A 55,403-nucleotide genomic window follows, 5' to 3' on the forward strand; every position below is an offset into this window, starting at 1 on the left:
GCGCGTATAAGTATTCCTTGGGTTCCCCGCTCAACCCCGCGCAATTGACGCCAGGTTGAGCGGGCGTCAGGCTGTCCGGCATGGAGACTTCTGCGATCGACCAGGTCAGGGCTGCCGAATTCGCGCCCGAGACCACGTATCTCAACACGTCCACCTGCGGCTTGCTGCCCCGCCGGGCCGTCGAGGCGATCAAGGCCCTGGCCGAGGAGAACGCCACGGGCCGCCGGTCCGGTTCGGGCAGCGCCGAGGCGGTGGACGCGGCCCGGGCCGGCTTCGCCCGGCTCGCCGGCGTCACCGCTGACCGGGTCGCCAACGGCGGATCCGTCGCCGCCCACGTGGCGCTGGTGGCGGCCTCGCTGCCGGCGGGCTCCGAAGTCCTCGCTCCCGAAGGGGAGTTCAGTTCGGTCGTCAGTCCGTTCGCCGTGCGCGGAGATCTGAAGATGCGGTACGTGCCGCTGACCGAGCTGGCCGAAGCCGTGCGGCCCGGTACCGCGCTCGTCGCCTTCTCCGCCGTCCAGTCCTCCGACGGCAGGATCGCCGACCTGGAGGCGATCCGTGCGGCGGCCGCCGCGCACGGGGCGCGGACGCTGCTCGACGCCAGCCAGTCGGCGGGATGGCTGCCGCTGGACGCCGGGGCGTACGACTACACGGTCACCGGCGGCTTCAAGTTCCTGCTGTGCCCCCGGGGCACGTCGTTCCTGACCGTGACCGAGGAGGCGCAGGAGAGCCTGCCGGTTCTGTACGCGGGCTGGATGTCGGCGGAGGAGCCCTGGGGGAGCACGTACGGGCCGGTCGAGCGGCTGGCCACGTCCGCCCGCCGGTTCGACGAGCCGACCGCCTTCCTCGCTTACCACGGGGCCGAGCACTCCCTGGCGCTGCTGGCCGGGGTCGGGGCCGAGGCGCTGCACGCCCACGCCACCGGCCTCGCCGCCCGCTTCCGCGCGGGACTGGCCCGGCTCGGGCACGAGGCGGTGCCCGCCGACTCCGCGGTGGTCGCCGTGCCCGGACTGGGCGCCCGTGAACCCGAGCTGGCCAGGGCGGGGGTCATGGTCTCCGACCGGGCCGGGAATCTGCGGGCGGCCTTCCACCTGTACAACACCGAGGCCGACGTCGACCGCGCCCTGGACGCGCTGTCCGGCTGAGCCGGTCCCGCCCGAGCCGGAGCGGGCCGGTCCGGCTCGGGCCCGCTACCGGCCGGGACAGTCCCCGGCCTCCTGGCAGAGGTTCCCCTCCACCTTGGCGAGCAACCGGGCCAGTTCGGCGCGTTCGGCCGGATCGAGCCCCGCGAGAGTGTGCTCCTCCAGGCCGGACCAGGCGTTCCGCACCGCGGTGTGCAGGGCGCAACTCTCGTCCGTGGCCTCGACCAGGACGGCCCGCCGGTCGTCCGGGTCGGGGCGGCGGCGCACGTGCCCGGTCTGTTCGAGGCGCTGGAGCATCTTCGTGACGGTGGACGGGTCGAGGTCCACGGACCTGATCAGCTCGGACTGGCGGACCGCCCCGCTGTCCCACAGGTGCATCATCAGGAACTCCTGGCCGGGGTAGAGCCCGAGCCCCTTGAGCAGTCTGGCCGCCGCGTTGCGGTGGAGTCTGGCGACCCGCGAGACGGCATGGCTGACGGGGCCGCCGAGCGCCGCGCTCGGCAGCGCGTCCGTACAGGCGGCACCGTCCGGAGCGGTCGCGGTGGCTTCGGCGGGCGTGGCATCGGCCTTCATCGGGACTCCTCGGGGCGGTGGTGCTGCCCGGTCCGCAGCCGGGTTCGTGACGTGGTCCGGGACGGGGTCCATGACGTCCTCATGAACTTTACCTTGGTCGGCCAAGTAATGGGTTACAGTGGCGCTCGGTCAATTACTTGGCCGACCACATAACTCCCCTGGGGGCTCCCATGACCACAGTGTTCGATCCCGTCGATCTCTCCGGTACGCAGCTTTCCAACCGCATCGCCCTCGCACCCATGACCCGCAGCCGGGCAGGCGAGGGGGGCACGGCCACCGACCTCACCGTCACGTACTACACCCAGCGGGCCTCGGCCGGGCTCCTCATCACCGAGGGCATCCAGCCGTCCGTGGTCGGTCAGGGATACCCCTCCACCCCTGGCCTGCACAGTGCCGAGCAGGTCGCCTCCTGGCGCAGGGTCACCGAGTCCGTCCACGCGGCCGGCGGCCGGATCTTCGCCCAGATCATGCACGCGGGCCGGATCGGCCACCCCGTCCTGCTGCCGGACGGGCTGATCCCGGTCGCCCCCTCTCCGGTCGCCGCGCCCGGCCAGATCTACACCCAGGTGGGTCCCCAGGACTTCGTGGAGCCGCACGAGCTCACCGACGCCGAGATCCGTACGACCATAGGCGACTTCGCCACGGCCGCCCGCAACGCCGTCGACGCGGGATTCGACGGGGTGGAGCTGCACGGCGCCAACGGCTATCTGATCCACCAGTTCCTGGCCCCCAACACGAACCTGCGCACCGACGCGTGGGGCGGGTCGGAGCAGGCGCGCATCCGGTTCGCCGTCGAGGTCGTCAAGGCGGTCGTCGCCGAGATCGGCGCCGGGCGGACCGCTCTGCGCATCTCACCCGGCAACCCGTACAACGGCATCGAGGAGCCCGTGCCGGACGCCCTCTACACGGCCCTCGTCGCGGAGCTGGAGCCGCTCGGGCTCGCCTACCTGCACGTACTGGAGCAGGGCGACATCCGCGAGCTCACGCTCGCGCTGCGCAAGCAGTTCTCCGGCACCCTCGTCCTCAACGTGTTCTCCGACGGGCCGACCGGGCCCGAGCACCACACGGTGATCGACGACGGGACCGCGGACCTGATCTCCTACGGCGCCCTGTTCCTCGCCAACCCGGACCTGCCTGCCAGGCTCAAGTCGGGCGGGCCGTTCAACACGCCTGACCCGGCCACCTTCTTCGGCGGCGACGCGAAGGGCTACACCGACTATCCGGCGCTGGACGCCGTCTGAGCCGGAGGCGGCGCCACCGTCGCGGTCCCGCCCCGTCACCGGGCCGGTCCCCTTGCGGCGGGTGACGGGGCAGGCGGCGGGCCGGGCGGCGGGCTCCGTGCGGGCCCGCCCGGTGTCCGTCACGCGGAGTCGCGGCGTACCAGCTCCGTGGGCAGGATGACCGCGGCCGGGTCCTCCCCGCCGATCTGCGCCAGCAGCACCCGGACCATCTCCGCGCTGATCCGGTCCCACGGCTGGCGGACCGTCGTCAGCTCGGGGCGCGCGGCGAGCGCCGCCGGGGAGTCGTCGAAACCGCCGACGGCGATGTCCTGCGGCACCCGCCGGCCCGCCCGTTCAAGCGCGGTGAGCACCCCTTGTGCCATCAGGTCCGAGGCGACGAACACCGCGTCGACGTCCGCCGCCCGGTCCAGCAGGAGCGAGGCCGCCGCCTCGCCGCCCGCCCGGCTGTAGTCACCCGGCACGACCAGTGCCTCGTCGAGGGGCAACCCGCACTCGGCGAGCGTCTCGCGGTAGCCCGCCAGCCGCTCCACTCCGCCCGGGGTGTCCAGCGGCCCCGTGACCGTGGCGATCCGGCGGCGCCCCGACTCGTACAGGAAGCGCACCATGTCCCGGGCGCCGTTGCGGTCGTCGGCGGCGACGTAGCTCACCTTCGACCCGTGCCCGAGCGGCTTGCCGCAGGCCACCAGCGGGACCCCGGCCTCGTGCAGCTGGGCGGCGACCGGGTCGCCGGAGTGGTTGGAGACGAGCAGCACCCCGTCGACGTGCCCGGCGATGTACCGCATGTTCCGGCGGCGCTCGGCCTCCGTCCCGGCGATCATCAGCAGCAGTGGGATGTCGTGTGCGGCGAGCGCGGTGGTGCATCCGCGCAGCAGCACGTTGAAGTTGGGGTCCTCGAAGAAGCGCTCCTGGGGTTCGGTCAGCAGGAACGCCACGGAGTCGGAGCGGCCGGTGATCAGGGAGCGGGCGTGCCGGTTCACGGTGTAGCCGGTCCGGCGTATGGCGGACTGCACCGCTTCGAGCGCGGCCGGGCTGACGTTGTGACCGCCGTTGAGCACCCGGGAGACCGTGCCCCGGGAGACCCCGGCCTCCCGGGCGACGTCGTGGATCGTCGGGGGGCGGCGGCGTCCGGTGCCGTTCTGTTCTGTGCGGCTCATGGTGCTTGATCTTTCATCAAGGGAAGCCCTGTTGAGGAGCTGTCAGGACTTTACGGCGCCGGAGAGCAGGTCGAGGCTCCAGAACCGCTGGATCACGAGGAACAGGGCGATCAGCGGAATGATCGCCAGGAGCGCGCCGGTGACGACCAGGGTGTAGAGGGCGGGGGTGTTGGCGCCCTGCTGGAGCAGCGTGTAGAGCCCCAGGGTCACCGGGAACTTCTCGTCGTCGCCGAGCATGATGTAGGGCAGCAGGAAGTTGTTCCACACGGCCACGAACTGGAACAGGAAGACGGTGACGAGCCCCGGCAGCATCATCGGCAGCGCGATGGTCCGGAAGATGCGCCACTCGCCGCCGCCGTCCATGCGCCCGGCCTCGATCACGTCGGCCGGCACGGCCGCGGCGGCGTAGATCCGGGCCAGGTAGACCCCGTACGGGGAGAGGACGACGGGCAGCAGCACCGACAGGTACGAGTCGGTCATGTCCGCCTTGGCCAGCAGCAGGTACTGCGGGACGGCCAAGATGACCGGCGGCATCAGCACCCCCGCCAGCAGGACGTTGAAGACGGTTTCCTTGCCGCGGAAGCGGTACACGGCCAGGGCGTAGCCCGAGACCGCCGACACCACGGTGGAGAGGAGGGCGCCCGCCCCGGCGTAGAAGGCGGAGTTCGCCATCCACCTCCAGTACACGCCGTCGCGGTAGGCCGAGAGGTCGGCGACGTTCTCGGCGAAACCCGAGCCCGGCAGGAAGGTGAAGGTGGAGAACAGTTCGCTGCCGGACTTGGTGGAGGCGACCAGGACCCAGAGGACCGGCAGCAGGCAGTACACGGCCCCGAGGAGCAGCGCGGCGGTGGGGACGAGCGGGAAGCGCCGTCGGCCGGTGGCGATGGACGGGGTGCTCATCGGGAGTCTCCCTGCTTCGTACGGGAGTTGGCCGCCTTGAGGAAGCCGAAGGACAGGGCGAGGGTGGCCAGCGCGATGAGGACTGCCTGTGCGGCCGCCGCGTAGATGTCGTTGTTGACGAAGGCGTCCTGGTAGACCTTCATCAGCGGACTCCAGGTGGTGGAGAGCGAGTTGGTCAGCGGCTTCAGCGTCGTCGGCTCGCTGAACACCTGGAGCGTCGCGATGATCGAGAAGAAGAAGGTCAGGATCAGGGACGGCGCCACCATCGGGATCTTGATCCGCAGCGCGATCTGCAGCTGCGAGCAGCCGTCGAGCCGCGCGGCCTCGAAGATCTCGGCGGGGATCGCCCGCAGCGAGGTGTAGATCACGATCATGTTGAAGCCGGTGCCGCCCCACACCGCGATGTTCGCCAGCGAGAGGTACAGCGGCCCGCCGTCCAGCAGATCGGGCTGCGGAAGCCCCATGGCGTCGAGGAGGTAAAGGAAGGGGCTGACGTCGGGCAGGTAGAGGAAGCCCCACATCAGCGCGGCGATGACGCCGGGGATCGCGAACGGCAGGAAGATCGCCAGCCTGGTGAAGCCGCGCAGCCGGAGCCCTTCGGTGTCCAGCAGCAGGGCGAACAGGAGGGCGAGGCCGAGCATCACCGGGACGACGATCGCGCCGTAACCGAGGATGCGCAGCGCTCCGTGCAGCAGCTCCGAGTCGGAGAGGGCGTCGGCGTAGTTGGAGAGGCCGGCCCAGACCTCGTCCCGGGCGCCCTTGCCGAGGCCGAGTCCCCTGACCTCGGTCCGGCGGAAGCTGAGGTAGAGGGCGTAGCCGATGGGCAGGGCGAAGAAGAGCAGGAACAGGACGGTGGCGGGGACGAGGAAGGCGTACGGGGCGCTCTTGACCCCGTATGCCTTCCTGCGGGGTGTACGTGTCACTCCGAGACTCCGAAGCCCTGCTTCTTCAGGTCCGCGACGGTGGCGTCCTGCATCGCGGTCAGCGCGGTGCCGAAGTCCGACTTGTTCTTGGCTGCCGCGGCGAAGTTGTCCTTGAAGGCGCTGTACGCGACGTTGACGTTCGGGCCCCAGGCCGCGGGAGCGGTGCCCTGGGCGATCTCGGCGGCCTCGGTGTAGAAGGCGGGCTGGTTGGAGAAGTAGTCCGGAGCCTTCGAGAGTGCGCCGGCGGTCTGGGCAGCCGTCGCGGCGGGGTAGATGCCGCTCTCCTTCACCAGCGCGGCGAGCGCGGCGGGGTCCGTGTTCAGCCACTTCGCGAAGGTGGCGGCGGCCTTCTTGTTCTTCGAGTCGTTGGTCACGGCGGTCGAGGAGCCGCCCCAGCTGCCGGTGACGCTCTCACCCGCGGTCCACTGGGGGAGGGGGGCCATCGCCCACTTCCCCTTCGTGTCGGGCGCGGCGGTGGTCAGGGTGCCGGGTGCCCAGACGGCGCTGACCCAGGCGACCTGCTTGCCGGTGTTGAGCGCCTTGTTCCACGCCGGGGTGTACATCGGCTGGTTGTCGATGGCGCCCTCCTTGACCAGACCGCCCCAGAAGTCGGCCACCTTCTGCGTGGCGGGGTCGTCGATCGCGACCTTCCACTTGTCGCCGCCCGTGGTCCACCACTTCGCGCCCGCCTGCTGGGCGAGGCCCGCGAAGAGGCCCGAGTCGTTGGAGGAGAAGGTGGTGAGGTCCTTGTCCGGCGCCTTCTTCTTCAGCGCCCGGGCGGTCTCGGCGAACTCGTCCCAGGTGGTGGGCACGGTCAGGCCGTACTGCTTGAAGAGGTCCTGGCGGTAGTAGAACATCAGCGGGCCCGAGTCCTGCGGCAGCGCGTACAGGGCGTCCGAGCCGAGCGTCGTCTGCTGCCAGATCCCGTCGGCGAACGCGCCCTTCGCGTCACCCGCCTCCTGCGATATGTCGGCGAGGACGTCGTTGGAGACGAGGGTGGGGAGCGCCTGGTATTCGGCCTGGACCAGGTCGGGGGCCTTGTGGGCCTTCGCCGCCGTGATGATCTTGGTGACGAGGTCGTCACCCGACGCCTGCTTCTTCACCGTGACCGTGATGCCGGCCTCCTTGCCGGGGCCCTTGTTCCAGATGTCCGCGACCTTGTCCAGGCCGGGCGCCCACGCCCAGTAGGTCAGGGAGGCGGGTCCGGAGGCGGCCGGCTCCTCGCCCCCGTCGTCCGGGGAGCCGCAGCCCGAGAGCAGGGCGGTGGCGGTGAGTGCGGCGGCGGTGGACACCGCGAGGGTGCGGTATTTCATGGTTTCTCCCCTGACGAGACGAACAGGCGCCTCGGCGGCCTGGCCGGAACGGCGCTGTGAGCGTTCACAGTAGAGAAACGAAACCGACACTTGTCAATGGTTGTTGCTGTGCGGTTATGTTGGCTCTGCGCCGCCGAGAGTGTGTGTGCACGTTCCCAGAAGTTGTCCCGAAGAGCCAGGAGCTGTCCATGCCGCACTCAGAATCCGCTCCCTACCCCGTCGGCCTGCACAAGCTGGCCTTCGGCGGCGACTACAACCCCGAGCAGTGGCCCGAAGAGGTCTGGCACGAGGACGTACGCCTGATGCGGGAAGCCGGCGTGAGCATGGTCAGCGTCGGGATCTTCTCCTGGGCACTGCTGGAACCCGAACCGGGCACCTACGACTTCGGCTGGCTCGACCGCCTGATGGACCTGCTGCAGGTCAACGGCATCCGCGCCGACCTCGGCACCCCCACCGTCGCCCCGCCGGCCTGGTTCTACCGCGCCCACCCCGAAGCCCTGCCGGTCAGCCGGGACGGAGTGCGCTACGCCTTCGGGTCACGCGGCGCCATCTGCCACAGCTCGGCCCCCTACCGGGCGGCGGCGGCGGAGATCACCGAGCAGCTCGCCCGCCGGTACGCGAGCCACCCCGCCCTCGCGATGTGGCACGTCCACAACGAGTACGGCGTCCCCGTCAGCGCCTGCTACTGCGACAGTTGCGGCGCGCACTTCCGCCGCTGGCTCGCGGCCCGGCACGGCTCGGTCGACGCGGTCAACGAAGCCTGGGGCACCGCGTTCTGGGGCCAGCGCTACCGCACCCTCGACGAGATCGACCCGCCCCGCACCACGCCGACCGTCGGCAACCCCGCCCAGCAGCTGGACTACGCCCGCTTCGCCGACGCCACCATGCGCGAGAACTTCACCGCCGAACGCGACATCCTGCACCGGCTCGCCCCCGGCGTCCCGGTCACCACCAACTTCATGACCGCCCTCAGCCAGTGCGAATCCGTCGACTACTGGGCCTGGGGCCGCGAGGTCGACCTCGTCACCAACGACCACTACCTGATCACCGACGGCCGCCGCACCCACGTCAACCTCGCCATGGCCGCCGACCTCACCCGCTCCGTGGCGGGCGGCGCCCCCTGGCTGCTGCTGGAACACTCCACCAGCGGCGTCAACTGGCAGCCCCGCAACCCCGCCAAGCGCCCCGGCGAGATGGCCCGCAACAGCCTCGCCCACGTCGCCCGGGGCTCCGAGGGCGCCATGTTCTTCCAGTGGCGCCAGTCCCGGCGCGGAGCCGAGAAGTTCCACTCCGCGATGGTCCCGCACGCCGGTACCGACTCGCGCATCTGGCGCGAGGTGAGCGCACTCGGCGCCGGCCTCGGCCTGCTGGAAGGCATCCGGGGCACCCGGACCGTCGCCGACGTGGCCATGCTCTGGGACTGGCAGTCCTGGTGGGCCCAGTCCCTGGAGTGGCGCCCCAGCGAGGAGCACGACGCCCGCGAGCGGGCCGACACCTTCTACGCCTCGCTCTACGACCGCCACCTCACCGTCGACTTCGCCCACCCGGACGCGGATCTCTCCGCGTACCCCCTGGTCGTCGTCCCCGCCCTCTACCTCGCGACCGAGGCGACCGGCCGCAACCTGCGCCGGTACGTCGAGGGCGGTGGCACCCTCGTCGTCTCGTACTTCTCCGGCATCGTCGACGCGGACGATGCCGTCCACCCCGGCCCCTACCCGGGTGTGCTGCGCGACGTCCTGGGCCTGACCGTCGAGGAGTTCTCTCCGCTCGGCGAGGGCGAAACGGTCCGCCTGATCACGCCCGAGGGCGCCCCCGAGGGCCCGGAGCTCACCGGCGACCTCTGGTCGGACGTGGTGATCCCGCGCGGCGCCGAGACGCTCTGGTCGTACGCCGACGGCATCCCGGCCGGCCGGCCCGCCGTCACCCGCAACCGGCTCGGCGAGGGCACCGCCTGGTACATCTCCACGCGGCTCTCCGGCCCCGGCCTGGACGCCGTCCTGGACCGCGCCGCCGCCGACGCCGGCATCGAAGCCCGCACCGGCCTGCCGTACGACGTCGAGGTCGTCCGCCGCACCGGTGAGAGCGGCACCTACCTCTTCGTGATCAACCACACGGACGCCGAGGCCGGAGTGGCGCTGGACGCCCCCGGCACCGAACTCCTCACCGGCGAGCCCGCCGTGGACAAGCTCGCCGTTCCGGCGGGCGCGGTCCGTGTCGTGCGGCTCGACGGCTGAGGCGCACCAACGCACACCGAGGTACAGCAAGGCACACCGAAGGCGCCCCCGAGCCGCACCACGGGGCGCCGAGGTGTGCACATCCCCGCGTCACCCATAACGGTCGAAGGGACATCGACTATGTACGGAACAACGCACACGCGCGCCAAGGCGGCGGGGGCGGTGGCCGCACTCTCCGGCCTCGTGTTCGCCGCGCTCCCCGCCCAGGCCGCCCATGCGGCCACCGCCCCCGTCAACACCGGCTTCGAGTCGGGCGCGTCCGGCTGGTCGACGTACTCCGCCGGCGGGCAGAACGCCGCCTCCTTCACCGAGACGGGCGGCCACGGCGGCAGCACCCGGCTCAGCCACTGGTCGGCCTCGGCGTACAAGGTCGAGACCTACCAGTACCTGAGCGGCCTCACCGACGGCACGTACACGCTCAGCGCCTGGGTCCGCTCCGGCGGAGGCCAGAACTCCGCCTACATCGCCCTGCGCAACTGCGGGTCCGCCGAGCAGCGCACCGACCTGCCGCCGACCGCGAACGGCGCCTGGGTCCGGCTCGTGACGTCCGTCAAGGTGAGCGGCGGCTCCTGCACCATCAGCCTCAACTCCGACGCACACGCTGGGGAGTGGGCGAACTTCGACGACATCACCTTCACGCCCGGAAGCACCGGGCTGAGCGTCAGGGGTGGTGACCTCTCCACGCTCGCGAAGAACGAGGCGTACGGCGCGAAGTACCGCAACGCGAGCGGAACGGCCGGGGACGCCTTGAGTATCCTCAAGAGCTCCGGGATGAACTACGTACGCCTCAAGGTGTGGGTGAACCCGGCCGACGGCTACAACGACAAGGCCCACGTCCTCGCCATGGCCAAGCGCGCCAAGGCCCTCGGCATGAAGACCCTCGTCGACTTCCACTACTCCGACGCCTGGGCCGACCCGGGCAAGCAGAACAAGCCGGCCGCCTGGGCCGGCCACAACTACGGCCAACTGCGCACCGACGTCTACAACCACACCTACGACGTGCTGAACGCCCTGAAGGCGCAGGGGACCACGGCCGACATGGTGCAGATCGGCAACGAGACCAACGCCGGGATGCTGTGGCCCGAAGGCTCCACCGACAACTGGTCTCAGCTGGCCGGCCTCCTGACCTCGGGAGCGAACGCCGCCAAGGCGGTCTCCTCCGGTACGAAGGTCGCGCTGCACCTCGCCAAGGGCGGCGACAACGCGGGCACCCGCTGGTGGTTCGACAACGCCGTGGCGTACAAGGTGCCGTTCGACGTCATCGCCCTCTCCTACTACGGCTACTGGCACGGCTCGCTGTCCGAGCTCCAGACCAACCTCGACGACGCCGCCTCCCGCTACGGGAAGCCGGTGCTGGTCGCCGAGACCGCCTACGCCCACACGCTCGCCGACGCCGACGGCCTGGAGAACAACGTGGCCACCGCCGACCAGCTGGTCACCGGCTACCCGGCGACCCCGGCCGGCCAGGCGGCGAACCTCCGGGACGTCATGAACGTCGTCGAAGCCGTCCCGAACGGCCGGGGGCTCGGTGCCGTGTACTGGGAGCCCGCCTGGACCGCCGTGAAGGGCAGCGGCTGGGACCCCGCCGACCCGTCCTCGGGCAACGCGTGGGAGAACCAGGCGGTGTTCGACTACAACGGCAGGCTGCTCCCGGCGGCAGCCTGGTTCTCGCACAGGTAGGCCGCCCCGCCGGTCCGGACCACCCGCGGGCGGTCCGGACCGGCGACAGCCTCGCACGCCCGCTGCCCTTCCTCGCGGCTCACGCGGCGGCTCGAACCATGGCTCGTGCCAGGTCGGTGCTTGCCGAAAGTGTGTCGAGCGGGAGCGGCTGCGTGGCGAGGACGCCCTCGTGCAGGACGAGCAGCCGGGTGGCGAGGGCGGCAGGGCCCGAACAGCCCGCCGCGGTGGCGAGTTCCTCGAACAGGTGCAGCAGCCAGAGCTTCTGGTCCGCGGCGATGCGGTGCGCGGGATGCGAGGGGTCCGGGAGTTCGGCCAGGGCGTTGATGAACGCGCATCCGCGGGTGCTGGTTCCGCTCCAGGTCCGCAGTGCGTCGAAGGGGGCGGTGACGGCCTCGACGGGGCTGTCGCAGGCGTCGACGGCAGCGCGGACGAGTGACCGCCAGCGCTGGTCACGTCCCGCGAGGTAGACCGCCACGAGGTGGTCCTTCGAACCGAACTGGTTGTACAGGGTCCGCTTGGTCACCCCTGAGTGCTCAGCGATCAGATCCACGCCGACCGCTGTGATTCCGCGGTCGTAGAACAGCTCCTCGGCAGCCGCCACGATGCGCCGGCCGGCCGGCGTCAGGGGCCGTGCTTCCTGCATGGGCCGCCTCTTCACTGATCGGTGTACCGTGGAAGGTGTTCACCGATCAGTGTACCCGCGAGGAGGTTGAGCGATGGGCATGCCCGAGACCATGCGCGCAGTGCGGATCGCAGCGCACGGAGGGCCGGAGGTCCTCGAACCGGCGGAGGTGGCCGTGCCTGCCCCGCAGACGGGTGAGGTGCTGGTCCAGGTCGGCGCGGTGGCACTGAACAACACCGACCTGTGGACCCGCGAGGGTGCCTACGGCCGCCCCGGAGACCCGAAGGCGCTGTCGGGCTGGCGAGGCCCGATCGACTTCCCGCGGATCCAGGGTGCCGATGTGGCCGGCCGGGTCGTGGCGGTCGGGGCCGACGTGGACGAGGGCCTCGTCGGTCGCCGGGTGGTCGTCGACCCGGCGATCTACGACACCGAAGGGCCGGACGCGAACCCGGTGGGCCTGATGGGGAGCGAACGCGACGGCGGCTACGCCGAGTACGTGACCGCGCCGGTGGCGCAGGTGCATGACGTGACGGAGTCCCCGCTCACGGACGATCAGCTCGCGACGCTGCCGACCGCCTACGGCACGGCGCTGGGCATGATCGAACGGGGCCGGCTGACGAAGGGGGAGACCGTCCTGGTCTCGGGAGCGTCCGGCGGTGTCGGCATCGCGTTGATCCAGATCGCCCGTGCACGCGGCGCGAGGGTGCTCGCCATCAGCAGCGGATCCAAGATCGATGCGGTGCGCGAGGCGGGCGCACACGAAGTCCTCGACCGCGCACGAGACGTCGCCGAGCAGATTCGCGCCGTCGCCCCGGAGGGCTTCGACGTCGCCCTCGACGTCGTCGCCGGGGACCTGGTGGGTGAAGGGCTGCCGCTGCTGCGCGAAGGCGGCCGGTGGGTCGTCGCCGGCGCGCTCGGCGGGTACGACGTGAGCTTCGACGTGCGCCGTCTCTACCTGCACAACGCCCAGGTGATCGGCTCCGCGATGCACACGCCCACGCACTTCGGCCTCCTCATGGACCTGGCTCGTCGCGCCGAGATCCAGCCCGTCGTCGCCGCGAGGTTCCCTCTGGACCAGGCTGGCCGGGCGCAGGAGGAACTCGCCCGCAGGGGGCACGTGGGAAAGATCGTCATGCACCCCTAGGAACGGCGGAGAGGCCGGGGCGGCCGGGGCACCCACGGTGGACGAGCCGGCGAGCGGGGACATGCGCGTGGAGAACGCCGGAAGGGCGGGACGCGTGATGCGTCCCGCCCTTCCCGGCCGTCGTACGCGCCTACTTCACCGGGGTGAAGTCGCGGGCTCCGATGAACTCGGGCCGGCGGATCGGAGCCGCGAAGGGCTCCTGGGCGGTGTTGTCCACGCTGTTGAAGACGATGAAGACGTTGCTGCGGGCGTAGGGGGTGATGTTGTCGCCCGAGCCGTGCATCGCGTTGCAGTCGAACCAGGTGGCCGAGCCGGCCTTGCCGGTGAAGAGCCTGATGCCGTGGCGGTCGGCCATCTTCGTCAGCACCTCGTCGGACGGGATGCCGGCGTCCTGCATCTGCAGGGACTTCTTGTAGTTGTCCTTCGGTGTCTCGCCCGCGCAGCCGACGAACGACTTGTGCGAGCCGGGCATGATCATCAGCCCGCCGTTGGTGTCGAAGTTCTCGGTCAGCGCGATCGAGACGGACACCGTGCGCATGTTCGGCAGGCCGTCCTCGGCGTGCCAGGTCTCGAAGTCCGAGTGCCAGTAGAAGCCCGAGGCCCCGAAGCCGGGCTTGACGTTGATCCTGGACTGGTGGACGTACACGTCGGAGCCGAGGATCTGACGGGCCCGGCCCACCACACGTTCGTCGCGGACCAGGTTCGCGAAGAGCTCGCTGAGCTTGTGGACCTCGAAGACGGACCGCACGCTCTGCGACTTCGGCTCGATGATCGAACGCTCGTCGGCACGGACCTGCGGGTCGGCGACCAGCCGGTCGAGCTCGGCCCGGTGGACGGCCGCCTCGTCGGGGGTGATGAGCTGGTCGACGGCGAGGAAGCCGTCGTGCTCGAAGGACTGGAGGTCCTTCGCGGTGACCGGCCCGGGCGCGCCCGGCGCGGACCAGATGACCGGGTCCTGGCGGGGAGTGGTCATCTCGGCGGCGCCGCGCGTGGGGTAGAGGTCGGTTCGTACGGTGCGTACATCGGTGGTCATGGTTCAGCCCTCCTCTGTCAGCAGCGGATAGACACCGTTCTCGTCGTGGTCCTCCCGTCCGGTGACGGGGGGATTGAAGACGCAGACGCAGCGGAAGTCGGTCTTGGGCCGCAGCGTGTGGTGCTCGTGCCCGTCCAGCAGGTACATCGTGCCCGGCGAGATCCAGTGCTTCTCGCCGGTCTCGTCGTTGGTGAGTTCGGCCTCGCCCTCGGTGCACAGCACGGCCTCGATGTGGTTCGCGTACCACATCGACGTCTCCGTGCCCGCGTAGAGGACGGTCTCGTGGAGCGAGAAGCCCACCTTCTCCTTGGCGAGCACGATGCGCTTGCTCTCCCAGGTGCCGGAAGCCGACTTGACGTGCCGGTCGGTGTTCTCGATGTCACTGAACGATCGGACGATCACGGTGTGATGGTGCCTTTCTCTTCTGTGCTTCTCAGGTGCTGCCTGCTGCGGGGCGTACCCGTTCAGGCGGTCTCGCGGACGGAACGGGCCAGCGTGCGCAGGCCCTCGTCCAGCTCGTCGGGGGTGATGGTCAGCGGCGGGAGCAGCTTGACGACCTCGCTCTGCGGACCGGAGGTCTCCAGCAGCAGGCCCAGCTCGAAGGCGCGCTTGCAGACGGCGGACGCACGCTCCGGGTCGGTGAACTCCAGACCCCAGACCAGGCCACGGCCACGGAACTGCGCGGTCTCCTCCTCGCCGCAGATCGCCAGCAGGGTCTGCTCGACCTGCTCGCCGCGGGCCAGGGTCTGCTTCTCCATCTGGCCGTCGGCCCAGTAGGCGTCGAGCGTGGCGGCGGCGGTGACGAAGGCCGGGTTGTTGCCGCGGAAGGTGCCGTTGTGCTCGCCCGGCTCCCAGATGTCCAGCTCGCCCTTGAACAGGCACAGGGACATCGGAAGGCCGTAGCCGCTGATGGACTTCGACAGCGTGACGATGTCCGGGACGATGCCGGCCTCCTCGAAGGAGAAGAAGCCGCCGGTCCGGCCGCAGCCCATCTGGATGTCGTCGACGATCAGGAGCATGTCCTGGCGGTGGCACAGCTCCTGCAGCGCCCGCAGCCACTCGGCGCGGGCCACGTTGATGCCGCCCTCACCCTGCACGGTCTCCACGATCACCGCGGCGGGCTTGTTCAGGCCGGAGCCCTGGTCCTCCAGGAGGCGCTCGAACCACAGGAAGTCGGGAACCTGGCCGTCGAAGTAGTTGTCGAACGGCATCGGGGTGCCGTGCACCAGCGGGATGCCGGCACCGGCCCGCTTGAAGGCGTTGCCGGTCACGGCGAGCGAGCCCAGCGACATGCCGTGGAAGGCGTTGGTGAACGAGACGACGGACTCGCGGCCCTTGACCTTACGGGCGAGCTTCAGCGCCGACTCGACGGCATTCGTACCCGTCGGGCCGGGGAACATCACCTTGTACGGCAGGTCACGCGGGCGCAGGATCACGTTCTCGAACGTCTCGAGGAACGCCCGCTTGGCCGTCGTGGCCATGTCCAGGCCGTGGGTGATGCCGTCACGCTCGATGTAGTCGATCAGCGCGCGTTTCAGCACCGGGTTGTTGTGCCCGTAGTTGAGCGAACCGGCACCCGCGAAGAAGTCCAGGTACGAGTGCCCGTCCTCGTCCGTGAGCCGGGCACCCTGCGCCCGGTCGAAGACGGCGGGCCAGCTGCGGCAGTAGCTGCGTACTTCCGATTCCAGGCTCTCGAAGACACTCAGGGCGGGCGGGGTGATGGTCACAGCTGATCTCCTGGTCGAGGGGGGTGTGACGGACGGCGGTGCAGCGTGCTTCCACGGCCGGGAAGCGAGGTCTCGGTGAGGCGGTCCCCGCGTGGTCGCGGCGGGCCGGCCGGATGTGCCGGGTGGTGCGCGGAGGTGTGCCGCGGTGCGTTCAGGAGTGGAACGGACCGATGCGGAACAGCACCTCCGGCAGGTGCGTGTCCTCGGGGAACAGATCCCCGGAGAAGAGCACTTCACGCTCCAGGGCCACGTCGTGGCGCTGCGCGAAGGAGGTGAACAGCCGCTCGGACGCGGTGTTGTCCGGGGTGATGGTCGTCTCGACCGCATCGAGCCCCTGGTCGGCGGCGACCCGGGCGGCCAGCGCGTCCAGCAGTGTGGCGGCCAGTCCCTTCCCGCGGTGGCTCTCGTCGACCGCCACCTGCCAGACGACGAGCGTCTGGGGGCGGTCCGGGCGTACGTATCCCGTCACGAAGGCGATCGGCTCGCCGTTCTCGTCGCGGGCGACCACGGAGGTCGCCGCGAAGTCACGGCACCACAACAGGTAGCTGTACGAGGAGTTGAGGTCCAGGACCTGGGAGTCGCGGGCTATGCGCCAGATCGCGGCTCCGTCCTCCACTCGTGGTGTGTCGATTCTGAGGAATTCGTTTCGGGCACTTGCAAAGTCTGCTGGCGCGGCGGTCATGTGAATTGAATTTACCCAGCAAATTTCAAAATTGCATCGCCGCAGGGGGTTGGGCGAGAAGCGTCGTTGTGTTATCACGCGGGCGCGTGCCTGAGCGTGAATCGGCACCTTATTGTCGTGTTTGGGCGGAATTTATCCGGCAAAACGTGTTCGATGTGGAGTCGGTCACACGCCCGTAACTCTCTCGGCATCCGATCGAATCGCGTGGATCGCACCCCGGCCGGACCGCTGGAATCTGAGGTGTTTACGTATCGTGAAAGCGGGCAAAAGAATGCGGGGAGCTGCTCCGGTCGAAGCAGTTCCCCGCACTTGTTAATTCACGTGGGATTATCGAATTCAGTGGTCCGCAAAGGTTTCCGCGACGGCCTTGCGGGCAGCATCCGGATCGACCTCCCGGCCGGCGCCGGCCAGCGCCGCCCCCAGGGCCTCGAGCGAGGACCGCACCACACCGGCCGTCGCGTCGGGGCCGTAGTGGTTGACCCGGATCATCTCCTTCGCCAGGGCTCCGCCGCCGGCGATCAGGGGCAGCCCGGGCTCGGCGTCGAGTGCCGCGGCCACCAGCGAGGTGGCATCGGTGCCCGCGGGGACGCGCAGCGTCGTGGCGACGGGGGCCGCGTTCCGCGCGTCGTGGACGTACGGCTCCAGGCCGCCGCCGAGTGCCACGGCGCCGGCCCTGACCGCCGCTGCCGCCGACGCGTGACGCCCCATCACCACATCCGGCCCCGCTGCCTCGATCCGCTCCAGGCACGCCTCCAGGGCCAGCATCTCCAGCTGCGCGGGGGCGTGCGGCAGCGCCCTGCGGCCACCGTCGATCCAGCGGGCCTTCCAGTCGAGCAGCGAGAGGTACGAGTGACGCGGAGCCTTCGGGTTGGCGGCCATCCGCTCCCACGCCCGCCCGCTGACGGACACGGCCGAGACACCGGCGGGTCCGCCCATCGCCTTCTGGGCTCCGATCACGCACAGATCGACGCCCCAGGCGTCCGGCAGCAGCGGCTCGGCGCCCACCGACGCGACGGCGTCGAGCATGAACAGGGCGCCGTGGTCCCGGACCACCTCGCCGATCTCCGCGACCGGATTGGTGTTGCCGGTGGCGGCCTCGGCGTGCACCAGCGACACGAAGTCGATCTCCGGGTGCTCCGCCAGCGCCCGACCGACCTGTTCGGCGGTCACCGCCGAGTGGAAGGGCACCTCCAGGTCGACGACCTCGGCGCCGCAGTCCCGCAGCCAGTTGCCGAACGTCTGGCCGTAGGGTCCGGTGACCACGTTCAGCGCGGTCGAACCGGGCCCGGCACCGCCCCGGATGCATCCCTCGAGCGGCAGCAACGCCTCGCCCTGCATGATGACGACGTCCTGCTCGGTGGCGAGGAGGGCGGCCACCCGGCGCTCGATCTCCGCGAAGCGGGCGGCGGTGAGCGGGGGGAGGTCGAGGAGGGGGTGGGTCACGGCGGTGCTCTCTTCGGGTCGGTCGGTCCGCGGTCGGTTCCTGTGTCGAGGGTAAGCGTGTCCCGCCGGGGCTCACGGGCCAGCCCGTGCCCGGCGCCCCCGGGGGGCCGCGCCGGAGCGCCTCGTACAGTGCTGTCATGAGTGATCACGAGACGGCGCGGGTGCTGCGGGTCGAGGGGCGGGTGCTCGCCGGCCCGGACGACGTCAGGGACGGGCTCTGGGCCGTCGGCGGGCGGATCACCTACGACCGGCCGCCCGGCGCGGACGACGCCGTGACGCTCACCGGCTGGGCCCTGCCCGGCCTCGTCGACGCCCACTGCCATGTCGGCCTCGACCGTCACGGGCCCGTCGACGCGGCGACCAGCGAGAAGCAGGCACTCGGTGACCGGGACGCCGGCACGCTGCTCATCCGGGACGCCGGATCCCCCTCCGACACCCGGTGGATCGACGACCGTCAGGACCTGCCGAAGATCATCAGGGCCGGCCGTCACATCGCCAGGACCCGCCGCTACATCCGTAACTACGCCCATGAGATCGAGCCCGGCGACCTGGTCGCGTACGTCGCGCAGGAGGCGCGGCGCGGCGACGGCTGGGTGAAGCTGGTGGGTGACTGGATCGACCGGGACGCCGGGGACCTGACCGCGTGCTGGCCCCGCGGCGAGGTCGAGGCGGCCATTGCCGAGGCCCACCGGCTGGGCGCCCGGGTCACCGCCCACTGCTTCGCCGAGGCCGCCCTGCGCGACCTGGTGGAGGCCGGCATCGACTGCATCGAGCACGCGACGGGGCTGACCGAGGACACCGTTCCGCTCTTCGCGGAGCGCGGTGTCGCCATCGTCCCGACCCTGGTCAACATCGCCACCTTCCCCGAGCTCGCGGCGGGTGGTGAGGCCAAGTTCCCCCGCTGGTCCGCCCACCTGCGGCGGCTCCACGCGCGCCGCTACGACACCGTGCGGGCCGCGTACGACGCGGGCATCCCCGTCTTCGTCGGTACGGACGCGGGCGGCTCGCTGGCCCACGGCCTGGTGGCGGCCGAGGTCGCCGAACTGGTGAAGGCCGGCATCCCGCCCCTCGAGGCGCTCTCCGCGACCACCTGGGGCGCACGGCAGTGGCTGGGCCGGCCGGGGCTGGAGGAGGGGGCTCCGGCGGACCTGGTGGTGTACGACGAGGATCCGCGGGCGGACGTGCGGGTACTGGCGGCGCCCCGGAGGGTGGTGCTCGACGGGCGGGTCGTCGGCTGACCGCCCGCCGGGCGCCGTGCTGACCGGCAGCGACGTCGGGCGACTCCCGCCGGCACGGGCGACGGCATCGGCGGCGTGAAGCCCCGGACCCGGCCCGGACCCGGCCCGGACCCGGCCCCGGCCCGCACCCGCCGGTCCGGGCCTCCGGCACCGGCGACCTCGGCGAGACCGGTGCCGGCTCCTCGACCCCGTACATCGCGGGTGGGGCGGTCCTCGTGCCCGGCCGCCGGTGACGCGGCCACGATCGTCGCCCGCCGGCGCGCCCGGAACCGATCACGCCGAGGGGGCGGGCCGAGACCGGCGGGGGAGCGGTGCTCACACGCATGAGCACCGCTCCCCACCGGGACCGTCAGCCCGCCGCCCGCCGGGGCAACCCCTGCAGCGCCAGGTCCAGCGCCTGCAGGAACCTGTTGGTCGTCACCCGGTCGCGTACGGCCAGCCGGAGCCACTCGCGGCCCAGCCCCGGAAACGTGTCGCCGCGCCGTGCCGCGAACCCCCGTGACCGCAGCAGTTCCCGTACCTCGTCCGCCCGGTCCAGCCCGACCAGCACGAACGAACCCGCGGCCGGCTCCACCACCCGAACCTCGCTGAACTCCGCGAGCCCGGCCAGCAGATGCGCGCGGTCCACCGCGATCCGGTCCGCCGCCTCGGCCGCCTCGACCAGTGCGCGGGGTTCCATGCAGGCCTCGGCCGCGGCCAGCGCGGGGGAGGACACCGGCCACAGCGGCTGTGCCTCCTGCAGCAGGGCGACGGTCGCGGGCTCGGCCAGTACGTAGCCGATCCGCAGGCCCGCCAGCCCCCAGGTCTTGGTCAGGCTCCGCAGCACGACGAGCCCCGGGATGTCCTGCCGCCCGCACAGGGCCTCCCGCTCGCCCGGGACGGCGTCCATGAACGCCTCGTCGACCACCAGGGTCCGCCCGGGCCGCGCCAGTTGCTCCAGCACGCCCGCGGGATGGAGCACGGACGTCGGGTTGGTCGGATTCCCGACCACCACCAGGTCCGCGTCCTCCGGAACCGCCGCCGGATCCAGCCGGAAACCGTCCCCCGGACGCAGGAGCACCCGCCCGACCTCGTGCCCGGCCGCGCGCAACGCCGCCTCGGGCTCGGTGAACTGCGGGTGCACGACGACAGGCCGTCTCGTCGGCAGCGCCCGCGCGATCAGCACGAAGGCCTCGGCCGCGCCCGCAGTGAGCAGGACCCGCTCCTCGGGCAGCCCGTGCCGTGCGGCGACCGCCGCCCGCGCCGGCCGCCCGTCCGGGTAGGCGGCGAGCGAGCCCAGCGACGCGGCTATTCGCTCCCGCAGCCAGTCCGGAGGCGTTCCGGTCCGAACGTTCACGGCGAGGTCGGTCAGATCCAGGCCGCGTACTTCCGCGTCGCCGTGGTGCCGCAGATCGGGCCCGGCGCTCTCGATGTGCTTAGTGGGGGGCAGCATGGCAGCCATGGTGGACGGCTCGGCGCCATTCGTCGACGGCGGGGTGCCGGTCCATGGATACCGGCGGGCCACCGCGCAGGTCGCCGAAGCCGACTTCCTCTTGGGGACGAGGAGTTCGTGCGCACCGGCCAGCGCGGCGGCCTCCGCGACCGACGGCGTCCCCACGGCGGCGTGCGGTGTCCCCGAAGGGTTCGGTACGCGTACGGCGGCCAGCGCGGCGGCCGTGCACGGGCGCACGGGAACGCCGAGCCGTGCCGCCGTCTCCACGATCCCCGGCTCGTCCGCCTTGGTGTCGAGCGTGGCCAGCTCCACCACGTCCGCCGCCGTGAGACCACCCGCGCGCAGCGCCTCCTCGACCAGCTCGAACACCTCATCGGCCGGAACCCCCGGGCGGGCACCGACGCCGACGACGAGAACGGCACGGGTCATGGGCGGAGCCTTCCGGACGAACACGTGAGGGGAACAGAGGGACAGGGCGACAGGGAAGCGGGGGAACAGGGGAACGGCGGCCACGGGTGAACAGGGCCGGCGTCCGCCGCGCACGCGGGTGAGGGTGGCCTGAGGTGCGGGCACCGGGGTCAATCGGCTAGCAAGGGCCCATGGCGGTAATCGTCGCGCTCGGCGCGTTCCTGATGACTCTGGCGGGCGGCTGGGTCGCGCAACGCGTCAGCGACCGCCGCCACCTCGTGCTCGGCCTGGCCGGAGGGCTGATGCTCGGCGTCGTCGGCCTGGACTTGCTGCCCGAGGCGATGGAGGCGGCGGGCGGGCAGGTCTTCGGGGTACCCGCCGCCCTGCTGCTCTTCGTGGGCGGCTTCCTGGTGGCCCATCTCGTCGAGCGTTCGCTGGCCGTACGCCAGGCGGCACACGGCGCGAGCGAGGAGCGGGTGCCGCAGGTCGGACTGACCGCGGCGGCCGCGATGGTGGGCCACAGCCTGATGGACGGCGTCGCGCTCGGCGCCGCCTTCCAGGTCGGCGGCGGAATGGGTGCCGCGGTGGCGCTCGCCGTCATCACCCACGACTTCGCCGACGGGTTCAACACGTACACGCTCACCAGCCTGTACGGGAACGCCCGCCGCAAGGCGCTCCTCATGCTGTACGCGGACGCGCTCGCGCCGATCCTGGGCGCGGCGACCACCTTGCTGTTCACCCTTCCGGAGGAACTGCTCGGCTGCTATCTCGGCTTCTTCGGCGGGGCGCTGCTCTACCTCGCCGCGGCCGAGATCCTGCCCGAGGCGCACCACGAGCACCCGGCCCGCTCCACACTGCTGTGCACGGTCGCGGGAGTGGGCTTCATCTGGCTGGTGGTGGGCATCGCGGAATGAGGTCATCCGCCGCACCGCTCCACGAAACGCCGCGCCACCGCCGGCGAGGCCGCCCAGTGCGTATGCACATAACTCGCGTGCACACCCCCCTGCACGAAGCCCTCCACCCGCCGCTCCGGCTGGTGCAGACCCCAGGCGGGCGTGGCACCCGCCCCCGGCTCCAGCACCGTCCGGTGGAACTCGTGCCCCCGCAGCCTGGTCCCCGCCACCGCCAGCACGCTGTCGGACAGCGCCACCGCCTGCCGGTAGCCCAGAGTCAGCCGCTGCGACATCCGGGCCGAGGCGTCCAGCACCCCGCACATCGGGCGCCCGTCCAGCTCACGGGCCAGGTACAGCAACCCCGCACACTCCGCGGCCACCGGGGCGCCCGCCCGGGCCAGCGCGGTCACGGCCCCGCGCAGCGGCTCGTTCGCCGACAGCTCCGGGGCGTACACCTCGGGGAAGCCCCCGCCGATGACCAGCCCCGCCGTGCCCGCGGGCAGCTTCTCGTCGCGCAACGGATCGAAGACAGCCACCTCCGCACCGGCGGCCGCCAGCAGCTCGGCGTGCTCCGCGTACGCGAACGTGAACGCGGCCCCGCCGGCCACGGCCACCACCGGCCGGGGCCCCCCGACGGCCCGCCGCTCCGGTTCCCACACCTCGTCCGGCAGCCCGGGGGCCGATCTGGCCAGCGCCAGCAGGGCGTCCAGATCACAGCCCTCCCGCACGCGTTCACCCATGGCCCGTACGGCCTCGACGGCGTCCGCCTGCCGTTCGGCGACCGGCACCAGGCCCAGGTGACGCGAGGGAGTCGCCACCTGCGGGGCCCTGCGCAGCACCCCGAGGACCGGCAGCCCCGACTCGTCCAGCGCCTCCCGCAGCAGCGCCTCGTGGCGGTCGGATGCCACCTTGTTCAGGATCACCCCGCCGATCCGCACCTGCGGATCCCAGGAGGCGAAACCGTGCACGAGGGCGGCGACGGAGCGGGACTGGGACGAGGCGTCGACGACCAGGACGACCGGCGCCCGCAGCAGCTTCGACACCTGCGCCGTCGACGCCAGTTCACCCTGCCCCGAGGCGCCGTCGTACAGCCCCATCACGCCTTCGACGACCGCCAGGTCGCAGCCGGCCGAGCCGTGGGCGAACAGAGGGGCCATCAGCTCTGGCCCGCACATGTACGCGTCGAGATTGCGGCCCGGACGGCCGGTGGCCAGGGCGTGGTACCCGGGGTCGATGTAGTCGGGGCCCACCTTGTGCGGGGACACGGCGAGGCCGCGCCCCGCGAACGCCGCCATCAGCCCGGTGGCGACCGTGGTCTTGCCGCTGCCCGACGCCGGCGCGGCTATGACCAGACGGGGGACACTCACCACTCGATGCCCCTCTGACCCTTCTGGCCGGCGTCCATCGGGTGCTTGACCTTGGACATGTCGGTCACCAGATCCGCGGCCTCCACCAGCTTCGCGGGAGCGTTGCGCCCGGTGATCACCACGTGCTGCGTCCCCGGCCGGTTCCTCATCACCTCGACGACCTCGTCGGTGTCGATCCAGCCCCAGTGCATCGGATACGCGAACTCGTCGAGCACGTACAGCTTGTACGTCTCGGCCGCGAGGTCCCGCTTGACCTGCTCCCAGCCCTCGCGGGCCTTCTCCTCGTTGTCGGAGTTGTCCCCGTGGATGCCGCGCTGCACCCACGACCAGCCCTCGCCCATCTTGTGCCAGGCGACGGTGCCGCCCTCGCCGCTCGCCCCGAGCACCTTCAGCGCGTTCTCCTCGCCGACCTTCCACTTCGCCGACTTCACGAACTGGAACACCCCGATCGGCCAGCCCTGGTTCCAGGCACGCAGCGCGAGACCGAAGGCCGCGGTCGACTTGCCCTTGCCGACCCCCGTGTGGACGAAGAGAAGCGGGCGGTTGCGCCGCTGACGGGTGGTGAGTCCGTCGTCCGGCACCGATACCGGCTGTCCCTGTGGCATTACGCGGCCCTCCCGGCTGCTTGTACGTCCTTGACCAGCCCGGCGATCGAGTCGGCCCGCAGTTCGTCGAGCGTGACCGCGGTACCCCCCAGATCCCGGGCGAGCTGTGCGGCGAGACCGAGGCGCACGAGCCCCGACTCGCAGTCCACGACGACGGACGCCGTGCCCTGAGCGGCGTGCAGGCGCCCGGCCCGCCCGGCGAGCGCCACCGGGTCGACGCCCCCGGTCGCCCGCCCGTCCGTCACCACGACGAGCAGCGGCCGCCGCGAGGGGTCGCGCAGCCGCTCCACCCGCAGCACGTCGTGCGCCCTCAGCAGGCCGGCGGCCAGCGGGGTGCGCCCTCCTGTCGGCAGCGACTCCAGGCGCGCCGCCGCGGCGTCCACCGACGACGTGGGCGGCAGCACCACCTCGGCGTCCTTGCCCCGGAAGGTCACCAGGCCCACCTTGTCGCGCCGCTGGTAGGCGTCCAGGAGCAGCGACATCACCGCGCCCTTCACGGCGCTCATCCGCTGCCGGGCGGCCATCGACCCGGAGGCGTCCACGACGAACAGCACGAGATTGCCCTCGCGCCCCTCCCGTGTCGCCTGCCGCAGATCGTCCCGCCGCACGACGAGCCCCCGGCCGGACCGCCCGCGCGCCCGCTGATGCGGCGCCGCGGCCTGCACGGTCGCCGCGAGGTGCAGCTTCGTCAGCGCACCCTCGGGCCGTCGCGCCCCGGTGGTCCGCCCGTGTTCGGTCCGTGCCCGCGACCGCCGCCCGGCCGCACCCTCGCCCAGCCCGGGCACGCTCAGCATCTTCGTACGGAACGGCTCCGAGGCCGCTACGGGCCGCTGCTCCGCACCACCGGGCGCGGGCGAGGCCGCCCCGCCCTCCGCACCGCTGTCCGCACCGCTGTCGGCACCGCTGTCCGACCCGCGCCCGTCACCGGGACTGCCGTCGGGCTCGCCCCCCTGAGGGGGCACCCCTCCGCCACCCGGCCCATCGGGCTCCGGGTCGTCGTCGCCTCCGCCCCCGCCGGGGTCCGCGTCCCTGAGCGCCTCGTCCAGCTTCTCCTCGTCGAGACCCGGCGCGTCGAACGGATTGCGGCGGCGCCGGTGGGGGAGGGCCAGGAGTGCGGCCTGCCTCACGTCCTCCGCGGTGACCTCCGAGCGCCCCGCCCACGCGGCGAGCGCGGTCGCGGTACGGGCCATGACGATGTCGGCCCGCATGCCGTCGACCTCGAACGCCGCGCACGTCGCCGCGATCTGACGCAGCACACCGTCCCCGAGTACCACCTGGGGCAACAGGGCGCGGGCGGCGGCGATCCGTTCGCGCAGCGCCCCCTCCTCGTCGGCCCACCGTGCGGCGAAGGCGGCCGGGTCGTCGTCGTACGCGAGCCGTCGCCGGACGACCTCGACGCGCAGGTCGGTGTCACGGGAAGCGGCGACCTCGACGGTCAGCCCGAAGCGGTCGAGCAACTGCGGCCGGAGTTCGCCCTCTTCGGGGTTCATCGTCCCGACCAGCAGGAAACGCGACGCATGGCGTACGGAGACGCCCTCACGCTCGACGTAGGAGGCACCCATGGCCGCGGCGTCGAGCAGGAGGTCCACCAGGTGGTCGTGGAGCAGATTGACCTCGTCCACGTACAGGATCCCCCGGTGCGCGTCCGCGAGGAGCCCCGGCTCGAAGGCCTTCACGCCCTCCGAGAGCGCCCGCTCGATGTCGAGCGCGCCCACGAGCCGGTCCTCCGACGCGCCGACCGGCAGCTCCACCGTCCGCGCCGGCCGCGCGACGCCGGTGTCGGCCTCGTGGGGCCCGTCCGGGCACGCCGGATCGGGCGCCCCCGGATCACAGGAGAAGCGGCACCCGGCCACCACCCGGACCTCGGGCATGAGCGCGGCCAGGGCCCGCACGGCGGTGGACTTGGCCGTGCCCTTCTCCCCCCGCACGAGGACACCGCCGACGGCCGGACTGACGGCGTTGAGCAACAGCCCGAGCCGTAGATCGTCCTGCCCGACGATGGCGGTGAAGGGATACGGCGTACTCACAGGGCCTCCTCGTGCACAGAAACATCGGTTCCGATCCCCGCGTCCCGGGACACCTCGCGGCCGTCCGGCGATCGAGGACCGGCCTTCGGGGCGGAGCCCCGGTCACGGGCAGGAGGGGGGCAGGGCGCAGGCCCCGCCGCGGGCGCCCCCGAAGCCGGACCGCCCGCCCCGACCGGCGCCCCCGGCGTACGGGGCGCCCCAGGCGCCAGGAAGGGCAGCCCCGCCGGCGCGCCCGTCTCGATCAGCCGCCACAGGGCGTCCGTATCCGCGTGCTCCTCGATCAGATCCCCCAGCCGGTCCAGCTGTTCCTCACGCAGCGTGCCGAAACTCGTGTCCGGAGCCGCCACGAACCGCCGCCCCGAGAACCGCGCCACCTCCGCCAGGAACGCCCGCCGGAACGCGTCGCTCTCCAGTGATCCGTGCCAGTGCGTGCCCCACACCGCGCCCACCCGGCATCCGTCGAGGAACGGCTCACCGCCGCGCACGTCGGCGACCCCGTGATGGATCTCGTACCCCTCCACCGGCTCCCCGAGGGCCGAGCCGGCCGGCCGGGCCAGCACCTTCTCCCGGCCGAAGCGGACCCGCACCGGCAGCAGTCCGAGCCCTTCGACCAGCCCCGCCCGGGACTCCACGTCGTCCTCGATCGACTCACCCAGCACCTGGAACCCGCCGCAGATGCCCAGCACGGGACGCCCCTCGGCCGCCCGCCGCCGCAGCGCCTCGGCCAGCCCCCGCTCGCGCAGCCACGCCAGAGCCTTCACCGTGCCCCGGGTACCGGGCACGACCACCAGGTCCGCGTCCGTGAGCTCCTCCGCCCGGTCCACGAACCGCACCACCACACCCGGCTCCGCCGCCAGCGCGTCGACGTCCGTGAAGTTCGACATCAGCGGCACGGCACACACCGCGACCCGCAGCACGTCCTGACCGTGCGGCGGCGCGACGACCGACTCCCGCACGGCACCGCGCATCGACACGCGCAGCCCGTCCTCCTCGTCGATGCCCAGCCCGTGCGCGTACGGCAGCACCCCGTACGTACGGCGCCCCGTGAGCCCGTACAGCATGTCCAGACCCGGCTCCAGCAGCGAGACGTCGCCCCTGAACTTGTTCACCAGGTAGCCGGCGATCAGCGACTGGTCCTCGGCGCTCAGCAGAGCCGTCGTGCCGAAGAACGACGCGAAGACGCCTCCGCGGTCGATGTCCCCGACGACGAGAACGGGGAAGCGCGCCGCACGCGCGACGCCCATGTTCACGATGTCCGTGCGCCGCAGATTGATCTCCGCCGGGCTGCCCGCCCCCTCGCAGATCACGGCGTCGTACGCGCCGCGAAGCTGCTCCAGACAGTCCACGACCGTCCCGAACAGGGCCTCCTGGCGACCTCCGTGGTAACCGCGCGCACTCATCTCGCCGACCGGCTTCCCCATCAGGACGACCTGGCTCGACCGGTCGCCCCCCGGCTTGAGCAGCACGGGATTCATCAGCGCGGTCGGCTCCACGCGCGCGGCCTGCGCCTGCATGGCCTGCGCCCGCCCGATCTCCGCGCCCTCGCGGGTGACGAAGGAGTTCAGCGACATGTTCTGCGCCTTGAACGGCGCGACCTTTACCCCTCGGCGCGCCAGCCACCGGCAGATGCCGGCCGTGACGACGCTCTTGCCCGCGTCCGAGGTGGTTCCCGCGATCAGCAGCCCGCCGCTCATGCCCGACGCCTCCGTCCTCCGGCCAGCCGCACGGCGACGCACACGCCGAGGGCCAGCACACTCACCCGGCGCGACAGCCGCACCGCGCGTTCGATGTCCGCGGCCCGCACGTCCCGGCCGCTCTCCCCGTTGAGCACGGGCCGGTGCTCGACCCGGCCCCCGTAGGCGAGGGTCCCGCCGAGCCGTACGCCGAGCGCACCCGCGAACGCGGCCTCCACCGGGCCCGCGTTGGGGCTCGGGTGCCGGCCGGCGTCGGCCCGCCAGGCGTGTACGGCCTCGCGGGGCCGCCCTCCGGCCGCCACGGCGAGCGCGGCGGTGAGGCGGGCGCCCGGCCAGCCGGCCAGGTCGTCCAGCCGGGCCGAGGCCCAGCCGTAGCGCCGGTGACGCGGCGACCGGTGGCCGACCATGGCGTCCAGTGTGTTGACGGCCCGGAACCCGACCAGGCCGGGCACGCCACCCAGCGCGCCCCACACCAGGGCGCCCACCACGGCGTCGGAGGTGTTCTCGGCGACGGACTCGACCACCGCGCGGGCGATCTGCTGCCCGTCGAGTGCCTGAGGGTCGCGGCCGCACAGGTGCGGCAGCCGCTCCCGGGCCACGTCGATGTCGCCGGCGGCGAGGGCGCCCCCGATGGCACGGGCCTCGCGGCCCAGCGAGGTGCCCCCGACGACGGACCAGGTGGCGGCGGCGGTCAGTGCCACGGCGGCGGCCGGGCGGTCCCGTACGGCTCGCGCGGCCAGCGCCGCGGCACCCGCGGCGCCCCCGGCGCACACGAGCGCGTGCAGGGCGCCCCAGCCGCGGTGATCGCGCCACAGCCGGCTCTCCACGCCCGCCGCGGCCCGTCCGAACGCGGCGACGGGATGACCCCGTCGGGGATCACCGAGGAGCAGGTCGCCGATCAGACCGGCGGTGGCGCCGTACGCGAATATGCGGTCGGCTCGCACGGATCAGCCGGCCGTCGCGCCTCGAAGGGTCCCGGTGGCGGGTGGAACAGCGACCGACGCACGGCAGCCAGGCATGGCATATGTCCTCACTCAGGGTCCGCGCCCTGGTTCGACGTGACGGGCGACGAGAGTCTCCTGGCTTCCGGATCCACAGCTCCCCCGGCCTTCCGGTCCGCGGAGGCGGACCGTGACTTCCGTGTGGGGGACTGCTCCCCGGTGACAGTGGCGGGACCGCGCCGGATTCGCACCGGCTTCCTCTGCTGTCGCCGTACATGGCCACGGCAGTCCACCATGCCCCGCGAACGCCCGTCAACCTGCCGCTGACCTGCGAGGCTGCGGAGTGTCCGGACGCACATCGGGCCGGACACACACGTGGTGTGTCCGGCCCAGGGCGATCGGGTGCGGAAAGGTCAGGCGACGATCAGGTAGATCCCGTACGCGACCGCCGCCGCGCACAGCGCGAAGCAGGCGTACGCGCCGACGCGCGCCGGTGCTCCGGAGCCGGCGCTCCGCGCCGTCGGCGCCTGCTTGGCGAGACCGACGATGCCGACGGTGAAGAGGCCGACCAGTGCGACGGTGATCAGGAGGCTGACGCCGAAAACGGTGCCGAGGGCTGCCCAGTCGATGTTCATGCGATTCGTCCTTACACCGTGGCCGGTCGGGCCGGGTCGGCCGTGGTCACGGCCGACGGGGCCGGGGCCGGGATGGTGGTCTTGAGGTCCGGGACGGCCCCGCCGACGGGCGGCGGGCTGACGGCGGCGATGGCGGTGGTGACGACGCCCGCCGGTTCGGCGTCCGGCGCGTTGACGTTGGTGTGGTCGACCGGCTTGCGGCGGGACAGCCACCAGATGGCACCCGAGCCCGCGACGAGGAGCACCGCGACGACGCCCACGCCCCAGCCGCCCTGCTTGGTCAGGAACTCGGCGCCCGCGCCGACCAGGCCCGCGGCCGGCAGGGTCAGGCCCCAGGCGACGAACATCCGGGTGGCGGTGGACCAGCGGACCACGCCTCCCTTGCGTCCGAGGCCCGCGCCCATCACGGCGCCGGAGCAGGACTGGGTGGTGGAGAGGGAGAAGCCGAGGTGCGAGGAGGCCAGGATGACCGTGGCCGCGCTGGTCTGGGCGGCGAAGCCCTGCGGCGGCCTGAGCTCGGTGAGCCCGCTGCCCATGGTGCGGATGATGCGCCAGCCGCCGAGGTAGGTGCCGAGGGCGATGGCGACACCCGCGGCGCAGATGACCCAGACCGGCGGGTTGGAGCCGGGGGCGAGGACGCCGCCGGTGACCAGGGCCAGGGTGATGATGCCCATCGTCTTCTGCGCGTCGTTGGTGCCGTGGGCGAGGGAGACGAGACCGGCCGAGGCGATCTGCCCGGCCCGGTAGCCCTTGGCGGTCGACTTCAGCTGCGCCTCGTCGGTGATCTTCCGGTTGAGGCGGTACGTCAGCTTGGTGGCCAGCAGCGCGGCGAGACCGGCGACGAGGGGGGCGGCGATCGCGGGCAGCAGGACCTTGGTGACGACGGTGCCGCCGTCGATCGAGGACCAGCCGGCCGACATCACCGCGGCGCCGATCAGACCGCCGAAGAGTGCGTGGGAGGAACTGGACGGCAGGCCGACCAGCCAGGTCAGCAGGTTCCACAGGATGGCGCCGACGAGCGCCGCGAAGATGACCTCGGTTCTGAGGCCGTCCTCGTTGACGATCCCGCCCGAGATCGTCTTGGCGACCTCCACCGACAGGAAAGCGCCGACCAGGTTGAGGACGGCGGACATGGCCACCGCAGTCTTGGGTTTGAGGGCGCCGGTCGAGATGGTGGTGGCCATCGCGTTGGCGGTGTCATGGAAACCGTTCGTGAAATCGAACACTAGAGCTGTCACGATCACGATCGCGAGCAGCAGCGTGATGTGTTCCATTTACCCAGGCAATCGCTCGACGTCATTGGCACGTGGAACGTAAGCAACCTGGGTGAACGGAAGATGAACTGGGCAGGGCGGCGCGGTGACCCCATCCGTGCGGCGTCGTTCCGCTTGTGTGCGCACGAGGCGGCCGGGCCCTCCCGTGGCGGTGCGAGGACTGGTCTTTGCCGGGTGTTGGTGAACATATGGCGTGACCGATTCGCGGCGTTGAGGAGACTTAGCTCACTTCGTCCCCTCGGGGTGCCCGTGCTCCCCGGGTGGTCCGTGCCCGCCCGGCGGATCCGGGCGCGACCTAGGATCACCCGCATGAGCGACCGTGATCAGGACGCGATCGAACAGGCGTGGGACGCCGTCGTCGCGACGGCCCGCAGAACGGCGTCCGAGGGGCTGGTCGTCGGCACCTCGGGCAACGTCTCCGCACGGGTCGGCGAGATCGTCCTGGTCACCCCCAGCGCGGTGCACTACGACCGGCTGGGCCCCGGGGACGCGGTCGGCGTCGACCTGCGGGGCCGGCGGGTGTTCGGCGAGCTCCCTCCGACCAGCGAGCTCCCCCTCCACCTGGCGGTCTACAACAGCACGTCCGCCGCCGCCGTCGTCCACACCCACGCGGTGCACGCCACCGCCGTCTCCACCCTCGTGGCGGAAGTGCCCCCGGTGCACTACGCCGCCGCGATGCTCGGCGGCCCGGTCCGCACGGCGCCCTACGCCCGCTACGGGACGCGGGAACTCGCCGACGGCATGCTCGCAGCGTTGCGCGACCGCACCGGCTGCCTCCTGCGCAACCACGGAACCGTCACCTACGGCGACAGCCTCGACGAGGCCTACGACCGCACCGCCCAGCTCGAATGGATGTGCAGGCTCTGGCTCACCGCGAGCTCCGTGCCCGGCCGCAGCCCCACCCTGCTCTCCCCGGCCCAGCTGCACGAGGTGCGGGACGCGCTGGAGGGGTACGGCCGGCCCGGCTGACACCCGCGTCCGTCACCGTACGGTCCCCGCCGGGTTGGCAGGCCGCTCCGTACCCAGGACACTGAAGCCGTGCGCCCGGCAACAGCGACGGCAGCGGCCGTCACCACGATCCTCGGCGCCGGCGCGGCAGCGGTCGCGGCCGGCCGGTACGCCAGCGACGCCGCCCTCGGGGCGTCGACGCGGGCCTTCCCCGCCGACCGCAGACTCACCGTGCACGCCGCGACGGCCGGGCAGATCGCCCTGACCCGCTCCTTCGCCGCCCTGCGCCCGGGTACGTACGGACTGGTGGGCCGCGGTGTCCACGCGGTCGTCGGGGCCGTGACCGACCAGGCGCCGCACCGCTCCGCCGACACCGTCGTGCGCAGACTGGAGCGTGTGACCCGCGGCACGCTGAAACGCGGGGTCAAGGTCCGGTTCACCCCGGAAGTGCACACCGGCGACCCGCTGGGCGCCCTCGGTCTCACGTACAAGGAGGTCGAGATCCCCGGCGAGCTGGGCAGCCTCCCCGCCTGGTTCCTGCCCGGCGCCCGCGACACCTGGGTCATCACCGTGCACGGCCTCGGCACCACCCGGGAACACCCCATGAACGTGCTGGGCTTCCTGCAGGACCAGCAGCTCCCGGTACTCGACATCGCCTACCGCGGCGACGCCGGCGCACCCCGCTCCCCGGACCGGCTCTCCCACCTCGGCGAGTCCGAATGGCGCGACCTCGACGCGGCCATCCGCTACGCCGTGCGCTACGGGGCCGAAAAAGTCATCGTCCACGGCTGGTCGTCCGGTGCCTCCATGGCACTGCACGCGGCCGTCAACTCGGCGCTGCGCGACCGGATCAGCGGCCTCGTCCTCGACTCACCGGTCATGGACTGGAAGGTCACCCTGCGCGCCCTGGCCGCCGCCCGCAGCGTCCCCGCCGCGCTGCTGCCCCTCGCCGTCCGGGCCGCCCAGGGCCAGACCGGGCTGCACGGCGGCCGGCTCCTGGACACCTCGGTGCCCACGGCCCTGCACGCCCCGACGCTGATCTTCCACGGCCCCGGCGACACGCTGGCCCCCTGGGAGCCGTCCCGGGAACTCGCCGACCGCCGTCCCGACATGGTCACCCTGCGCGCCGTGCCGGACGCTCCGCACGGGGCGATGTGGAACGCCGATCCCCCACGCTACGAAGAGGCGCTCCGGCGCTTCCTCACGCCCCTGATGTGAGCTGATGTGATGGATCGGCCCGGTTGGTGACCGTGGCCGAAACCCTCCCGTACCCCTGTGATCCGGCTTCCGTTTGGGCTTTCGGGCCGTCAGAGGCAAGACTGCTCCCCGTGACGTCCCGTAACCCGCGCGACTCCAGGCTGCGACTTGTCCGCCCGCGACCCCTTGCCACTGCCCGCAAGGCCGTGACCAACCGGCGTACCAGGCCGGCCCCCCGCCCACCCGAGGGCACACCACCCCCCGCCGAACTGGCACGCCAGGCCCGGGCCGTGCTGGCCGACGCCGCGCGGATCGCCCACTGGGCCGCGGACGGGGCGAGCCCGGGCACCGCCCCACTCGCCGCAGGAGCTCTCGAACGGGCCGCTGCGACCCTCGGGCTCTCCCCGGCCCAGGTGCGGGCAGGCTGGGACCGCGCGAGGCTCGCCGGCCTGATCGAGCTGCACGGCGACACCGTGCGCCGCGGCTGGCGCCTGCGCGCCTGGGACCGTGACGACTCCGCCGTGCTCCGCGGCTGGGTGGCGCTCTTCGACGCATGGTCGCTGGTCCACGCCGCACCCGACGGCATAGAGGCCACCGCGGTGGCCGAAGCCGTCGAGGCCGTGCCCCAGGTGCTCTCCCTGCTGCAGCTCTCGGCGGGCCCCGTCACCGTGCCCGCCCTCCTCGACCTCCTCGGCCAGCGTGTCGCGGAACTCCGGGAGGAGCGGTGCGAGGTGCCGTACGGGCCACCCCAGCAGCCCGCGCCGGACACGGCGCCGGGGCGGTCCGGGGACCTGAACGCCGTCCTCCTCGACTGGGCGCTGGAGGGCCTCGCCGCCGTCGGGGCCCTCACGCTCGGCGACGGGCACGCCACCCTCACCCCCCTGGGCAACTGGGCGGTCTGGGTCAAGCTGGAACAGATCTGCGTCGCGGCGCAGAGCCCGGCCGGCAACATCGAGCAGTCCGCCGCCGACATGCTGCTCGGCTGCGCGCGGCTCACGCCCGGACCGGCACGCGCCGAGTACCGGGCCTGGCTGGCCGCCCGGCCCGTCGGCAGCGCCGTCGCCGAACTGCTCGCCGTGGCCCGGGGCGAGGACGCCCTCCTGCGCGGTCTCGCCTTCGAGGCGCTGCGCGTCGTCGGAGCCCCCGCCGAGCCCGTGGTGCGCTCCGTCGTCACCGAGGCGCCGCTGCGCCCGTACGCGCTGCTCTGGCTCGCCGAGTACGAGGGAGCCGACCCGGACGACGCCCAGGACGTCCTCAGCCGCGAGGAGGCCACCTGGCTCTGGGTCGACACCGCGGCGGCCGTGGCCGACCACGGCGAGACGGGGCTCCTCGTCCGCCACCTCGACTCCGCCGTGCAGGGGACCGTCCCGGCACTGCTGGACGAGATCCGGGCCGTCGGCCACCCGCGCACCGTCCAGGTGCTCGTGGCCCTGGCCGCCGCCCACCCGGACCCGGCCCTTGCCAAGGCGGTCCGCCGCGCGGCCTTCCAGGTGCACACCGGCGGTACGTAGGCCGGGGCGCGGCGGACGCGCGGAGCTCCGGGGGCAGGCGGTCAGTCCGCGGACCCCGGGGCGTACGTCCCGAACGTCCAGACGTTGCCCTCGGCGTCGCGCGCCATGAAGTCCCGGGAGCCGTAGTCCTGGTCGGTGGGCGGCATGAGGATCTCCACGCCGTGCTCCACGGCCCGCGCGTGGTGCTCGTCCACCTCGTCCACCACGACGTACACGCCCGAAGGCCCCGCGTTCGCCATCGCCGTCGCGAACACGCCCTCGCGCCCCTTGGAGCCGAGCATCACCCTGCCGTTGCCGCAGGACAGCTCGGCATGCAGGACCTTGCCGTTCGCACCCTCGTAGACCGCTTCCTCCGTGAAGCCCAGGCCCTGCGTCAGCATCCTGATCGCGGCCTTCGCGTCCTCGTACAGGATCGTCGGGTAGATCGTCGGCACACCGTCCGCGCCCGTCATCGCGCTCACCTCTTCCCGGTCGCATCCGCCGTTTCGTTGTGATCCGTGTCTCAGTCTTCCACCGGCCACGGGCAACGCGCTTCCCGGCGCACGGTGCCAGGCCACGGGCAACGGCGCCCGGACGGGCCCGGAAGCACGGGAAAAGCAGGTGGACACCGCCAGTAGACTGGGCCCCATGGCAATTCTCCTTGTGCATGAGTAACGGCGTCCGAGTCGTGAGCCCCTAGCTGTCCCTCCGCCGTCCATACCGCCCTGGAGTTTTTCCGTGATCACCGCTTCCGGCATCGAGCTGCGCGCCGGCGCCCGCATGCTCATCGAGTCCGCCTCCTTCCGCATCGCCAAGGGCGACCGCATCGGCCTCGTCGGCCGCAACGGCGCGGGCAAGACCACCCTCACCAAGTGCCTCGCGGGCGAGGGGACCCCGGCCGGCGGCACCATCACGCGCGGCGGTGAGGTCGGCTACCTCCCGCAGGACCCGCGCACCGGTGACCTCGACGTCCTCGCCCGCGACCGCATCCTCTCGGCCCGCGGGCTGGACGAGACCCTGCGCAGGATGCGGGAGAACGAGGAGCGCATGGCGAACGGCAAGGGCGCCACCCGCGAGAAGGCGATGAAGAAGTACGAGCGCCTGGAGACGGAGTTCCTCACCAAGGGCGGATACGCCGCCGAGGCCGAGGCCGCCACCATCGCCGCCGCGCTCAGCCTGCCCGACCGGGTGCTCGGCCAGCCGCTGCACACGCTCTCCGGCGGTCAGCGCCGCCGTGTCGAGCTGGCCCGCATCCTCTTCTCGGACGCCGACACCCTGCTCCTGGACGAGCCCACCAACCACCTGGACGCTGACTCCATCGTCTGGCTGCGCGACTACCTCAAGTCCTACCGCGGCGGCTTCATCGTGATCTCCCACGACGTCGAGCTCGTCGAGACGGTCGTCAACAAGGTGTTCTACCTCGACGCCAACCGCGCCCAGATCGACATCTACAACATGGGCTGGAAGCTCTACCAGCAGCAGCGCGAGGCCGACGAGAAGCGCCGCAAGCGCGAGCGCCAGAACGCCGAGAAGAAGGCCGCGGCCCTCAACTCGCAGGCTGACAAGATGCGCGCCAAGGCGACCAAGACCGTCGCCGCCCAGAACATGGCCAAGCGGGCCGAGCGCCTGCTCTCCGGCCTGGAGGCCGTCAGGGTCTCCGACAAGGTGGCCAAGCTGCGCTTCCCCGATCCCTCCCCGTGCGGCAAGACACCGCTGATGGCCGAGGGCCTGTCCAAGTCCTACGGTTCGCTCGAGATCTTCACCGATGTGGACCTGGCCATCGACAAGGGCTCACGCGTCGTCATCCTCGGCCTCAACGGCGCGGGCAAGACCACGCTGCTGCGCCTCCTCGGCGGTGCCGAGAAGCCCGACACCGGCGAGATCATCGAGGGGCACGGCCTCAAGCTCGGCTACTACGCCCAGGAGCACGAGACGCTGGACCCCGAGCGCACCGTCCTGGAGAACATGCGCTCCGCCGCGCCCGACCTCGACCTCGTCGAGGTCCGCAAGACGCTCGGTTCGTTCCTCTTCTCCGGCGACGACGTCGACAAGCCCGCCGGAGTGCTCTCGGGTGGCGAGAAGACCCGTCTCGCCCTGGCCACCCTCGTGGTCTCCTCCGCCAACGTCCTGCTCCTGGACGAGCCGACGAACAACCTCGACCCCGCCAGCCGCGAGGAGATCCTCGGCGCGCTGCGCACCTACAAGGGCGCGGTCGTCCTCGTCACCCACGACGAGGGCGCGGTCGAGGCGCTCCAGCCGGAGCGGATCATCCTGCTGCCCGACGGTGTCGAGGACCTCTGGGGCGCGGACTACCGGGACCTGGTGGCCCTCGCCTGATCCGGCCCGGTGACCCGGTGATCCACCGGGTCTGGATCATTCGGCCCATGCGTGATCCATCATCTGGGTGAGCGGGTCTCGTACCCCGGCGCGGCGCCCGGCAGATGTCTGCCGGGCGCACCCGTGTCAGGCCCGCCCTTCCGTACGGCCCTGACCTGGCCGTTCTTCCCGACGCCCACCCCTGAAGGCCGTGACAGCGTCCGGAATCCTGCATTCCGTTCGTGTCGGCCCGCTCCGGAACAGGGAAACCGCTCGTGCGGACCTTGCCGAATGGGTGGCCAGGAAGCCCAGGAGGGGTGATCATGAGAGTCCAGAGCGCACTTCCTTGAGGAGGCACGGGTGGCCGAGACTCTGAAGAAGGGCAGCCGGGTTACCGGCGCCGCGCGTGACAAGCTCGCGGCAGACCTGAAGAAGAAGTACGACTCCGGTGCGAGTATCCGGGCGCTGGCCGAGGAAACGGGCCGCTCCTACGGATTCGTCCACCGGATGCTCAGCGAGTCCGGAGTCACGCTGCGGGGACGCGGCGGAGCGACTCGGGGCAAGAAGGCCGCTTCGGCCTGACGGCGGGCGCGTTCCGGGGTCGTGTACCGGCCCCGGGGGCCCACCGGAACACCGGGTGGCCACCCGGCCGACCGTCAGGTCGTCCGGGTGGTTACTGTTCAGTTACTTGCCAGTAAGTGCTGACTGCACCCGATCCGGAGGCGCTCCATGACCTCGCTCGACCCTGTGCTCGACAAGGACGGCGTACGGCTCACCGTCGATGACGCGGTTGCCACGGTGACGCTCACCAATCCGGCCAAGCGCAACGCCCAGTCTCCCGCTCTGTGGCGGGCGTTGGCAGAGACCGGACGGGCGATCCCCGGCACCGTGCGGGTCGTGGTGCTGCGCAGTGAGGGCACGTCCTTCTCCGCGGGCCTCGACCGGCAGGCGTTCACCCCTGAGGGGTTCGACGGCGAGCCGTCCTTCCTCGACATGGCGCGCGGCTCGGAGACCGAGCTCGACGCGACCATCGCCGAGTACCAGGAGGCGTTCACCTGGTGGCGCCGCAACGACATCGTGTCCGTCGCGGCCGTCCAGGGACACGCGATCGGTGCCGGCTTCCAGCTCGCCCTCGCCTGCGACCTCCGGATCGTCGCCGACGACGTGCAGTTCGCCATGCGCGAGACCAGCCTCGGTCTGGTTCCCGACCTCACGGGCACCCACCCCCTGGTGGGTCTCGTGGGCTATGCCCGCGCGCTCGAGATCTGCGCCACCGGGCGCTTCGTGCACGCCGAGGAGGCCGAGCGCACCGGCCTGGCCAACCTCGTCGTCCCCGCCGGCCAGCTCGACGCGGCAGCCCGTGACCTGGCCGCCGCGCTGCTGGCCGCTCCGCGTGACGCGGTGGTCGAGACCAAGGCCCTGCTGAGCGGCGCCTGCGCGCGTACGTTCGAGGAGCAGCGCGCCGCCGAGCGCGCCGCCCAGGGCCGCCGGCTGCGGGACCTCGCAGGCGTCACCGACTGAGACGGCGGTGACCGGACCCGCCCCCGGGGGCGGGTCCGGTCACCCCCGGTCCGGGTCCACCACGGCCGTGACGAGTACGGCGACCGCCGGACGGCCCTCCACGGCCCCGCTCACGGCCTCGCGCACCGCCCGGGCCACGTCGAGCGCCCTGTGGTCCCCGGCCGTCGCCAGTTCCACCCGGACGTACCCCGGCCCCGAGTGCACCGGGCTGCCCAGTGCCCGGGTGAGGCAGACGACCCCCGGGACCCCGGCGGCCGCCGTTCCCGCGGCTCCGTCCGCCTCGGCGGCGCGCGCCTCGGCCGGTTCCGGTGCGGCCCGCTCGGGCTCCTCGTCCAGCAGCTCGGTCACCCGCAGATCCACCTCGTCGACCACGAGGCCGAGCCGTTCGGCCGCCGCCAGCAGCACCGCACGCAGCGCGTCCGCGGTGGCGGGCAGGGGCCGCCGTGCCGTGGCGGCGAAGGCGGCCTCGATCCGCAGCGGCCCCGGCGGCAGTGCGCTGGGTGGCCCGGGCACCACCGGCTCCGGCGCGTTGTCCGGGTCGGCCGGAGCGATCCTGAGCGGGCCCAGTACCGCCCCCGAACCGGCCACGGCGTCCCGCAGGACCGCTGCCGCCGCCCGTTCCGCGATCCAGGACCCGTCGGCGGGTTCGCCCAGAGGAAGCAATCGGCCCAGGCCGAGTCGTTGGCGTACTGCTGCGGTCCATCCGTCGGCCCGGTTTGGGCTGTCAGCCGTTGTCATTGCCTCAGCCTGCCGTATCCACGGCGCGAGATGGGGCAAGCACACATAATGTGGGCAACGGAAGTCCAACCCTGCCCCCGAAGGGAAGAGCGGCGATGACCGAGAGCCCGCAGCGGAACCGGCCCGACAACCCCGGAAGCTTGTCCGGCGGGGAGGACGGCCGCCATAGTCCGCTCACCAAGCGTGGCGGGGGAGCCCCCGCCACCCGCGGCCGCACCACCATCGCCGACGGTGTGGTCGAGAAGATCGCCGGAATGGCCGCACGTGACGTCGGCGGTGTCCACGCGATGGGCAGCGGCATGTCACGTACGTTCGGCGCGGTACGCGACCGTGTCCCCGGCGGCGGCAAGTCCGTGACCCGCGGCGTCAAGGCCGAGGTGGGCGAGTCGCAGGCCGCCCTCGACCTGGAGATCGTCGTCGAGTACGGCGTGGCCATCGCCGACGTCGCCGGTGACGTGCGGGAGAACGTCATCGCGGCGGTCGAGCGCATGACCGGCCTCGAGGTCGTCGAGGTCAACATCGCCGTCAGCGACGTCAAACTGCCCGACGAGGAGGACGACGAGGAAGAGCCCGAGTCACGCGTGCAGTAACGCCCGTCCCCGAGGCAGTTGAGGAGCACAGATGAGCATGGCTGTGGTCGGCTTGATCGCCGGCATGGCACTCGGCTTCGCCGGGTACTTCGGCGGATTCGGCGCGTTCCTGCTGGTCGCCGCACTGGGGGCCGTCGGCTTCATCGCCGGCCGCTTCCTGGACGGCGACCTGGAGCCCGGCGACTTCTTCCGGAGTCGCGAGCGCGGCGACCGGCGACGGTGACGGCGGTGACGGACCGGGTCCCCGCCGTCGGCCGCGGGGAGACCCGGATCGCCGACCGGGTCGTGGCAAAGATCGCGGCCCAGGCCGCCAGGGAGGCGGTCGACGAGCCGTCGAGGGCCGGCAAGCCGCCGCGCGCCACGGTCACCGTGCACCGGGAGACCGCCCGGGTGCGCGTCAGCCTGGAACTCGGCTACCCCGGTGACATCGGCCGTCAGTGCGGGGCGGTGCGTCGCCGCGTCGCCGAACGGGTAAGAGCACTCGCGGGGATGGAGGTGCCCGAAGTGTCGGTGCAGGTCGAGCGGCTGCACCGCGCGGAAGCGGGCACACCGCCCCGGAGGGGAGCATCGGATGAGTGAGCCCCACGACCCGTCGGACAGCACGCAGCGCCTGCCCACGAGCGGGCCCGCGGAGTCCGGCGGCGCAGTCGGCACGGTCGGGTCCGGATCGGGCTCGACCTACGAATCCGCGCCACCGGCCGGTCGGACCGGCGGACGGGCCGGCCGCTTCTGGTCCGCGCGGCGCGTTCCCGCCGCCCTGCTGGCCCTGCTGGTCCTCGCGGGCGCCGGACTCCTGCTCTACGACATCGCGGCGGTCCGCACCGACCACCCCGCCATGCGGTGGCGGCGCTCGCTCGCCGACGAACTGGCGAGCCGTCACCTCGACGACGTGTGGGTGCTGGCGGGGTCCGCGGCAGCGGCGGCCGTCGGCCTCTGGCTGCTCCTCCTGGCGCTTACCCCCGGGTTGCGCGGGCTGCTGCCGATGCGGCGCGACCACGCCGGCGTACGGGCCGGTCTGGACCGCACCGCCGCCGCCACGGTCCTGCGTGACCGGGCCGTGGAGGTGTCCGGAGTGCAGTCCGTACGCGTGAGGGTGCGGCGGCGCAAGGCGACCGTGCGGGCCGTCTCGCACTTCCGTGAGCTCGACGACGTCCGGGCCGATCTGGACAGTGCCGTGGGCGAGGGCATCAGGGAGCTCGGGCTGGCGCGGCCGCCCGGTCTGTCCGTCCACGTCCGCCGGCCGGGGAAGAAGAGGTGAGACGCGTGATCGCGACCGTCAACCGGGTCCTGCTGGGCCTTGCCGGACTGATCCTCCTCGTCGTCGGGGGCGCCGTCCTCGTGACGGGGCTCGGCGTCTCCGTGCCCTCCTGGTGGCCGTTCGAGGGCAAGAGCGACGTGTTGCTCAGCAAGGGCGACCGGTACCGCTGGCGGGACGAGGGCTGGTGGTGGCCGACCGTCATCGCCGTCCTCGCCGTCCTGGTGGTCCTCGCCCTGTGGTGGCTCTTCGCCCAGCTGCGGCGCGCCCGCCTCGCGGAAGTGCTGGTGGACAGCGGCGACGGTGAGGGAGCTCTGCTCAGGGGCAAGGCCCTGGAGGGAGTGCTCGGGGACGAGGCGGGCGCGATGGACGGGGTGTCCGCCGCGAAGGTCTCGCTGACCGGCCGGCGCACCGCCCCGCAGGCCCGCGTCCGGCTGCTGTTGGAGCCCCACGCCGCCCCGGAGCAGGCGCTGCGCGGACTGTCCGAAGGCGCGCTGGAGCACGCGCGCACCTCGGCCGGCCTGGACGAGCTGCCGGCCGAGGTCCGCCTCAAGGCGGTCAAGCACCGTGCCGAGCGGGTGAACTGACAGGCCGCCGGGTCGGGGCCCGGGGCAGGTGTGCCGACGGGCCGCCGGGTCGGCCCCGGGGCGGGCGTGCCGCCGGACAGCCGGGTCAGAAGCCGTGGCGGGCGCCGCCGTCGACCGGCACCATGATGCCCGTCAGATAGGAGGCGGCGGGGGAGAGCAGGAAGGCCGAGGTCTTCCCGAACTCCTCCGGGGTGCCGTAGCGGCGCAGGGGGATGCGCGCCTCGTTGGCCGCGCGGGAGGCCTCCGCGTCGCCGGACAGGGCGTCGAGTTCGCGTACCCGGTCGGTGTCGATCCTGGACGGCAGGACCCCGACGACCCGGATGCCCCGCGGGCCCAGTTCGTCGGCGAGGGACTTGGCGAAGCCGGCGAGGCCGGGACGCAGGCCGTTGGAGATGGTCAGTCCGGCGATCGGCTCGTGCACCGATGCGGACAGGACGAAACCGATGACACCACCCTCGCCCAGCTCGGCGGCGGCCGTGCGGGCGAGGCGTACGGCCCCGAGGAAGACCGACTCGAACGCGGACTGCCACTGCTCGTCCGTGTTGTCGGCGACGAAGCCGGGCGCCGGACGCGCCGACGCTGATGAGGATGCCGTCCAGCCGGCCCCACCGTTCCTTCGCCGCGTCCACGAGGCGCCGGGCGGCCGCCGGGTCGGCGTTGTCCGCGACGATCCCGACCGCGTCCGGCCCCAGTTCCGCGGCGGCGGCCGACACGCTCTTCTCGTCACGGCCGGAGACGATCACCTTCGCGCCGTCGGCGGCGAGGGCGTGCGCGGTGGCGTTGCCCAGCCCGCGGGTCGCGCCGGTGACGACGTAGACGCGGTCCTTCAGTCCAAGATCCATGGCCCTATCCTGCCGCGTCCCCGGCGCTGAGGTCGACCGCGCTGTTCACCAGGCCGATGTGGCTGAACGCCTGCGGGTAGTTGCCGAGCTGGCGCCCGGCCACCGGGTCGTACTCCTCGGCCAGCAGCCCCACGTCGTTGCGCAGGGCGAGGAGCCGCTCGAAGAGTTCCTCGGCCTCGCCCGCCCGGCCCGTCCGCTGCAGCGCGTCGACCAGCCAGAACGAACAGACGACGAACGCGCCTTCGTCGCCGGGCAGACCGTCCACGGACACGCCCTCGGTGCTGTAGCGGCGGATCAGGCCGTCATGGGCGAGCTCCTCGCGCACCGCGTCGACCGTGCCGACGACCCGGGGATCGTCCGACGGCAGGAAGCCGGTCCGCACGATGAGCAGCGTCGCCGCGTCCAGCTCCTGCGACCCGTAGTACTGGGTGAAGGTGTTGCGCACGGGGTCGTAGCCCTTCTCGCAGACCTCGGCGTGCACGGCGTCCCGCATCGCCCGCCAGCGGTCGGCGTCGCCCGGCAGCTCGGGGTGCTGCTCCAGAGTGCGCACGGCACGATCGGCCGCGACCCACGCCATCACCTTGGAGTGCACGAAGTGCCGGCGCTGTCCCCGGATCTCCCACAGGCCCTCGTCCGGCTCACGCCAGGTGGACTCCAGGAAGCCGAGCAGACTGAGCTGCAGGTTCCAGGCATGCGGCTTGTTGTCGAGACCGGCCTCGCGCGCCAGCATGAGCGAGTCGATGACCTCGCCGTACACGTCGAGCTGCCGCTGCTGCACCGCCGCGTTGCCCGTGCGCACGGGCCGGGAGTTCTCGTAGCCGCTCAGCCACGGCAGCTCCGTCTCGGGCAGCCGCCGTTCACCGGCGAGTCCGTACATGATCTGCAGGTCCGCCGGGTCGCCGGCGACGGCCCGCAGCAGCCAGTCCCGCCAGGCCGCCGCCTCCTCGACGTAGCCGGCGGAGATCATCGCGCCGAGCGTGAGGGTGGAGTCCCGCAGCCAGCAGTAGCGGTAGTCCCAGTTCCGTACGCCGCCGATCTCCTCCGGCAGCGAGGTGGTCAGGGCAGCCACGATCCCGCCGGTGGGTGCGTAGGTGAGTGCCTTCAGCGTGATCAGGGAGCGGAGCACCGCCTGCCGGTGCCTGCCCTTGTACGTGCACTGCGCGGACCACTTCGCCCAGTCGGTAAGGGTGTGCTTCAGCGCCTTGTGCGGATCGATGAGCCTCGGGCGCGGGGAGTGGGAGGGGTGCCAGGTGAGGACGAACGCCACGCTCTCGCCCTCGGTGACCGTGAACGAGGAACAGGTGCTGAACTGCTGGCCCCAGGTCTTGACCGGCGGCTCACTGCGCAGCCAGACGGAGTCGGGGCCGGCCACCGCGACCCGGTGGCCGTGGGAGCGGCGCATCCAAGGGACCACGGAGCCGAAGTCGAAGCGCAGCCTCAGGACGGAGCTCATGTCGACGCTGCCACTGACGCCCTCGACGATGCGCATGATGTCGGGCGCCTTGTCGCGCTGCGGCATGAAGTCGATGACCTTGACCGTCCCGGTCCTGGTCTCCCAGAAGGTCTCCAGGACCAGGGTGTCGTCCACGTAGGCACGCCGGGTGCAGGTGTCGTCGCTGTTCGTGCCCTGGGGGGCGATACGCCAGTGGCCGTTTTCCTCGTCACCGAGAAGGGCGGCGAAGCAGGCACCCGAGTCGAAGCGGGGCAGGCACAGCCAGTCCACAGAACCGTTCCTGCCGACCAGGGCGGCGGTCTGGAGATCGCCGATGATGGCGTAGTCCTCGATGCGTGGGGTCACGCTCTGGCGTCTTCCCGAAGCAGCGCCCTGTTAAGCAGGGCGACCGGAGCGAAAACACCGTGGCGGGAGCTACGCGTTCACCGGCTCCGGCTCCGTGGCCGCCTCGGCGTCCCGGGCCGCCTGTTCGAGGTCCTTCTTCTCGCGGCGCACGAGGATCACCCAGCCGACGGGGACCCCCGCCGCGAACAGCCACCACTGGACCGCGTAGGCCATGTGCGGACCGATCGAGCTGTCGTCGGGGGCGGCGATCGTCTCGGGGCTGCCGTCGGCCGGTTCGGGGGCGGTCAGCTCGACATAGCCGCCCATGACCGGGCGGCCGAGCAGCTGCGCCTGCTGGGCGCTGTTGATGAGCATCACCTGGCGGTCCGGCAGACCCGCCAGGTCCCTGATGCCGCTGGCGCCCGTCGTCTCGTCGGCCTTGAGCCGGCCGGTGAGGGTGATCTCGCCGCTCGGCGGCGCCGGGACCCGCGGGAACGCCTCCTGGGTCGCGGCGGCCGGGACCCAGCCGCGGTTGACCAGGACGGTGCCACCGCCCTTGAGGTCGAAAGGCGTCAGCACCAGGACGCCGATGCGCTCGTCCCGCGAGGTGCGGCGCCGCACGACCACCTCGTGCGCGGTGTCGAACGTCCCGGTGGCCGTCACGGCACGCCAGTAGTCGGAACGGGGAACGGTGTGACCCGGCGACGTGAGACGTGAGACGGGTGCCGGGGCCGCCTCGAGGTTCCGCGTGATCAGCGCGTTCTGCGCGACCCGGTGTTCATGCCGGTGCAGCTGCCAGAAACCCAGCTCGACCATCGTGGGAATCAGGACGAGGACGAGGAGGGTGACGATCACCCACTGCCGGGTCAACAGGAAGCGGTACACCCCATGACGGTACAACCGGGGCCATGGGGTGCGGCACGGAGGGGTCCCCGTGGGGCCCGTCATACTTTGTCCACGATGCCCGTCCTTCCCTCGGCCCGGGCGCAGTGACCGCCGCAGTACCAGTGGCCGTCGACCTCGACGCCCTGCCCGATGACCTGCACCCGGCAGTGCTCACAGATGGGCGCCATGCGGTGGATGGCGCAGGAGAAGCAGTCGAAGACGTGCACCGCCCCCTGGGCGTGCACCTCGAAGGACATCCCGTAGTCGTTCCCGCAAACTTCACAACGTGCCATGCGCCACAGGGTGGGACGCCGGGCGGCGGCGGGCGAGCGGATACCGGGCGAGTCGTGGCCGGTTCACTCCGATGACGGTGACGGCGGTGGTACGGCGACCGTGCGGGCCGGGGCGACGTCGCGCAGCAGATGCGTGAATGCGCTCTCCTCCACGATCGGGGTCCCGAACGACTTGGCCTTGACGGTCTTGGACGTGGCCGCGTCCGGATCGTTGGTGACGAGCAGGCTCGTCAGCCGGGAGACGCTGGTCGCCACGTGCAGACCGGCCTCCACGGCCCGGTCCTCCAGGAGCTCGCGGTCGACGGAGGTGTCCCCGGAGAACGCCACCCGCATGCCCTGCATGAGGGGCTTGTCCGACTCGTACCGGCCGGGGTTCGGGTACGGGCACGCGGGGCGCTTGCGCGAGGGGCGCCAGCTGCCCTGGCCGCGTGAGGGCTGGTAGCCGGCGCGCGGTAGGACGGGGGAGTCGCTCCACTCGGTCAGCGGCCGGCACTCCAGCAGCGGCAGGCGCATGCCGCCCCGGGCCGCCGCGTGCAGGCTCGGCCGGAACGCCTCGGCCAGTACCCGGGCGTCGTCCAGTGCGTGGTGGGCGCGCTGCTGCACCACGCCGAAGTGCGCGGCCAGCGACTCCAGCTTGTGGTTGGGCAGCGGGAGCCGGAGCTCCTTGGAGAGCGCGATCGTGCACAGGCGCTGTTCGACGGGGGCGGTGACCGCCGCCCGCGCGTACTCCCGGGCCAGCATCGACCAGTCGAACGCCGCGTTGTGCGCCACGAGCACCCGCCCGGCGAGCCGCTCGGAGAGCTGGGCGGCGACCTCCGGGAAGAGGGGTGCACCCTCCAGGACATCGCTGGTCAGTCCGTGGATCCAGACGGGGCCGGGATCCCGCTCGGGGTTGACCAGCGTGTACCAGTGGTCCTCGACGTTGCCCAGGGCGTCCAGGCGGTAGACGGCAGCGGACACTATCCGGTCGTCGCGGGCGAGTCCGGTGGTCTCCACGTCGACGACCGCGTACCCCTGGGGGTAGGCGGTCGGCCACGGCGCTGCGGTCTGACGGTCGTCGAGCATGGTCACAGAGAATACGGGCCACTGCCGACAGCCTCCTATCCGGGCGACCGGGGCCACGGACCGGATGCGAAACCGCAGGAGGCCCGGAGGAGTTGGCGACCGTGTCCGGGAGGCGGGTCGGGATGCACCGGGTGAGGGTGCGGTGAGACGCTCCCGGGGTGACGGAGACACAGGTGCAGGCCCATGACGAACCACACGAAAACGGACTTGGCGCCCGGCTCAACTGGCTGCGTGCCGCGGTGCTCGGCGCCAACGACGGCGTGGTCTCCACCGCGGGCCTCGTCGTCGGTGTCGCCGGGGCCACCGACGACCGCGGCGCCCTGCTGACCGCCGGGCTGGCCGGGCTGCTCGCGGGGTCCATGTCGATGGCGGCGGGCGAGTACGTGTCGGTGTCCACCCAGCGCGACTCGGAGAAGGCGGCGCTCGCCACCGAGAAGCGGGAGCTGGAGGAGACCCCGGAGGCCGAACTCGCCGAACTGGCAGGCATGCTGGAGGAGAAGGGGCTGAGCGCCGAGGTCGCCCGGGAGGCCGCCGCCCAGCTCACGGAGCGCGACGCGCTGCGCGCGCACGCCGAGGTCGAGCTGGGCATCGACCCGGACGAGCTGACCAATCCCTGGCACGCGGCGGGTGCGAGCTTCCTGGCCTTCACGATGGGCGCGCTGTTGCCCCTGCTGGCCATCGTGCTGCCACCCGCCCCGCTGCGGCTGACCGTCACGGTGCTCTCGGTACTCGCCGTGCTGGCCCTCACCGGCTGGTGGAGCGCACGTCTGGGCGAGGCGCCGGCGGGGCGTGCGGTGCTGCGGAACATGGCCGGGGGAGCGATCGCGATGGCGGTGACGTACGCGGCGGGGGCGCTGCTGGGCGCGGCGGGGGTCTGAGGGCGGTCGCGGGGCGGAGGTGTGTGCGGGCGATGGTGCGGGGCGCGTCCGCGGGCGGTGGCCTTGGAGGAATCCGCCAAGTGCTCCTGACGTGAGGTCTCACATACTTGTCGGTAACAACGTCTATGCGTGGCCCGCCGGCCGCTCTACGGTGCTCGGATGGAGCCGAACCTGCCCGATGTCGTGCTGTGGTCCATCCCGGCCTTCGTCCTGCTCACCGTCCTCGAAGTGGTGGTCCACCGGCTTCATCCGGACGAGGACGCCGCCGGGTACGACGCCAAGGACGCCGCCACCAGCGTCACCATGGGGCTCGGCAGCCTGGTCTTCGACCTGCTGTGGAAGATACCCGTCGTCGCCATCTACGCGGCGGTCTACGAACTGACCCCGCTGCGCGTCCCCGTCCTGTGGTGGACGGTCCTGCTGATGCTGCTCGCCCAGGACTTCTTCTACTACTGGTCCCACCGGGGCCACCACGTCGTCCGCATCCTCTGGGCCTGCCACGTGGTCCACCACTCCAGCCGGAAGTTCAACCTCACCACGGCGCTGCGCCAGCCCTGGACCTCCCTGACCGTCTGGCCGTTCTACGTCCCCCTCATCGCCTGCGGGGTCCACCCGGCCGCGCTCGCCTTCTGCTCCTCGGCGAACCTCGTCTACCAGTTCTGGGTGCACACCGAGCGGATCGACAAGTTGCCCCGCCCCTTCGAATTCGTCCTCAACACCCCCTCCCACCACCGGGTGCACCACGCCTCCCAGGGGGGATACCTCGACCGGAACTTCGGCGGCATCCTGATCGTCTGGGACCGGCTCTTCGGCTCCTTCACCGCAGAGACCGAGCGGCCCGTCTTCGGGCTCACCAAGAACATCGCGACCTACAACCCGTTCCGGGTCGCCACGCACGAGTACGCCGCCATCGCCCGGGACGTACGCGCGGCGGACACCTGGAGCGAGCGGGCGGGCCGCGTCTTTCGCGGACCGGGCTGGCAGCCGTCGAGGAGCGGGGGCGCCGGGCCCGCGCCCGTGCGGCCGCACGCCGCCACCGAGCGAACGGGATGATCCCCCGTGCCGGTGCGCCCCGGCTCGTGCGCCCGCTGCTCGTCGCCTTCCTCACCGTCGCCGCCGTCGACCTGGCCGGCCTCCTGGCCGGGGTGCAGGCGGCCCATCTGGGCGCCAAGCCGCTGCTGATGCCCCTGCTGGCCGCCTACGCGGCGGCCCGCGGCGGGTCCCGGCCGCTCGTCGCCGCGCTGCTGTGCGGCTGGGCCGGGGACGTGCTGCTGCTGCCCGGTTCCGAGGCCGCCTTCCTCGCCGGGATGGGGTGCTTCGCCGCGGGGCACGTCTGTTACCTCGTCCTCTTCGGGCGCGCTCGCCCCCGCCCGGCCGTGGGACTCGCGTACGCCGTGGTCCTCGTGGCCTTCCTCGCGTTCCTCCGCCCCGGACTGCCGGGCGAACTGGTGATCCCGCTGACCGGGTACAGCCTGCTGCTCACGGCCATGGCCTGGCGGTCCGGCGCCCTCGGGCGGTGCGCCGCGCTCGGCGGTGCCCTCTTCCTGCTCTCCGACGCGCTCATCGCCACCGGCGTCGCCGACCGTCCGCAGCCCCCCGCCCACGACTTCTGGATCATGCTGACCTATCTGGCCGCGCAGTACCTGCTCACCCGGGGGGCGCTCGGCGGAAGCCGGAATTCCACCGGCGCCGCCCCCGGGGCGTACCGTGAAGGCGGTATCAGAATCTGAGACGAACGAGGATCCCCACGCATGCGCGCCACAGTCATCCACGCACCCCGCGACCTCCGCGTCGAGGAGGTGCCCGACCCCGTGGTCCAGCAGCCCACCGACGTCGTCCTTCGGGTCCTGCGGGCCTGTGTGTGCGGCAGTGACCTGTGGGCCTACCGGGGCGAATCGGCCCGGCAGCCCGGTCAGCGCATCGGCCACGAATTCCTCGGCGTCGTCGAAGAGGTGGGCTCCGGGGTCGGCGGCTTCTCCGTGGGCGACCTCGCCGTGGCCCCGTTCGTCTGGTCCGACGGCACCTGCACCTACTGCGCCGAGGGGCTCACCACCTCCTGCCCCCGGGGCGGCTTCTGGGGATCGGTGGGTTCGGACGGCGGGCAGGGCGAAGCCGTCCGCGTCCCCTTCGCCGACGGCACCCTGGTCAAGCTCCCGGCGGCCGCCGCGTCCGACGACCGGCTGCTCACCGCGCTCCTGGCGCTCTCCGACGTCCTCGGCACCGGGCACCACGCCGCGCTCGGCGCGGGCGTGCGGCCCGGCAGCACCGTCGCGGTCGTCGGTGACGGCGCGGTCGGGCTGTGCGGCGTCATGGCCGCCCAGCGGCTCGGCGCCGAGCGGATCATCGCCTTGGGCCGCCACCCTGCCCGTACCGACATCGCCCGTGCCTTCGGCGCCACGGACGTCGTCGCCGAGCGCGGTGACGCCGCCCTCGCGGCCGTACGGGAGCTGACACGCGGCGAAGGCGCGCACGGGGTGATCGAGGCGGTCGGCACCGAGCAGTCGATGCGCACGGCGCTCGGCATCGTGCGCGACGGCGGCTCCATCGGCTATGTCGGAGTTCCGCACGGCAGCGGCACCGGGGTCGACCTCGGTGTCATGTTCGACCGGAACATCGCCCTGCGGGGCGGCGTCGCCCCCGTGCGCACGTACATCCCCGAACTGCTCCCCGAGGTGCTGGACGGCACGATCGACCCGTCTCCCGTCTTCGACCTGACGGTCGGGCTCGACGGGGTGCCGGGCGGTTACAAGGCGATGGACGAGCGCACGGCACTCAAGGTCCTCGTCAAGCCGTAGCCACCCGGGCGGTACGCGGGAGGGGCCGGGGACGACGTCCCCGGCCCCTCCTTTTCATGCCTACTTGCGGACCGCGTCCAGCGCGTCCACGACCCCGGCTCCGTAGAAGCCGTTGTACTGCGAGCCGCCCTCGCACACCGCGTCGACGGTGCCGTCACCGTTGATGTCGTACGGGGCGCCGCACGCGGTGTCGTCGGCCTGGTGGGTCAGCAGAGCCTTCACCGCGGCGGGTGAGGCGTGCGGGTGGGTCGACCTGATCAGCGCCACGACGCCCGCGACGTGCGGGGACGCCATGGACGTACCGGCCTTGTAGCCGAAGCCCCCGCCGGGAAGCGTGGACAGGATCAGGCCGCTGGTGGCCGGCGGCGCGGGGGTCTGGTAGACCGTCGAGTCACCGCCCGGGGCCGCGACGTCGATGACGCCGAGGCCGTAGTTGGAGTACGAGGCCTTGAGGCCCTTCGCGCCGGTCGCGGAGACCGTCACGACACCCGGCAGCATGGTCGGGATGTCCGGGCACGCGCTCGGGTCGACCGTCCGGGTGACCGGAGTGGTGTCGTTCGGGCTCGTCGTGTCCTCGATGGCGTCCAGGGCCAGATCGTGGTCGGAGTTGCCGGCGGCGGCGACGTTGACGACGCCCTTGCCCTCCGCGTAACGGGTGGCGCGGGTGACCGCCTCGACCAGCGCCCCCTGGTCGGGGTCGTTCTTGCAGTTGAACAGCCACGGGTCGGTGTAGTAGCTGTTGTTCGTCACGTCGACGCCGTGCTCGGCGGCCCAGACGAAGCCGCAGACGACGGCCTCGGTGTAGAAGAACCCGTCCGGGTTCGACACCTTGATGCCGGAGACCTTCACGCCGGGCGCGACTCCGGTGACTCCGGTGCCGTTCTTCGCCGCGGCTATGGTGCCGGCGACGTGCGTGCCGTGATCGCTCTCACCGGCCGCGGGCCGCCAGGCTCCGTCCGTCCGGTCCGGCGCGCCGGACACGCAGTTCACCGAGGCCCCGCGGTCGAAGTTCGGCGCCAGGTCCGGGTGCGTGTCGTCCACGCCCGTGTCGATGACGGCGACCGTGACCTTGCTGCTGCCGAGCGACTTCTGGTGCGCCTTGTCCGCCTTGATGGCGGGCAGGTCCCACTGCAGGGGCTCCAGCGGGTCCTGACCCGCCGTCGCCTCCGCCGCCGCGGCCTCGGCCTGTCCGGCGGTGAGCGGCTGCTCGACCCCGATGTCCTTGGTGGCCTGCGGAACGATCGGGTTGGTGCGGGTGGCGCCTGCCGAGGACACCCCCCGGACCGCACGGACCGACGCGGCGAAATCCGGGTTCTTCGAGTGGACGACGATGACGCCGATCCTGTCGTACGACGTCACGACGGTGCCGCCGGCCCTGGCTATCGCCTTCCTCACCTGCTTGACGGTCCCGTGACCGCCCCGCGTGTTCACCACATACGACATTTCGGGGCCGTCGGCCCGGACCGTCGCGGCCGGCTCGTCCGCGGGCGCCGCCGCAGCGATCCCCGTCGGAAGGAAACCGAGCGAGGCCGTGAGCGCGAGTCCGACGGCCGGCGCGAGTACGCGGGTCCGTCCGGAAGCCAGATGAGCCATGGGTTCTCCACATCATCCGTGTCTGTGGACCGGACACAGGCCTGCGTCCGGTCACGTACATGACGAGTGAAGTTATCGCTGATCATCCCGGCACATCAATGAATACGGGCAAGTGAGTTCGAGGTGTGATCTGGAGGAGTGGCATCCACAGACGTCAGTCCGAGAAGGGCGAACCCGCGGTGAACCGCTTCGCCGCGCTCTCCGTGCCGTTGTCAGGGAGTCGTGCAGCAGCCCCCCACCCACGCAGAGGACTCCCAGTGAAATCCACCGTCCCGACCACCGCACCCGCGTCGCGAGGAGAATCCGTGGCTACCGATGCACCGCCGCCCGAGGGCAGTACGGACAACAGGCCCGCCCAGCCCACCACCGAGGCGTTCCTCGAGGCGCAGAACAGTGCGGAGTTCGCCGAACTGCGCCGGTCCCACCGTTCCTTCGCCTTCCCGCTGACCGTCGGCTTCATCGCCTGGTACCTGCTGTACGTGCTGCTGTCCAGCTACGCCGGCGACTTCATGGGCACCGTCGTCTTCGCCAACTTCAACGTGGCCTTCGTGTTCGGCCTCGCCCAGTTCGCCACCACGTTCCTGATCGCCTGGTTCTACTCGCGCCACGCCACGAGGAAGCTCGACCCCCAGGCGGCGGCCATCAAGTCCCGTATGGAGGCCGACGCATGAGCGCCGCGTACCACTCGCACTCCGTGATCCAGCTCGCCGCCTCCTCGACGACCGAACACCGCCCGCTGATCATCAGTCTCTTCGCGGTCTTCGTCGCCGCGACCCTGGGCATCACCGTCTGGGCCGGCCGGCAGACCAAGAGCGCGTCCGACTTCTACGCGGGCGGCCGCCAGTTCACCGCCTTCCAGAACGGCCTCGCCGTGTCCGGCGACTACATGTCCGCGGCGTCCTTCCTCGGCATCGCCGGCGCCATCGCCCTCTTCGGATACGACGGCTTCCTCTACTCCATCGGCTTCCTCGTCGCCTGGCTCGTGGCCCTGCTGCTCGTCGCCGAACCGCTGCGCAACTCCGGCCGCTACACCATGGGTGACGTCCTCGCCTACCGGATGCGCCAGCGGCCGGTGCGTACCGCCGCGGGTGTCTCCACCATCGTCGTGTCGATCTTCTACCTGCTGGCCCAGATGGCGGGCGCGGGTGTCCTCGTCTCGCTGCTGCTCGGGATCACCAGCGACGCGGGCAAGGTCCTCATCGTGGCGCTGGTCGGCGTGCTCATGATCGTCTACGTCACCATCGGGGGCATGAAGGGCACCACCTGGGTGCAGATGGTCAAGGCCGTGCTCCTCATCGCGGGCGCCCTGCTGATGACCTTCATGGTGCTGTGGAAGTTCGACTTCAACGTCTCCGACCTGCTGGGCACCGCCGCCGAGAAGAGCGGCCACGGCACGGCGTTCCTGGAGCCGGGGCTGAAGTACGGCGTCACCGGCGTCTCGAAGCTGGACTTCATCTCGCTCGGCCTCGCACTCGTCCTCGGGACCGCCGGCCTGCCGCACATCCTGATCCGCTTCTACACCGTGCCGACCGCCAAGGCCGCCCGTAAGTCCGTCAACTGGGCCATCGGCATCATCGGCGCCTTCTACCTGATGACGATCGCCCTCGGTTTCGGTGCCGCCGCGCTGATCGGCCCCGAGGAGATCAAGGCGAAGAACCCGGCGGGCAACGCGGCGGCGCCGCAGCTCGCGGAGTACCTCGGCGGGGTCGGCACCACGGGGGGCGCCGTCCTGCTCGCCGTGATCTCGGCCGTCGCCTTCGCGACCATCCTCGCGGTCGTCGCGGGTCTCACCCTCGCCTCCTCGTCCTCCTTCGCCCACGACATCTACGCCAACGTCATCCGCCGTGGGCAGGCAACCGAGAAGGAGGAGATGCGCGCGGCCCGGTGGGCCACCGTCGCGATCGGCATCGTCTCGATCGCGCTCGGCGCGATGGCCCGCGACCTGAACGTGGCCGGGCTCGTCGCCCTGGCCTTCGCCGTCGCGGCGTCGGCGAACCTGCCGACCATCCTCTACAGCCTGTTCTGGAAGCGCTTCACCACGCAGGGTGCCCTCTGGTCCATCTACGGAGGACTGGCCTCCTCCGTCCTGCTGGTGCTCTTCTCCCCGGTCGTCTCCGGCAAGGCCAGCTCGATGTTCCCGGACGTCGACTTCGCCTGGTTCCCGCTGGAGAACCCCGGCCTCATCTCCATCCCGCTGGGCTTCCTGCTCGGCTGGATCGGTTCGGTCGTCTCCAAGGAGGAGCCCGACGCCGGCAAGTACGCCGAACTCGAGGTCAAGTCCCTCACCGGTACCGGAGCCCACTGACGCCCACGACCGCACCGCCCGCGGGGCCCCGTCGTAGAGTCCTACGACGGGGCCCCGCCGCACCTCGTGGCAAACGGGCACCCTCGATGTCACAGGTCTCGCGTAGTCTCGGAAGAGTCAGACCGCAACCGCGGACATCACCGGGGGAGGGGGCCCACAGTGCTCATCGACACCTACGGCCGGGTCGCCACCGACCTGCGTGTCTCACTGACCGACAAGTGCAATCTGCGCTGCACCTACTGCATGCCCGAAGAAGGCCTGCAGTGGCTGGCCAAGCCGGACCTCCTGACCGACGACGAGATCGTCAGGCTCGTCCGCATCGCCGTCACCGAGCTCGGCGTCACCGAGGTCCGCTTCACCGGCGGCGAGCCGCTGCTGCGGCCCGGCCTGGTCTCCATCGTCGAGCAGTGCGCCGCCCTCGGGCCCCGGCCCCGGATGTCGCTCACGACCAACGGCATCGGGCTCAAGCGGACCGCCGCCGCACTGAAAGCCGCAGGCCTGGACCGGGTCAACGTCTCCCTGGACACCCTGCGCCCCGACGTCTTCAAGACGCTCACCCGGCGCGACCGGCACAAGGACGTCCTGGACGGACTCGAGGCCGCCCGGGAGGCCGGCCTCACCCCGGTCAAGGTCAACTCCGTCCTCATGCCGGGACTCAACGACGACGAGGCACCCGAACTGCTCGCCTGGGCCGTGGAGAACGACTACGAGCTCCGCTTCATCGAGCAGATGCCGCTCGACGCCCAGCACGGCTGGAAGCGCGACGGCATGATCACGGCAGGTGACATCCTGGCCTCGCTGCGCACCCGCTTCACCCTCACCGCCGAAGGGGAGGACGAGCGCGGCTCGGCCCCCGCCGAGCGCTGGACGGTGGACGGCGGCCCCCACCGCGTCGGTGTCATCGCCTCCGTGACCAGGCCCTTCTGCCGGGCCTGCGACCGGACCAGGCTCACTGCGGACGGCCAGGTCCGCACCTGCCTGTTCGCCCGCGAGGAGACGGACCTGCGGGGGGCCTTGCGCTCGGACGCTCCGGACGGCGAGATCGCCAGGATCTGGCGGCTCGCGATGTGGGGCAAGAAGGCGGGCTCCGGCCTCGACGACCCGACCTTCCTGCAGCCCGACCGCCCGATGTCAGCGATCGGTGGCTGAGGACTCCCACTCCGCCAGCGGCACGACGTCCTTCAGGAAGCCGCGCACCCCCAGGAAAGAGGAGAGGTGCTCCCGGTGCTCGTCGCAGGCCAGCCAGGTCTTGCGGCGCTCCGGGGTATGAAGCTTCGGATTGTTCCAGGCGAGCACCCACACGGCATCGGCGCGGCAGCCCTTGGCTGAACAGGCCGGCGCACCGGAGGCGCTCTCGGCAGAGGTTTCGGGGAAGTTCACGGCCTCAACCTTAGGGCCGGCCCGTCGAGCCGGCCGGATCGAGGGTAGATCAGGGGGGCGGCACCAGTGCCCCGCGAGCCCGGGTGATCCACAGGGCAGCCCCTGGGTGAGGCCCGGGCGCCGGGCTCCGTTCGCATCCCCGCCGGAGAAAGGGCGACGCCGGGCAGCCACGGGGGGAGCTGCCCGGCGTCGGTCCGTCGCTCCGACGGGGGATGCGGAGCGCGTACGAAGTATGTCACGGGGACCTGGGTGCGGTGCACCGGAACCTCATGATTGATCTGAGCTTTTCTTGAGCTTTCGGGGCCCCCGGCCGCTCAGCCGGTCCCCTGCGGATCCCCGGCGCGACCGCCCGCTCCGGGCTCCGGAGCGGGCTCAGGGGCGCCTGCCGCAGGGGTGGCGCCGAGGGCCGGACGCATCGGTGCGGGCACGAAGGTCGAGGGGAGCGAAGGCGCGTTCTCGCGGCCCGCGTTGGCGATGACCACTGCGACATAGGGGAGCAGGACGCCCAGCGCGAGCGCCACCACCGCCACATGCCTCTCGACGTTCCACAGGGTCGCGGCCAGCACCACGGAAACGGTCCGGACGGACATCGAGATGATGTAGCGCCGCTGCCTGCCGCGCACGTC

Annotated in this window: 54 protein-coding genes, 2 pseudogenes and 1 riboswitch (2 of these 57 cut by a window edge); of the genes and pseudogenes, 27 read left to right on the top strand and 29 right to left on the bottom strand. The window is 72.0% G+C overall.

The window, feature by feature from the left end:
- Together QFZ58_RS27910 and QFZ58_RS27915 are read left to right on the top strand one after the other, a co-directional pair.
- A protein-coding gene (locus QFZ58_RS27910) for a DsbA family oxidoreductase (RefSeq protein WP_307127656.1) crosses the window boundary here: on the top strand, window positions 1-10 show its end. The gene continues 728 nt to the left of window position 1, outside the view; the window shows 10 of its 738 coding nt (coding positions 729-738); its start codon lies beyond the left edge, outside the window; its stop codon occupies window positions 8-10.
- Between the two features lie 70 nt (window positions 11-80).
- A complete protein-coding gene (locus QFZ58_RS27915; protein ID WP_307127657.1) occupies window positions 81-1,142 on the top strand; it encodes an aminotransferase class V-fold PLP-dependent enzyme in 1,062 nt (353 codons plus the stop codon).
- Window positions 1,143-1,187: 45 nt separating this feature from the next.
- Here the strand turns inward: QFZ58_RS27915 and QFZ58_RS27920 are convergent, their stop codons facing one another.
- Complete coding sequence (locus QFZ58_RS27920) at window positions 1,188-1,712, bottom strand: MarR family winged helix-turn-helix transcriptional regulator (RefSeq protein WP_307127658.1); 525 nt, start codon at window positions 1,710-1,712, stop codon at window positions 1,188-1,190.
- Between the two features lie 170 nt (window positions 1,713-1,882).
- On the opposite strand from QFZ58_RS27920, the gene QFZ58_RS27925 reads away from it, so the two are divergent.
- The gene (locus QFZ58_RS27925; RefSeq protein ID WP_307127659.1) at window positions 1,883-2,953 is read left to right on the top strand and encodes an alkene reductase; all 1,071 of its coding nucleotides are present in this window, start codon (window positions 1,883-1,885) and stop codon (window positions 2,951-2,953) included.
- A 119-nt stretch (window positions 2,954-3,072) separates the two neighbouring features.
- Here QFZ58_RS27925 and QFZ58_RS27930 read toward each other — a convergent pair whose 3' ends face one another.
- From QFZ58_RS27930 to QFZ58_RS27945, 4 genes are read right to left on the bottom strand one after another with little or no spacing between them, the layout of a single operon-like run.
- Complete coding sequence (locus QFZ58_RS27930; RefSeq protein WP_307127660.1) at window positions 3,073-4,107, bottom strand: LacI family DNA-binding transcriptional regulator; 1,035 nt, start codon at window positions 4,105-4,107, stop codon at window positions 3,073-3,075.
- 42 nt (window positions 4,108-4,149) lie between these two features.
- Window positions 4,150-5,007 (bottom strand): carbohydrate ABC transporter permease, encoded by an 858-nt coding sequence (locus QFZ58_RS27935; RefSeq protein ID WP_307127661.1) that lies wholly within the window; start codon window positions 5,005-5,007, stop codon window positions 4,150-4,152.
- The gene (locus QFZ58_RS27940) at window positions 5,004-5,930 is read right to left on the bottom strand and encodes a carbohydrate ABC transporter permease (RefSeq protein ID WP_307127662.1); all 927 of its coding nucleotides are present in this window, start codon (window positions 5,928-5,930) and stop codon (window positions 5,004-5,006) included. Before QFZ58_RS27940 ends, QFZ58_RS27935 begins: the two co-directional genes overlap by 4 nt.
- Window positions 5,927-7,243 (bottom strand): extracellular solute-binding protein, encoded by a 1,317-nt coding sequence (locus QFZ58_RS27945; protein ID WP_307127663.1) that lies wholly within the window; start codon window positions 7,241-7,243, stop codon window positions 5,927-5,929. Before QFZ58_RS27945 ends, QFZ58_RS27940 begins: the two co-directional genes overlap by 4 nt.
- A gap of 188 nt (window positions 7,244-7,431) precedes the next feature.
- Here QFZ58_RS27945 and QFZ58_RS27950 point away from each other — a divergent pair, with 188 nt between their 5' ends.
- Both QFZ58_RS27950 and QFZ58_RS27955 read left to right on the top strand, forming a co-directional pair.
- Window positions 7,432-9,477: a beta-galactosidase gene (locus QFZ58_RS27950; RefSeq protein WP_307127664.1), complete on the top strand. Its 2,046-nt coding sequence runs from the start codon at window positions 7,432-7,434 to the stop codon at window positions 9,475-9,477.
- A 120-nt stretch (window positions 9,478-9,597) separates the two neighbouring features.
- Complete coding sequence (locus QFZ58_RS27955; RefSeq protein WP_307127665.1) at window positions 9,598-11,157, top strand: arabinogalactan endo-1,4-beta-galactosidase; 1,560 nt, start codon at window positions 9,598-9,600, stop codon at window positions 11,155-11,157.
- Between the two features lie 79 nt (window positions 11,158-11,236).
- Here QFZ58_RS27955 and QFZ58_RS27960 read toward each other — a convergent pair whose 3' ends face one another.
- Window positions 11,237-11,800: a TetR/AcrR family transcriptional regulator gene (locus QFZ58_RS27960; protein WP_307127666.1), complete on the bottom strand. Its 564-nt coding sequence runs from the start codon at window positions 11,798-11,800 to the stop codon at window positions 11,237-11,239.
- A 73-nt stretch (window positions 11,801-11,873) separates the two neighbouring features.
- Here QFZ58_RS27960 and QFZ58_RS27965 point away from each other — a divergent pair, with 73 nt between their 5' ends.
- Complete coding sequence (locus QFZ58_RS27965; protein ID WP_307127667.1) at window positions 11,874-12,923, top strand: zinc-binding dehydrogenase; 1,050 nt, start codon at window positions 11,874-11,876, stop codon at window positions 12,921-12,923.
- A gap of 130 nt (window positions 12,924-13,053) precedes the next feature.
- Here QFZ58_RS27965 and thpD read toward each other — a convergent pair whose 3' ends face one another.
- From thpD to QFZ58_RS27990, 5 genes are all read right to left on the bottom strand, one after another.
- Complete coding sequence (gene thpD / locus QFZ58_RS27970; protein ID WP_307127668.1) at window positions 13,054-13,956, bottom strand: ectoine hydroxylase; 903 nt, start codon at window positions 13,954-13,956, stop codon at window positions 13,054-13,056.
- 3 nt (window positions 13,957-13,959) lie between these two features.
- A complete protein-coding gene (locus tag QFZ58_RS27975; RefSeq protein ID WP_307127669.1) occupies window positions 13,960-14,358 on the bottom strand; it encodes an ectoine synthase in 399 nt (132 codons plus the stop codon).
- Window positions 14,359-14,420: 62 nt separating this feature from the next.
- The gene (gene ectB / locus QFZ58_RS27980; RefSeq protein ID WP_307127670.1) at window positions 14,421-15,683 is read right to left on the bottom strand and encodes a diaminobutyrate--2-oxoglutarate transaminase; all 1,263 of its coding nucleotides are present in this window, start codon (window positions 15,681-15,683) and stop codon (window positions 14,421-14,423) included.
- A 151-nt stretch (window positions 15,684-15,834) separates the two neighbouring features.
- Window positions 15,835-16,365, bottom strand: a complete 531-nt coding sequence (ectA, locus tag QFZ58_RS27985) for a diaminobutyrate acetyltransferase (RefSeq protein ID WP_307127671.1) — start codon at window positions 16,363-16,365, stop codon at window positions 15,835-15,837.
- 336 nt (window positions 16,366-16,701) lie between these two features.
- Entirely contained in the window at window positions 16,702-17,808 is a 1,107-nt protein-coding gene (locus tag QFZ58_RS27990; RefSeq protein ID WP_307127672.1) for an alanine--glyoxylate aminotransferase family protein, read from the bottom strand.
- Between the two features lie 137 nt (window positions 17,809-17,945).
- Between QFZ58_RS27990 and QFZ58_RS27995 the strand changes: the two genes are divergently transcribed.
- Both QFZ58_RS27995 and QFZ58_RS28000 read left to right on the top strand, forming a co-directional pair.
- A complete protein-coding gene (locus tag QFZ58_RS27995; RefSeq protein WP_307127673.1) occupies window positions 17,946-19,046 on the top strand; it encodes an amidohydrolase family protein in 1,101 nt (366 codons plus the stop codon).
- Window positions 19,047-19,228: 182 nt separating this feature from the next.
- Window positions 19,229-19,279: pseudogene (locus tag QFZ58_RS28000) on the top strand (hypothetical protein); the annotation flags it as partial.
- A gap of 116 nt (window positions 19,280-19,395) precedes the next feature.
- On the opposite strand, the gene cobC reads toward QFZ58_RS28000, so the two are convergent.
- Window positions 19,396-20,907, bottom strand: coding sequence for an Rv2231c family pyridoxal phosphate-dependent protein CobC (cobC, locus tag QFZ58_RS28005; protein WP_307127674.1), 1,512 nt, complete (start codon window positions 20,905-20,907; stop codon window positions 19,396-19,398).
- Window positions 20,908-21,077: 170 nt separating this feature from the next.
- Between cobC and QFZ58_RS28010 the strand changes: the two genes are divergently transcribed.
- A complete protein-coding gene (locus QFZ58_RS28010) occupies window positions 21,078-21,800 on the top strand; it encodes a ZIP family metal transporter (protein ID WP_307127675.1) in 723 nt (240 codons plus the stop codon).
- A 2-nt stretch (window positions 21,801-21,802) separates the two neighbouring features.
- Here the strand turns inward: QFZ58_RS28010 and QFZ58_RS28015 are convergent, their stop codons facing one another.
- The 7 genes from QFZ58_RS28015 to QFZ58_RS28045 all read right to left on the bottom strand — a co-directional run bounded on the left by QFZ58_RS28015 (window position 21,803) and on the right by QFZ58_RS28045 (window position 30,322).
- Window positions 21,803-23,149 carry a cobyrinate a,c-diamide synthase gene (locus QFZ58_RS28015; protein ID WP_307127676.1) on the bottom strand — a complete coding sequence of 449 codons (1,347 nt, stop codon included), beginning with the start codon at window positions 23,147-23,149 and terminating at the stop codon, window positions 21,803-21,805.
- Complete coding sequence (gene cobO / locus QFZ58_RS28020) at window positions 23,143-23,751, bottom strand: cob(I)yrinic acid a,c-diamide adenosyltransferase (RefSeq protein ID WP_307127677.1); 609 nt, start codon at window positions 23,749-23,751, stop codon at window positions 23,143-23,145. Before cobO ends, QFZ58_RS28015 begins: the two co-directional genes overlap by 7 nt.
- Window positions 23,751-25,778, bottom strand: a complete 2,028-nt coding sequence (locus QFZ58_RS28025; RefSeq protein ID WP_307127678.1) for a putative cobaltochelatase — start codon at window positions 25,776-25,778, stop codon at window positions 23,751-23,753. The genes cobO and QFZ58_RS28025 overlap by 1 nt, the downstream gene beginning before the upstream one ends.
- Window positions 25,775-27,472: a cobyric acid synthase gene (locus QFZ58_RS28030; RefSeq protein WP_307127679.1), complete on the bottom strand. Its 1,698-nt coding sequence runs from the start codon at window positions 27,470-27,472 to the stop codon at window positions 25,775-25,777. Before QFZ58_RS28030 ends, QFZ58_RS28025 begins: the two co-directional genes overlap by 4 nt.
- Window positions 27,469-28,416: a cobalamin biosynthesis protein gene (locus tag QFZ58_RS28035; RefSeq protein ID WP_307127680.1), complete on the bottom strand. Its 948-nt coding sequence runs from the start codon at window positions 28,414-28,416 to the stop codon at window positions 27,469-27,471. Before QFZ58_RS28035 ends, QFZ58_RS28030 begins: the two co-directional genes overlap by 4 nt.
- Window positions 28,417-28,544: 128 nt before the next feature.
- A riboswitch (cobalamin riboswitch) is annotated at window positions 28,545-28,675 on the bottom strand.
- A 151-nt stretch (window positions 28,676-28,826) separates the two neighbouring features.
- Window positions 28,827-29,048, bottom strand: a complete 222-nt coding sequence (locus QFZ58_RS28040; protein ID WP_307127681.1) for a hypothetical protein — start codon at window positions 29,046-29,048, stop codon at window positions 28,827-28,829.
- Between the two features lie 11 nt (window positions 29,049-29,059).
- On the bottom strand, window positions 29,060-30,322 hold the full coding sequence (locus QFZ58_RS28045; protein ID WP_307127682.1) for an inorganic phosphate transporter: 1,263 nt from the start codon (window positions 30,320-30,322) through the stop codon (window positions 29,060-29,062).
- 309 nt (window positions 30,323-30,631) lie between these two features.
- Here QFZ58_RS28045 and QFZ58_RS28050 point away from each other — a divergent pair, with 309 nt between their 5' ends.
- The 3 genes from QFZ58_RS28050 to QFZ58_RS28060 all read left to right on the top strand — a co-directional run bounded on the left by QFZ58_RS28050 (window position 30,632) and on the right by QFZ58_RS28060 (window position 33,978).
- Window positions 30,632-31,291, top strand: a complete 660-nt coding sequence (locus QFZ58_RS28050; protein WP_307127683.1) for a class II aldolase/adducin family protein — start codon at window positions 30,632-30,634, stop codon at window positions 31,289-31,291.
- A 69-nt stretch (window positions 31,292-31,360) separates the two neighbouring features.
- On the top strand, window positions 31,361-32,488 hold the full coding sequence (locus QFZ58_RS28055) for an alpha/beta hydrolase (RefSeq protein WP_307127684.1): 1,128 nt from the start codon (window positions 31,361-31,363) through the stop codon (window positions 32,486-32,488).
- Window positions 32,489-32,673: 185 nt separating this feature from the next.
- A complete protein-coding gene (locus QFZ58_RS28060; protein ID WP_307129017.1) occupies window positions 32,674-33,978 on the top strand; it encodes a hypothetical protein in 1,305 nt (434 codons plus the stop codon).
- Between the two features lie 41 nt (window positions 33,979-34,019).
- On the opposite strand, the gene QFZ58_RS28065 is transcribed toward QFZ58_RS28060, so the two are convergent.
- Entirely contained in the window at window positions 34,020-34,430 is a 411-nt protein-coding gene (locus QFZ58_RS28065; RefSeq protein ID WP_307127685.1) for a VOC family protein, read from the bottom strand.
- 265 nt (window positions 34,431-34,695) lie between these two features.
- On the opposite strand from QFZ58_RS28065, the gene QFZ58_RS28070 reads away from it, so the two are divergent.
- From QFZ58_RS28070 to QFZ58_RS28080, 3 genes are all read left to right on the top strand, one after another.
- Entirely contained in the window at window positions 34,696-36,294 is a 1,599-nt protein-coding gene (locus QFZ58_RS28070) for an ABC-F family ATP-binding cassette domain-containing protein (protein ID WP_307127686.1), read from the top strand.
- Between the two features lie 339 nt (window positions 36,295-36,633).
- The gene (locus tag QFZ58_RS28075) at window positions 36,634-36,855 is read left to right on the top strand and encodes a helix-turn-helix domain-containing protein (protein WP_006123601.1); all 222 of its coding nucleotides are present in this window, start codon (window positions 36,634-36,636) and stop codon (window positions 36,853-36,855) included.
- Between the two features lie 147 nt (window positions 36,856-37,002).
- On the top strand, window positions 37,003-37,794 hold the full coding sequence (locus tag QFZ58_RS28080) for an enoyl-CoA hydratase/isomerase family protein (RefSeq protein WP_307127687.1): 792 nt from the start codon (window positions 37,003-37,005) through the stop codon (window positions 37,792-37,794).
- A 39-nt stretch (window positions 37,795-37,833) separates the two neighbouring features.
- Here QFZ58_RS28080 and QFZ58_RS28085 read toward each other — a convergent pair whose 3' ends face one another.
- Window positions 37,834-38,532: a hypothetical protein gene (locus QFZ58_RS28085; protein ID WP_307127688.1), complete on the bottom strand. Its 699-nt coding sequence runs from the start codon at window positions 38,530-38,532 to the stop codon at window positions 37,834-37,836.
- A 95-nt stretch (window positions 38,533-38,627) separates the two neighbouring features.
- Between QFZ58_RS28085 and QFZ58_RS28090 the strand changes: the two genes are divergently transcribed.
- From QFZ58_RS28090 to amaP, 5 genes are read left to right on the top strand one after another with little or no spacing between them, the layout of a single operon-like run.
- Window positions 38,628-39,122, top strand: coding sequence for an Asp23/Gls24 family envelope stress response protein (locus tag QFZ58_RS28090; RefSeq protein ID WP_307127689.1), 495 nt, complete (start codon window positions 38,628-38,630; stop codon window positions 39,120-39,122).
- A 31-nt stretch (window positions 39,123-39,153) separates the two neighbouring features.
- Window positions 39,154-39,345 carry a hypothetical protein gene (locus QFZ58_RS28095; protein WP_307127690.1) on the top strand — a complete coding sequence of 64 codons (192 nt, stop codon included), beginning with the start codon at window positions 39,154-39,156 and terminating at the stop codon, window positions 39,343-39,345.
- A complete protein-coding gene (locus QFZ58_RS28100) occupies window positions 39,342-39,701 on the top strand; it encodes an iron-sulfur cluster assembly protein (RefSeq protein ID WP_307127691.1) in 360 nt (119 codons plus the stop codon). The genes QFZ58_RS28095 and QFZ58_RS28100 overlap by 4 nt, the downstream gene beginning before the upstream one ends.
- Window positions 39,694-40,380 (top strand): DUF6286 domain-containing protein, encoded by a 687-nt coding sequence (locus QFZ58_RS28105; protein ID WP_307127692.1) that lies wholly within the window; start codon window positions 39,694-39,696, stop codon window positions 40,378-40,380. Before QFZ58_RS28100 ends, QFZ58_RS28105 begins: the two co-directional genes overlap by 8 nt.
- Before the next feature lie 5 nt (window positions 40,381-40,385).
- Window positions 40,386-40,964 carry an alkaline shock response membrane anchor protein AmaP gene (gene amaP / locus QFZ58_RS28110; protein ID WP_373428599.1) on the top strand — a complete coding sequence of 193 codons (579 nt, stop codon included), beginning with the start codon at window positions 40,386-40,388 and terminating at the stop codon, window positions 40,962-40,964.
- Window positions 40,965-41,049: 85 nt separating this feature from the next.
- On the opposite strand, the pseudogene QFZ58_RS28115 reads toward amaP, so the two are convergent.
- The 5 genes and pseudogenes from QFZ58_RS28115 to QFZ58_RS28135 all read right to left on the bottom strand — a co-directional run bounded on the left by QFZ58_RS28115 (window position 41,050) and on the right by QFZ58_RS28135 (window position 45,832).
- A pseudogene (locus tag QFZ58_RS28115) lies at window positions 41,050-41,806 on the bottom strand (SDR family oxidoreductase).
- 4 nt (window positions 41,807-41,810) lie between these two features.
- Window positions 41,811-43,604 (bottom strand): glycoside hydrolase family 15 protein, encoded by a 1,794-nt coding sequence (locus tag QFZ58_RS28120; protein ID WP_307127694.1) that lies wholly within the window; start codon window positions 43,602-43,604, stop codon window positions 41,811-41,813.
- A gap of 69 nt (window positions 43,605-43,673) precedes the next feature.
- Window positions 43,674-44,468, bottom strand: a complete 795-nt coding sequence (locus tag QFZ58_RS28125; RefSeq protein WP_307127695.1) for an SURF1 family protein — start codon at window positions 44,466-44,468, stop codon at window positions 43,674-43,676.
- A gap of 59 nt (window positions 44,469-44,527) precedes the next feature.
- The gene (locus tag QFZ58_RS28130; RefSeq protein WP_078492597.1) at window positions 44,528-44,761 is read right to left on the bottom strand and encodes a hypothetical protein; all 234 of its coding nucleotides are present in this window, start codon (window positions 44,759-44,761) and stop codon (window positions 44,528-44,530) included.
- 63 nt (window positions 44,762-44,824) lie between these two features.
- Entirely contained in the window at window positions 44,825-45,832 is a 1,008-nt protein-coding gene (locus tag QFZ58_RS28135) for a DEDDh family exonuclease (RefSeq protein WP_307127696.1), read from the bottom strand.
- 152 nt (window positions 45,833-45,984) lie between these two features.
- Between QFZ58_RS28135 and QFZ58_RS28140 the strand changes: the two genes are divergently transcribed.
- The 4 genes from QFZ58_RS28140 to QFZ58_RS28155 all read left to right on the top strand — a co-directional run bounded on the left by QFZ58_RS28140 (window position 45,985) and on the right by QFZ58_RS28155 (window position 49,499).
- Complete coding sequence (locus QFZ58_RS28140; RefSeq protein WP_307127697.1) at window positions 45,985-46,704, top strand: VIT family protein; 720 nt, start codon at window positions 45,985-45,987, stop codon at window positions 46,702-46,704.
- Between the two features lie 159 nt (window positions 46,705-46,863).
- Entirely contained in the window at window positions 46,864-47,757 is an 894-nt protein-coding gene (locus QFZ58_RS28145) for a sterol desaturase family protein (RefSeq protein WP_307127698.1), read from the top strand.
- A complete protein-coding gene (locus QFZ58_RS28150) occupies window positions 47,754-48,434 on the top strand; it encodes a lysoplasmalogenase (RefSeq protein WP_307127699.1) in 681 nt (226 codons plus the stop codon). Before QFZ58_RS28145 ends, QFZ58_RS28150 begins: the two co-directional genes overlap by 4 nt.
- Window positions 48,435-48,455: 21 nt before the next feature.
- Complete coding sequence (locus QFZ58_RS28155; protein ID WP_307127700.1) at window positions 48,456-49,499, top strand: zinc-dependent alcohol dehydrogenase family protein; 1,044 nt, start codon at window positions 48,456-48,458, stop codon at window positions 49,497-49,499.
- Between the two features lie 60 nt (window positions 49,500-49,559).
- On the opposite strand, the gene QFZ58_RS28160 is transcribed toward QFZ58_RS28155, so the two are convergent.
- Window positions 49,560-51,092, bottom strand: a complete 1,533-nt coding sequence (locus QFZ58_RS28160; protein WP_307127701.1) for a S8 family serine peptidase — start codon at window positions 51,090-51,092, stop codon at window positions 49,560-49,562.
- 305 nt (window positions 51,093-51,397) lie between these two features.
- On the opposite strand from QFZ58_RS28160, the gene QFZ58_RS28165 reads away from it, so the two are divergent.
- The 3 genes from QFZ58_RS28165 to moaA all read left to right on the top strand — a co-directional run bounded on the left by QFZ58_RS28165 (window position 51,398) and on the right by moaA (window position 54,546).
- Window positions 51,398-51,763 carry a DUF485 domain-containing protein gene (locus tag QFZ58_RS28165; RefSeq protein ID WP_307127702.1) on the top strand — a complete coding sequence of 122 codons (366 nt, stop codon included), beginning with the start codon at window positions 51,398-51,400 and terminating at the stop codon, window positions 51,761-51,763.
- Window positions 51,760-53,397, top strand: coding sequence for a cation acetate symporter (locus QFZ58_RS28170; RefSeq protein ID WP_307127703.1), 1,638 nt, complete (start codon window positions 51,760-51,762; stop codon window positions 53,395-53,397). The genes QFZ58_RS28165 and QFZ58_RS28170 overlap by 4 nt, the downstream gene beginning before the upstream one ends.
- Before the next feature lie 159 nt (window positions 53,398-53,556).
- Window positions 53,557-54,546, top strand: coding sequence for a GTP 3',8-cyclase MoaA (moaA, locus tag QFZ58_RS28175; RefSeq protein WP_307127704.1), 990 nt, complete (start codon window positions 53,557-53,559; stop codon window positions 54,544-54,546).
- Here moaA and QFZ58_RS28180 read toward each other — a convergent pair.
- Window positions 54,529-54,777: a hypothetical protein gene (locus tag QFZ58_RS28180; protein ID WP_307127705.1), complete on the bottom strand. Its 249-nt coding sequence runs from the start codon at window positions 54,775-54,777 to the stop codon at window positions 54,529-54,531. The two genes, moaA and QFZ58_RS28180, sit on opposite strands and share 18 nt — an antisense overlap.
- A gap of 314 nt (window positions 54,778-55,091) precedes the next feature.
- Window positions 55,092-55,403: the 3' portion of a DUF3099 domain-containing protein gene (locus QFZ58_RS28185; RefSeq protein WP_307127706.1), read on the bottom strand. The gene runs 66 nt beyond the window's last position; only the last 312 of its 378 coding nucleotides appear in the window; the start codon falls outside the window, past its right edge — the gene reads right to left on this strand; it ends in the stop codon at window positions 55,092-55,094.

Source organism: Streptomyces sp. B1I3 (assembly GCF_030816615.1).
Classification (GTDB): domain Bacteria; phylum Actinomycetota; class Actinomycetes; order Streptomycetales; family Streptomycetaceae; genus Streptomyces.

What these genes read in the sequence shown, in the direction of transcription:
- thpD (WP_307127668.1), bottom strand. Translation starts at nt 13,956, where the DNA reads ATGACCACCGATGTACGCACCGTACGAACCGACCTCTACCCCACGCGC.
- QFZ58_RS28090 (WP_307127689.1), top strand. Translation starts at nt 38,628, where the DNA reads ATGACCGAGAGCCCGCAGCGGAACCGGCCCGACAACCCCGGAAGCTTG.
- QFZ58_RS28170 (WP_307127703.1), top strand. Translation starts at nt 51,760, where the DNA reads ATGAGCGCCGCGTACCACTCGCACTCCGTGATCCAGCTCGCCGCCTCC.
- QFZ58_RS27925 (WP_307127659.1), top strand. Translation starts at nt 1,883, where the DNA reads ATGACCACAGTGTTCGATCCCGTCGATCTCTCCGGTACGCAGCTTTCC.
- QFZ58_RS27945 (WP_307127663.1), bottom strand. Translation starts at nt 7,243, where the DNA reads ATGAAATACCGCACCCTCGCGGTGTCCACCGCCGCCGCACTCACCGCC.
- QFZ58_RS28095 (WP_307127690.1), top strand. Translation starts at nt 39,154, where the DNA reads ATGAGCATGGCTGTGGTCGGCTTGATCGCCGGCATGGCACTCGGCTTC.
- QFZ58_RS27960 (WP_307127666.1), bottom strand. Translation starts at nt 11,800, where the DNA reads ATGCAGGAAGCACGGCCCCTGACGCCGGCCGGCCGGCGCATCGTGGCG.
- QFZ58_RS28010 (WP_307127675.1), top strand. Translation starts at nt 21,078, where the DNA reads ATGGCGGTAATCGTCGCGCTCGGCGCGTTCCTGATGACTCTGGCGGGC.
- QFZ58_RS28155 (WP_307127700.1), top strand. Translation starts at nt 48,456, where the DNA reads ATGCGCGCCACAGTCATCCACGCACCCCGCGACCTCCGCGTCGAGGAG.
- QFZ58_RS28130 (WP_078492597.1), bottom strand. Translation starts at nt 44,761, where the DNA reads ATGGCACGTTGTGAAGTTTGCGGGAACGACTACGGGATGTCCTTCGAG.
- QFZ58_RS28160 (WP_307127701.1), bottom strand. Translation starts at nt 51,092, where the DNA reads ATGGCTCATCTGGCTTCCGGACGGACCCGCGTACTCGCGCCGGCCGTC.
- QFZ58_RS28080 (WP_307127687.1), top strand. Translation starts at nt 37,003, where the DNA reads ATGACCTCGCTCGACCCTGTGCTCGACAAGGACGGCGTACGGCTCACC.
- QFZ58_RS27950 (WP_307127664.1), top strand. Translation starts at nt 7,432, where the DNA reads ATGCCGCACTCAGAATCCGCTCCCTACCCCGTCGGCCTGCACAAGCTG.
- cobO (WP_307127677.1), bottom strand. Translation starts at nt 23,751, where the DNA reads ATGCCACAGGGACAGCCGGTATCGGTGCCGGACGACGGACTCACCACC.
- ectA (WP_307127671.1), bottom strand. Translation starts at nt 16,365, where the DNA reads ATGACCGCCGCGCCAGCAGACTTTGCAAGTGCCCGAAACGAATTCCTC.
- QFZ58_RS28050 (WP_307127683.1), top strand. Translation starts at nt 30,632, where the DNA reads ATGAGCGACCGTGATCAGGACGCGATCGAACAGGCGTGGGACGCCGTC.
- QFZ58_RS28045 (WP_307127682.1), bottom strand. Translation starts at nt 30,322, where the DNA reads ATGGAACACATCACGCTGCTGCTCGCGATCGTGATCGTGACAGCTCTA.
- QFZ58_RS27995 (WP_307127673.1), top strand. Translation starts at nt 17,946, where the DNA reads ATGAGTGATCACGAGACGGCGCGGGTGCTGCGGGTCGAGGGGCGGGTG.
- QFZ58_RS28040 (WP_307127681.1), bottom strand. Translation starts at nt 29,048, where the DNA reads ATGAACATCGACTGGGCAGCCCTCGGCACCGTTTTCGGCGTCAGCCTC.
- QFZ58_RS28085 (WP_307127688.1), bottom strand. Translation starts at nt 38,532, where the DNA reads ATGACAACGGCTGACAGCCCAAACCGGGCCGACGGATGGACCGCAGCA.
- QFZ58_RS27930 (WP_307127660.1), bottom strand. Translation starts at nt 4,107, where the DNA reads ATGAGCCGCACAGAACAGAACGGCACCGGACGCCGCCGCCCCCCGACG.
- QFZ58_RS27955 (WP_307127665.1), top strand. Translation starts at nt 9,598, where the DNA reads ATGTACGGAACAACGCACACGCGCGCCAAGGCGGCGGGGGCGGTGGCC.
- cobC (WP_307127674.1), bottom strand. Translation starts at nt 20,907, where the DNA reads ATGACCCGTGCCGTTCTCGTCGTCGGCGTCGGTGCCCGCCCGGGGGTT.
- QFZ58_RS28030 (WP_307127679.1), bottom strand. Translation starts at nt 27,472, where the DNA reads ATGAGCGGCGGGCTGCTGATCGCGGGAACCACCTCGGACGCGGGCAAG.
- QFZ58_RS28145 (WP_307127698.1), top strand. Translation starts at nt 46,864, where the DNA reads ATGGAGCCGAACCTGCCCGATGTCGTGCTGTGGTCCATCCCGGCCTTC.
- QFZ58_RS28105 (WP_307127692.1), top strand. Translation starts at nt 39,694, where the DNA reads ATGAGTGAGCCCCACGACCCGTCGGACAGCACGCAGCGCCTGCCCACG.
- QFZ58_RS28065 (WP_307127685.1), bottom strand. Translation starts at nt 34,430, where the DNA reads ATGACGGGCGCGGACGGTGTGCCGACGATCTACCCGACGATCCTGTAC.
- QFZ58_RS28150 (WP_307127699.1), top strand. Translation starts at nt 47,754, where the DNA reads ATGATCCCCCGTGCCGGTGCGCCCCGGCTCGTGCGCCCGCTGCTCGTC.
- QFZ58_RS27915 (WP_307127657.1), top strand. Translation starts at nt 81, where the DNA reads ATGGAGACTTCTGCGATCGACCAGGTCAGGGCTGCCGAATTCGCGCCC.
- QFZ58_RS27920 (WP_307127658.1), bottom strand. Translation starts at nt 1,712, where the DNA reads ATGAAGGCCGATGCCACGCCCGCCGAAGCCACCGCGACCGCTCCGGAC.
- QFZ58_RS27965 (WP_307127667.1), top strand. Translation starts at nt 11,874, where the DNA reads ATGGGCATGCCCGAGACCATGCGCGCAGTGCGGATCGCAGCGCACGGA.
- QFZ58_RS27935 (WP_307127661.1), bottom strand. Translation starts at nt 5,007, where the DNA reads ATGAGCACCCCGTCCATCGCCACCGGCCGACGGCGCTTCCCGCTCGTC.